This window comes from Alcaligenes sp. MMA, from assembly GCF_020907215.1.
GTDB lineage: Bacteria > Pseudomonadota > Gammaproteobacteria > Burkholderiales > Burkholderiaceae_B > Alcaligenes > Alcaligenes aquatilis.
The window spans coordinates 748,277-798,586 of sequence record NZ_JAJJPP010000003.1; the positions used below are offsets into that span (position 1 = coordinate 748,277).

The following is a 50,310-nucleotide window of genomic DNA, read 5'->3' on the forward strand; positions in this document are numbered from 1 at the left end:
CCAGGAAGATGTTGAACAGTTCCTGAGCCGCCACGAAGCTGGCCGAAAAAATACTGATTAAGCCCTGAATAGGGCTGCCCGTTATGGCCGTGACTACCGCCAAGGTCCCGATGACGGATGGCACCACTACGTTGGCCCGGAAAATCATCGTAATGATGATCACCAGGACGCTAATCAAATAAGCCCAGTGCGCCGCACCGAGCACCACGTCGCTTTGCATGTATCCCCCTTTCCTTCTCTTTTTTCTGAATATTTAGTATTCCTGAAACGGTATACTATCTTCAATTAATGATCAAAATCAGAAAAAACTATCAAAAACTGGGGAAAACTCTAAGAATTTCATGCTTGAAACACTTAGATTGAATACCTTATACAAATAAAAGGATGTTTATGGCGGCTTTAATTGACCTCGTGGACCCGCTGTCCTGGCTGCTGATGGCCTGCCTGGTGGTTTTGGCCGCGTTTTTACAAGGAGTGAGAGGGATTGGATTTGCCATGCTGGTGGCGCCCATTGCCGCCCTGATCTTCCCACAGCTAGTACCAGGGCCGCTGTTGGCCTTGGGCGGTAGCGTCTCTTTACTGGCGGCCCTGCGAGAACGTCAACATATCGTGCCTAATGTCGTGGTCTGCGCGCTGGGCGGGCGGGCCGCGGGCTCGCTTATCGCTGTCTTGGGTATGACGCAACTACCGATAGCCGCCGTCAACCTGGGTTTTGCATTTGCCATCTTGGGCGCAGTCGCTCTCAGCGCCTGGGGCCTGCGAATACTACCCTCCACACGCAACATGATTCTGGCGGGTATTGCATCGGGGATCATGGGCACGCTAACCTCGGTCGGCGCCCCTGCCCTGGCAATTGCCATGCAGAATCTGGCGCCGGCACAGCTACGCGCGTCACTCGGCCTTATTCTCTTTCTAGGCGCGAGCCTGTCTTTGGTATTGCTGATGCTGGTTGGCCTGTTCTCCTTGCAACAAGCCATGCTCAGCATTGTGCTCTACCCATTCATGTTGCTGGGTTTTGCTCTATCAGGACAATTACGCCATCAAGTCAGCCTGCCATTAATGCGCAGGCTGCTATTGGGTATTTGTTCCATCAGCGCCCTGGTCTTGATTGCACGCACACTGTGGCACTGAATACTTAGCCCCCAAACTGTATACCATATTCAGAAAAGTGCGCCTACACCGTATAATCGTGTCTGGCCCTTTTGCCCGATTGCACAGGTCGTACCATGAATATCCCCAGTTTCAACCTTCCCAATTCCCTTGTCGATGCGGATAACCGCCGCTTGGGTGATCAGCATGCCTCATTGTTTGCGGTAATACGCGACCAATTGCGTGAACGTATTCTGAGCGGTGAATTCCATCCTGGCGACCGCCTGGTGGAGGGCAAACTGGCGAGCGAGCTGGGGGTCTCACGTATTCCTGTACGGGAAGCCCTGCGCGAGCTGGCCTCCGAAGGCCTGGTCACTATCGAACCACGACGGGGGGCCTCCGTAGCCATATTGTCGGCCGAGATTGCCTATAACATGGCTGAAGTGCGCGCCACGCTTGAGGGGCTTAATGCCAAGTTGGCCGCTCAACGCCAGGACCCGGTCAATATTAAAAAACTGCAAACCATTCTGAGTCAGGGCCATGAAGCCATGGATGCCGGCAATCTGGAATTGCTCAAATCCCTGAACCGGCAATTTCATGAAACCCTGGCCACCATGTCGGGCAATATCGTACTGACCGAGCTGATGCGCTCCTTACGTGATCGCACCGCGCTGCTCTTTGCGCCCAGCAATCTGCAGCGCATCCGCCAGAACTGGGAAGATCACGCCCAAATCCTGAACGCGGTTGTGGCCGGTAACAGCGATCTGGCCAACCTGCTGGCGACCCAGCACGTACACAATGCGGCCAAGGCCTATCAGGATGCCCAAAACGGCGAGAAAACCTGATCAAGCAGAGCGGCCCGCTCTTAACGCGGTCTCAAAGACCATCCAAACCGATGCCAGGCGCCGTTGGTACTTGTGTGCGCCACCAAACAACAACTCGCTTTGCAGGCTGTCGATCAAGGCCATGTAAGTCATGGCCAAGGTATCCACACGTAAACCCGTCTCGGACTTGGCCAGGGCAGACAGCTCCAGGGCCTGATGGATGATGCTTTCCAGGTCCTCCATGAACACGTGCATGGGTTCCATCACCACATCGTACAAATGCACAGGCGGGGCAAATAAGGTACGAATCCAAAAACGTACTTGATGCGATTGCTCAAAGCGCTCCTGTATCCCTTCCAGATAGGCCCGCAACTGCTGCTTGATCTCATCGCCCCCTTGCAGAACCTGACGTGCATGGTTCAGCTCATCATCCACAATCTTTGGAATCAGGCTCAGAAACAGCTCATCCTTGTTGCGAAAATGGGCATAGACAGAGGGCTTTTTAATGCCCACATCCGCGGCAATCTCGTTCATGGTGGTGGCATCAAAGCCCTGAATAGCAAAGCGTGCCAACGCGGCATCCTGCAGTTTTTCAGTCGTGGTTTTGCTCACAGTCCAACACGCTCTCAGTCAAAGACTCATCATCAAGGCCACCGTCACGGCCCGCCGCAAACGCTTATTTTACAGTCCCCAGCTCCCCGACCGATCTTGTTACCGTGCGGCAACGGCCGGCCAGAACATACAACAGAATCGACAGCAGACCGCAGCCACCAATCGCCAAAGGCACAACGTGCGGCCCAGGCACCGCCAGACTGACGATGTAGCCCACCACCGCCGAAATCAGATAATGGAACATACCCATCAAGGCCGCAGCGGTACCAGCCTGAGGGCCAGCCACGTTCATGGTCAAGGCCGTCACGTTACCAAAAACCATTCCTAAAGAACCGACCGACATGGCGATCAAGGCGGCATACAGGATCAGGCCCGCCACGTCTGCTTGCACCGCCACATACAAGAGCCAGGCCGAAGCCGTATGGACAATCAGCCCTAAGGCCAGCACCCGAGAAGTAGGCATCCCGGCCTTCAACACGTAATTGCTGACGACCCCACCCAGGACCAACGCCACCGAATTACCGGCAAACACATAACTGAACACAGCGGGCGACAAAGCAAAATGCTGCGTGAACACAAAAGCCGAGCCACTGATATACACAAATAAGGCAGCCAGTGCAAAACCACCGGAACCGGTATACGCCATGAATGGCTTATTGCCCAGCTCGCGTCCATAGGCGCGAACAATATGACCGGGATTCAAAGGAACACGCTGCGTCACGGGCAAGGAGTCCGGGATGGTCTTGAGCCCCCACAACAAACCCATCGTCCCTAAAAAAGCCAACATCCAAAAAATGGCCCGCCAATCTGCATGGCGCAATAAATACGCGCCCCAAATAGGAGCCACAATCGGTGCGATCATCATCACCTGCATCAATAACGAAAAGATGCGTGCCGACTCTTTCATATCGCACAAATCCGCCACAATCGCGCGCGGTGTGACGAGCCCTGCTGCCGCACCCAAGGCCTGAATAAAACGCGCAAGGAGCAAAGCCTCAACCGATGTGGCCAAAGCACCAAGAATCGAACCAATCACAAAGATGACAACGCCCAGCAGCAAGGGAACTCGGCGCCCGAAACGGTCCAGCAAAGGGCCATAAATACCTTGCCCCAAAGCCAGGCCCGCCAGAAAGATAGACAGCGTTTGCTGAATCCGGCCCGAGGAAACTCCCAGCTCCTGCGCAATGGCAGGCATACCCGGCAAATACATATCGATTGCCATCGCATCCAATGCCGTCAACATGGCCAGCAACAAGATCAAGGACCAAGCCAGGCTCCTGGTACGTGACAAATCACTCATGTTGCACTCTCTGTCGCACGGAAAAACAAAAACCCAAACACACTGACACCCCTGTCCATAGCAATTTCAAACCAAACTACCTACCGATAGGTAGGAAAGTCGTTACTGTACTCTTTTTCAGGATGTGGGCGAAAAAAAACCCCGGTAAATACCGGGGTTCCTGAGCGCCTGAGCAGCTAAAACTTAAATGTCCAGCAAATCACCCATGTCATCAGCGTGCTCTTCTTCCACGGCCATGATCTCGACCAGCATCTGGCGAGTGGTCGGGTCGGTGTCACCAATGCGTTCAATCATTTGGCGATAGGACTCGATGGCAATACGCTCGGCAATCAGGTTGGCGCGGATCATGGATTTGATGTCGCCGCTATCGTCATATTCCGCATGGCTGCGTTGGGCCAGGTTTTTGGGATTGAAATCCGGCTCGCCGTTCAACTGCACAATACGTTCGGCAATGCGGTCGGCATGCTCGGCCTCTTGCTGGGCATGCTCCAGAAACTCGGCTTTGATAGGCTCGTTGTTCAAACCGGTGGCAGTAAAGTAGTGGCGCTTGTAGCGCATCACACAGACTAGCTCAGTGGCCAGAGCCTCATTGAGCATTTGGATGATCTCTTCACGATTGCCCTTGTAGCCGGATGCCACCGCACCATCGTCCACAAACTTCTTGGCAGCTGCGCGGATAGCAGCAACATCGATAGGACCTTGGCTGGGTTTATCAGCTTTGTGCTTACTCATTGCATTCCTCCGTATTGATTCCCACCGCAAAAGCGCGGCACTGTATCGTGCAACAACCGGAAACGAACACACGGACTCCATAACCAACAAGTGCTTGCCCTAAGGACAAGCGCTTTACCTAAACCTGGGCTTGAAGTCTGCACGCTGCTGGTGATCCAAACCGGTCGCGCAAGAAACTGAACAAAGTGAATAGGTGCCTTTCATGGTAGCGATTGCCCCTTGGCTTGGAAAGCGCAAAACAGCCGCCTCCAGTTGCAGGAAACTAGGTCTTTGAGCAATAAAAAACTGAAAATCAGGCCGTATGAAAGCCGCTCAAAATCACCATCCATGCGGGCTAAGCACGAAATTTGCTACTGGTTTTCCCCAATAAAAACGGCTATCGCCCTTCTCAAGCAGAGATACAAGCTCAAACACTTGGATACAGGTTCGACGCTATCAACGGCCTGTCTCAAGCCAGTATTGATATGTTTTTTATTTATCGCCTCCTTTCATAAAAAAACGACAACATCGATTAATATGAAACGGTCGTTACTACTTCTTGATTGTTATGACATCAATGAGATGGCTACTTCTGACCTATAAAGTCCCCTCTGAGCCTAGTGCCAAACGCCTGGCACTATGGCGACGTTTGAAAAGCCTGGGCGCGGTGTATCTGCAAAACGGGGTGTGCGTGCTGCCCAAAACCGACGAGCATGTACGCCGCCTAAAGGTGCTGGAAAACGACATCGCCACCATGCAAGGCGAATGCGTCTTGCTGGAAACCATTGCACTGGACAAGGCCCAGGAAAACAAGGTCATCGCCCGTTTCACGGACGAGCGCAACGATCAGTATCAGGAGCTGCTGGGCCGGTGCAAAGACTTCGAGGCCGAGATCGACAAGGAAATTTCGATTCAGAAATTCACCTATGCCGAACTGGACGAAGAAGAAACTGACCTTAAGAAACTGGAAAACTGGTACGAGAAAATCCGGAAGCTGGATTTTTATGGCGCCCCCCTGGCACCGCTTGCCCAAGAGCGTCTGCAAGCGTGTCAGGCACGGCTGGATGCGTATGCCCAGATGGTCTATGACGCTCATGAAGAAAACTGCTGATCCTGCACCGACACCGGCCGCCGCCCCCTCCAGGGCCAGCATTCACCGCAGCGTCTGGGCATTGGGCTTTGTATCCATGTTCATGGACATTTCCTCAGAACTGATCCACGCTCTGCTGCCCATTTACATGGTTACCGTCCTGGGTACCTCGGTACTGGCAGTAGGCGTTATCGAAGGCATTGCCGAGGCCACCGCCTCCATCATGAAAGTGTTTTCCGGCGCGGTCAGCGACCGTTTTGGAAAGCGTAAACTGCTGGCCGTCATTGGCTATGGGCTGGCAGCCCTGACCAAACCCATTTTTCCCCTGGCAAACTCACTGGACTGGCTGGTCGGCGCCCGCTTTGTAGACCGCATCGGCAAAGGCATACGCGGTGCCCCCCGTGACGCCCTGATCGCCGATGTCACTGGCCCCGAATCGCGTGGGGCGGCCTACGGTTTGCGGCAAACGCTCGATACCGTTGGCGCCTTTGTCGGCCCCCTGCTGGCCATCGGGCTGATGTGGTGGACAGCCAATAATTACCAGTTGATCTTCTGGGTTGCCGTGCTGCCTGCCTTTGCTTCGATCGCCGTTCTGGTGCTCTTTGTGCGCGAGCCCACCTTACCCGCCAACACCCGCCCCCGCAAACTACCCCTGAATCGGGAAGACCTGAGCCGTTTGGGTTCCCGCTACTGGTCGATTGTCGCCATTGGTCTGGCCTTTACATTGGCCCGTTTCAGCGAAGCCTTCCTTCTCTTGCGCGCAGAGGCCAGCGGCTTACCACCCATGTGGGCTCCAGCCGTCCTGGTTGTCATGGGAGTGGCCTTTTCCCTGTCTGCCTACCCTGCAGGTGTGCTGTCGGATCGCATGCGTAAAACCGACCTGCTCCTGATCGGAGTGACCCTGCTGATTGCAGCCGACCTGCTCCTGGCCTTTGTCCCCGGCTTGCTGGGTTTGGGTCTGGGCGTTGCTTTGTGGGGCCTGCATATGGGCTTTACCCAAGGCCTGTTCAGCGTCCTGATTGCCGACAGCGCCCCCGCCGAACTGCGTGGCACCGCCTTTGGCCTGTTCCATCTGCTAACCGGCATCGCCTTGCTGCTGGCCAGTGTTATTGCCGGTGTGCTCTGGGACACTATTGGCTTCCAAGGCACCTTTGCCGCTGGTGCACTTTTTGCAATTTTGACTGGGGTAGGTTTGCTCACCCTACGACACTCAACCCAAGGAGCGTTCTAAGCCACGGCCTGAGTCCCTCAAGCGACAGGCCATTATTGGCAGCCAATGTACTTGTGTCGAAACCCCACAAAAAAACCCCTGCCAGCACGGTACTGGCAAGGGCCTTTGAACTTTGGCTTAGTAGGTCTTAGAACGGAATATCGTCATCCATATCGGCCAGATTGTCCGACATAGGAGCGGTATTACGTGGAGCCTGTTGTTGCTGCTGCTGTTGTTGAGGCGCTGGACGCTGAGCACGTTGCGGTGCCGGTGCACCACCACCGCCACCACCGTATTCACCACCGCCCATACTGCCACCACCCATCTCACCACCACCGTCGCGGCCACCGAGCATTTGCATTTGCTCGGCGATAATTTCCGTGGTGAAACGCTCCTGACCGTCCTGGCCCGTCCATTTACGGGTGCGCAAACGACCTTCTACGTAGACGGGGCGGCCTTTGCGCAGGTATTCGCCCGCGATTTCAGCCAGACGGTTATAGAACACCACACGGTGCCATTCGGTTTCCTCGCGGCGCTCGCCAGAGGTACGGTCTTTCCACTGCGAAGTCGTGGCAATGGAAATATTGCAGATGGCCGAGCCTTCTGCGCTGTAGCGTACTTCTGGGTCGCGGCCAAGATTGCCCACCAGAATGACTTTATTTACCGATGCCATGAAAAAATCCTGTAGTCAAAAATTCTATATCAAGCCGTATTATCGTGGATTCGTGCCTTAATTAACACTCCCTCCCCACTCCAGGAAGGGCCGTTTTGTCCACGCAAACGATCCCGTTACGGCACCTTGAACGGCGTATATGGCTAAGCACCCGGCAAAGTCACCTGTTACGCCCAGCTCTTGATTCTTGAGGCCAATCCGGCCACTTTACTTGCTGCTGCCTGCCACGTCTTTGCACAAGCGTAACAGGCAATACCTTCTAATATTTATCTTTGAAACCACGCGCGGTCAGCAACCACAGCACAGCCAACGCAGCGCCGGTCCACAACACCCATTGGGTGAGCCCTCGCCCAGCCAGCACGCCCCCGATCAGGCCGCCGGCAAACACGCCCAGGGACTGGGAGGTGTTGTAAAAACCCAGCGCCAAACCTTTATATTCTGGCGGCGCGACGCGCGACACCAACGAAGGCTGCAAAGCTTCCAGCACGTTAAAGCCAATAAAGAAAAAAGTCAGCGCTGCCACCATGGGAACCAGCGAGTCACGCGCCCAAGGCATGACGGCCAGCACCACAATCAACAGCAAAACGGCCAGTTCCAACGCGTGTTTGTGGCGTTTGCGGGTCTCTGTCCAGAACACCGCAGGCACCATCAGCACAAAAGACACCAAGATAACGGGCAAGTACACCTTCCACAAATCCTGAGTGCTATAGCCGCCCAAGGTAGCCAGAATGCCCGGCACCACAATGAACAGGGACATCAGGATAAAGTGCAGACAGAACACGCCAAAGTTCAGTCGCAATAAGTCCAGGTGACGCAGAACCTGTCCGGCCGTGACCTGCACAATCGAGGCTGGCGCTTTAGGCGCACTGGGCACCACAAAAGCAGCAATCAACAAACAGACAAAGCCCAGCAAGCTGATGGCCCAGAACAGTCCCGACAGGCCAAATTGCCCTACCAACACCGGCGAGAGCACCAGCGAGACGGCAAAGGACAGGCCAATAGACCCGCCCACCATGGCCATGGCGCGTGTACGTACTTCGGGGCGAGTGGAGTCGGCTACCCAGGCGGAAATGGCTGCCGACACCGCCCCCAGACCTTGAATACAGCGACCTACCGTCACCCAGTCAATATTCTGTGCCAGCGCCGAGATCACCCCGCCGACCACGAACAAGGCCATGCCGATGACAATAATCGGCCTACGCCCAAAACGGTCTGATGCCATCCCCAAGGGAATCTGCAAAACAGCCTGGGTCAGACCATAGGCACCCAATGCAAGACCGACTCGCGCGGCATCGTTACCGCCGGGCAGGGAATGGGCGGCAACCGCAAAAACCGGAGTCAGTAAAAACAGACCCAGCATTCGACAGGCAAACAGCAAAGCCAGCAAGATGCTGGCTTTGCGCTCTTGCTGAGTCAGACTCAAGCGCTCTGGGCGCGATCCGGCCGTATTCATGGTTTGGTGTGTACTCATTTAATACTCTGTCACAACTGGGCTAGCAGAGAGCCCGGATACCCGTTCACATAAATTCTGACGCAACGCGCTATAGTAGCAAGTTGCCTTTTGACAAGCCTAAATAAAGCGATGGAAGCCATCCGCATTCGTGGTGCCCGTACCCACAACCTGAAAAACGTCTCCGTAGACCTGCCACGCCACCAATTGGTCGTGCTGACAGGGCTGTCCGGTTCTGGGAAGTCGTCTCTTGCCTTCGACACCTTATATGCCGAAGGCCAGCGGCGCTATGTGGAAAGCCTGTCCGCTTATGCACGTCAGTTTTTGCAACTGATGGACAAGCCAGATGTGGACTTGATCGAAGGTTTGTCGCCTGCCATTGCCATCGAGCAAAAGGCAGCAGGTCATAACCCGCGCTCCACCGTGGGAACCACTACCGAAATCCACGATTATTTGCGCCTATTGTACGCGCGCGTCGGAACTCCTTACTGCCCGGAACACCACTTGGCCTTGCAGGCCCATAGCGTGAGCCAGATGGTAGACCAGATTCTGCAATGGGAGCCTGAATCCCGCATTGCCGTCCTGGCTCCCATGTACCGCGCCCTGGTGGGCGATCTGCAGCGGGAGCTGCGCGGTCTGCAAGCCCAGGGCTTTGTACGGGTGCGCGTCGATGGCGAGATCTCCAGCATTGAAGACCTGCCCGCGCTCAATGCCGAGCAGGCCCATGATCTGGATCTGGTCATAGACCGGCTACGTATCAAACCGGATAGCCAGCAGCGTCTTGCCGAGAGCCTGGAGACGGCTTTGTCCACCAGCAATGGCCGCTGTCTGGTGGTCAATCTGGATACCGGTTTGGAGCAACCCTATTCCAGCCACTACGCCTGCCCGGTCTGTGACTACTCCCTGCCCGAGCTGGAGCCGCGCCTGTTCAGCTTCAATAACCCGGCAGGTGCCTGCCCAGACTGTAGCGGCCTGGGACAAGTGGATGTATTTGACCCTGAACGGGTAGTGGCCTTTCCAGAGCTGAGTCTGGCAGGCGGTGCCATTGCAGGCTGGGATCGACGCAATGCCTTTACCTATACCTTGCTGACCAGTCTGGCGGCCCATTATCACTTTGATATCGAGGCCCCCTTCGAGTCCCTGCCCGAAGAACTGCGCCGCACCGTGCTGTATGGCTCTGGCGCGGAAGAAATCCCCTTTCTCTATTTGAATGAGAAAGGACGCACCACGGTAAAAACACACCCATTTGAAGGGGTCATTCCAAATCTGCAACGTCGCTGGGCGGAAACCGATTCCAGCGCCGTACGCGAGGAGCTAAACAAGCTGCGTCGCACCCAGACATGCCCGGCCTGCCATGGCGCACGTCTGCGTCTGGAAGCGCGTCACGTCCGTATTGGGGATGATCCCATTCCCAGCCATGCGGGGTGCCAGCATCATGCAGGCACCGTGTCTGCCAACCCAGCAGCCATCATTGTCGACACGCTGTCTGACAATGCCGTACAGTGCGTACAAACCAACTCTACAACTCAAGGACAAGCCAAGGGTCTGGCCATTTATGAAGTCGAAGCCCTGGCCTTGTCTGACTGCCTGGCCTGGTTCGAGCGTCTGTCGTTAACAGGCGCGAAAAAAGAGATTGCCGACCGCATCGTGCGTGAAATCCGCCTGCGGCTGGAATTTCTGAACAATGTGGGTCTGAACTATCTGTCTCTGGACCGCAGCGCCGACACCATTTCCGGTGGCGAGGCGCAGCGTATTCGTCTGGCCAGCCAGATCGGCTCCGGTCTGACCGGCGTAATGTATGTGCTGGACGAGCCTTCCATTGGCCTGCACCAGCGCGATAACGACAAACTGATCCAGACCCTGCAGCACCTGCGGGACCTGGGTAATAGCGTGATCGTGGTCGAGCACGACGAGGACATGATACGCACCGCCGACTATGTCATCGACATGGGCCCCGGCGCGGGCGAACATGGCGGGCAAATCACCGCCCAAGGCACACCCGCAGAGCTGGCCCAGAACGCCAAGTCTCTAACCGGCCAGTACCTGTCCGGCAAGCGCCAGATTGCCGTTCCCAAACGACGTCCCGTTGACGACAGCCTGAACTGGCTGCGCCTGTACGGTGCCAGCGGCAATAACCTGAAGTCCGTTGATTTGGCAATTCCGGCCGGACGACTGGTCTGTATTACAGGCGTGTCCGGTTCGGGCAAGTCCACACTGATCAACGACACACTGGCAACCGCCTTCTCACATTTGCTGCACCGTGCCCATGCCGAACCCGCGCCCTACGAGCGCATGGAAGGGCTGGAGCACTTCGACAAAATCATCAACGTCGACCAAAGCCCAATTGGTCGCACCCCGCGCAGTAACCCGGCCACGTACACAGGCATGTTCACCGCCATTCGTGAACTGTTCGCCAGCGTGCCCGAGGCACGGTTGCGTGGCTACGACCCAGGCCGCTTCTCCTTTAACGTCAAAGGCGGCCGCTGCGAGGCCTGCCAGGGCGATGGCGTAGTCAAGGTAGAGATGCATTTTCTGCCTGACGTTTATGTACCTTGTGATGTGTGCCAGGGCCGTCGCTACAACCGCGAGACGCTGGATATTCGCTACCGGGGCCGCAATATCAGCGAAGTGCTGGACCTGACGGTTGAGCAGGCACTGGAATACTTTGATGCAGTCCCTGCGGTTGCACGCAAACTGACCACCTTGATCGATGTGGGTCTGTCCTACATCCGCCTGGGTCAAAGCGCGACCACCCTGTCTGGTGGTGAAGCGCAGCGGGTAAAACTGTCACTGGAACTGTCCAAACGCAGCACCGGCCAGACCTTGTATGTGCTGGACGAACCTACAACTGGCCTGCACTTTCAGGACATTGCTGTCTTGCTGGCAGTTTTGGACAAGCTGGTTGAGTCCGGCAATAGCGTGGTCGTGATTGAACACAATCTGGATGTGATCAAGACCGCAGACTGGATTGTGGACATGGGGCCAGAAGGCGGCCATGGCGGTGGGCAAATTGTGGTGCAAGGCCCCCCGGAGACTGTTGCTGCTTGCGAGCAAAGCCATACCGGGCGTTATTTGAAGCCTTTGCTTCAGCGTTAAAGCAAAGCCTACATCTTGAAAATAGCGTCGTGCTCACGAATGGCATGACGGTCCGTCATGCCAGCGATGTAGTCAGCCACAGCACGAGCCTGTGCAATCGGGTCTTCGCGCCTATGTTCGGCTGCTAATAGACGCGGATCATCCACAAACGCCTGAAACAGGTCACGCACGATGTGTTGCGCCTTGTTCATCATGCGCACCACTTTGTAATGACGGTACAGATTGGCGTGCAAAAAACGTTTAAGCTCATCGGCCTGAGCGCGCAGCTCGGGCGAAAAACCGGCCAGGCGCGGCAGGTTCCGGATTGCATCTGCACTATCGGGACGGTGTTCTTCCAGTTTGGCGCGCGTGGTTTCCGTTAAATCTACCACCAGGGTGTTGATCATGCCACGGATAATTTCAGCGACCAGCCGCTGGCCACTCAAGCCCGGATACTGAGCCTGCACATGCTCGTAATGCGCACGGAACAGGCGTAGTTCCAGCAATTGCTCCAAGCGAATCAAGCCAGAGCGCAGACCGTCATCAATATCGTGATTGTTGTAAGCAATTTCATCGGCCAGATTGGCCATTTGCGCTTCCAAAGACGGTTGGCTGCGATCAATAAAGCGCTGGCCGACTTCGCCCAATTCACGCGCATGCTTTAGGGAACAGTGCTTCAAGATCCCCTCGCGGGTTTCAAAACACAGGTTCAAACCATTGAAGGCGGCATAACGCTCTTCCAACTCGTCCACGATTCGCAGACTTTGCAGATTATGCTCAAAGCCCCCGGCCTCGGGACGCAACTCCTGCATACAGCTATTAAGCGTGTCCTGGCCAGCATGGCCAAACGGAGTGTGACCGAGATCATGGGCCAGGGAGATGGCTTCGATAAGGTCTTCATGCAAACCCAGATTGCGGGCAATGGCCCGCGCCAGTTGGGCCACTTCCAAACTATGCGTCAATCGTGTTCGGAATAAATCACCTTCGTGGTTAATAAAAACCTGTGTTTTGTATTCCAGCAAACGAAACGCATTGCAGTGAATAATCCGGTCGCGGTCCCGCTGAAAGGCGTTGCGGCCTTGGGGCGCTGCCTCTGCGTAACGCCGGCCGCGGGACTGTTCAGGGCGACAGGCATAAGCGGCAAGCATTTGCATCGGTTTTACTCCTGTTCCACCGTTGTAAAGCGGGCCAATGCCTGGCGCACGACATCCGGCGCGACCGCCTGCACCTTGGCATGGCCTAATTTATCCAGCAGCACAAAGCGCAGTTGGCCACCTTCATTTTTCTTGTCCACCTGCATCAACTCCAGCCAGCGGTCTGCAGGCCATTGTGGTGGCGTGATCGGGCATCCGCTAGCTTGCACCAGGGCTTTGATACGAGCGACATCCTGAGCCGGCAAACCACACACCAGAGCGGACAGCTCAGCAGCCATAATCATGCCGCAACCCACGGCTTCGCCATGCAACCACTGGCCGTAGCCCATACCGGACTCAATCGCGTGGCCAAAAGTGTGACCAAAATTCAAAATAGCACGCAGACCCGACTCGCGTTCGTCCTGTGAAACCACCTCGGCTTTCACCTCGCAAGAGCGGCGGATCGCATGAACAATCTGCTCCTGCTCCAGACGGCGCATGGGGGCGATCTGCTCCTCACACCAGTTGAAGAAATCCAGATCGTAAATCATGCCGTACTTGACGACTTCAGCCAGACCAGCGGAAATTTCGCGAGCAGGCAAGGTCTTGAGTACGTCCGTATCCACTTCCACGGCGATGGGCTGGTAGAACGCACCCACCATATTCTTGCCTAGCGGATGGTTAATGGCTGTCTTGCCACCGACCGAGGAATCCACCTGCGCCAGCAACGTCGTGGGGACCTGTACAAAGCGCACACCGCGCATGAAGCAAGCTGCCGCAAAACCGGCCATATCGCCAATAACGCCACCACCCAAGGCCACGATCAGGGCCTTGCGATCCAGATGAGCACCAAGCAGCGCGTCAAAAATCAGGTTCAGAGATTCCCAGTTCTTGTAGGCCTCGCCATCGGGCAGCTCGATCACATGGATGGGCTTGCCCGTTGCGGCCAGGGCTTGTTTGACCGGTGCCAGATACAAGGCTGCCACCGTAGGATTAGTGACGATCGCAATGGCAGACGTATCGGCTGGCACCGTGCCTGCAAGCTGCGCCAGACGCCCGGCGGCGATCTGGATGGGATAAGCGCCACCCTGGGCGTCAACATGCACTACAGACATTTAGCAACCTCGTTCTTTCAACTGGGACAATAAATGGCGCACCGCATGATGAACCGGCGCCGAGCCAGTTTCAAAGCGGATATCCGCCACTTCTTCATAGAGGGGTTCGCGCGCTTGCAACAGTTCCTGGATGCGGGCGCGTGGGTCCGCTGTTTGCAACAACGGTCGGTTACGGTCTCGGGCCACGCGACGGTACAGCTCGTCTACAGTGGCACACAAGTACACTACGATACCGCGATCTTTAATGATCTGGCGATTGGCCTCGGACAAAATGGCCCCGCCTCCCGTTGCCAACACGATACCGCTCTGGCGCGAACAAATATCGAGCACCGCTGATTCACGTTTGCGGAACCCTTGCTCGCCTTCGAACTCAAAGATAGTGGACACTCGCACGCCGCTCCGGGCTTCCAGCTCGTGGTCAAGGTCCATAAACTCGCGTTTGAGCTCCCGCGCCAATTGGCGGCCAATGGTTGTTTTACCGGCTCCCATCATGCCCACTAAAATAATGGGACGTGGGCCAGTTTGTTGTAAATGGAGCAGCTCGGCGTCTGATAAAGGATCAGGATGTTCTACAGGCATCAGCTCGGCGGGTAAAGAGTGGTTCATTTGTGTATTATCCCATTAGCCTTCCCTAAGCACAGTCCGCTCGCTTAGTATTATTTTGTTACATTGATACTTGATTTGAGGCCCAGTCCTGCTGCGTTTGGACTTTAAAATCAGCCCTAATGAGTTCTTCTTCCCGCTCCCCCAATTCTAAACCCGAGCAAAGCTCCGGTTCCTGGCTTGCCCGCCTCATCATCAAGACCTCGGTCTTTTTTGTGGGGCTTGGTCTGTGTGCCGCCCTGCTCGGATCGCTGGCGCTGGCCTTAGCCTGGCCCAACCTTCCCGATCTAAGCGCCATGATCGACTATCGCCCACGGGTGCCACTGCGTATTTACACGGCGGACAAGGTGCTGATCGGCGAATTTGGTGAAGAACGCCGCAATGTGCTGCGTTTTGACGAAATCCCCGATGTCATGAAATCGGCCATTCTGGCGGCCGAAGACGACCGTTTCTACCAGCACGGTGGTATTGACTGGATGGGGGTAGGTCGCGCCGCCCTGGCCAATATGACCCACATGTCCAAGACACAAGGGGCCAGCACGATCACCATGCAGGTAGCTCGTAACTTCTACCTGTCATCAGAAAAGACCTATACCCGCAAATTCTACGAACTGCTGCTGACCTTCAAGATTGAAGCAACACTGTCCAAAGACCAGATTCTGGATCTGTACATGAACCAGATTTATCTGGGTCATCGTGCTTATGGTTTTGCCGCAGCGTCGCGAACCTATCTGGGCAAGCAGTTGGGCGAGATCACAACGGCAGAAGCCGCCATGCTGGCCGGCATTCCAAAAGCGCCCTCGCGCTTTAACCCCATTGCCAACTTCGAACGCGCCAAAACTCGTCAAGCCTATGTGCTGGGCCGCATGCGCTCGCTGGGCTACATCACCGAGCAAGAGTACCAAGACGCCCTGGCACAGGAAATCGTTGTGAAATCGGCCCTGGGCACGCCCGCCGGTGGCTATGCCATCCACGGTGAATACGCGGCTGAACTGGCACGCCAGCTACTGTACGGCGTCTACCAGGACAATGTGTACTCGCGCGGTTTCAATATCTACACCACGATCCAGTCCACCGACCAGGAAGCTGCCTACCTGGCTGTGCGCAACGGTATTCTGGATTACACCCGTCGAGCTCCTTACACCGGCCCTCAAGGCCAAGTGGATCTGCCTGCTGATATTGAAAACGACCACGCTCAGTTAGATGCCATTCTGGACGACCTGCAGGACAAGTACCCCGATACGGGCGACCTGCTGACCGGCGTGGTGCTGGACGCCAGCCCCAACCAGATTCGTGTTGCCCGTACCGCCCAGCAAATTATTGATGTCAACGACAAGCGCGCCTTAAAGATCGTGGCTCGCGGCCTGGTAAAAAATGCCAAAGCAGACGTACGCATCCAGCGCGGCTCCGTGGTTTATCTATTCCGCAATGACGATTACTGGGAAGTACTGAATATGCCTGCGGTGCAAGCTGCTTTTGTATCGGTACGCCCGCAAGACGGCGCTATCCAAGCCATGGTCGGCGGCTTTCACTTTTCAGATGGGAAGTTCAACCGCGTCACCCAAGCCTGGCGTCAGCCCGGCTCCGCCTTCAAACCCTTTATCTACGCGTCTTCACTGGAGCGCGGTTTAACCCCTGCTACCCAGATTTCGGACGAACCCTTTGTTCTGACCGCCGCCCAGACCGGCTCCAAGCCATGGACGCCCAAGAACTACGGGCGCAGGTACGAACCCATGCTGACCATGCGTCAAGGTTTGTACAAATCCAGAAACATGGTATCTATCCGTATCATGCAGGCCGTCGGCCCCAAGTACGTGCAAGATTATGTGACTCGCTTTGGTTTCGACAAAGCCCGTCAGCCTGCCGTTCTGCCGCTGGCTCTGGGTGCCGGTAGCGTGACTCCCCTGCAAATGGCCGGCGCCTACGCGGTCTTTGCCAATGGCGGTTACCGTACCGAACCCTACCTGATCGACTACGTCACCGACAGCACCAATAAAGTCATCATGCGTGCCAAGCCCGTTGTGGCGGGTGATGCCGCTGCACGCGCCATTGATGCCCGCACTGCTTACGTCATGAACGACTTGTTGCGCGGTGTGGCGACCTCCGGTACTGGCGCCCGCGCCTCGCGCACATTGAAGCGCACAGACATTGGTGGCAAAACAGGCACCACCAACGACTCTCAGGACGCTTGGTTTGCCGGTTACACGCCGGATCTGGTCGGTATTGCCTGGATGGGCTTTGACAGGCCACGCAGCCTGGGCTCAGGTGAAACCGGCGGTGGTGCCTCCATGCCTATCTGGATCAACTACATGCGCACTGCACTCAAAGACAAGCCCATCGTACCTCCCGGTCCTATGCCGTCTGGCCTGTCGCGCATCAACGGGGATTTCTACTTTGACGAATTCCCGCCCGGACAAGCCATTGCCCGTGTTGGTCTACCCGCTCCGGGTGACGACTTCCTGCAACAAGGCGGTGGGGATCAAAACGATGGGATTGGCGACCTGCTGCGGCAACTGGACTCTGACTCCGGCTCCTCGGGCGCTGAAACGCAACCCTTCGTCCCCTTCTAGATCCAGTACCCAAACGCCGGCACCGCCGGCGTTTTTTATGCTTTGCCCTTCAAAATGGCATAATGCTCTGCATTGTCCGCACTCGCTCAATACCTTATGAACAAACTACGTTCTTCCCGCCTGCTGGCCTTGCTGACACTTAGCGTTTTTCTCAGCGCTTGCGGCTACAAAGGCCCCTTGTATCACCCTCCTGCGCAGGAAGCGGCGGACGCCCAAACAGCGCCGCGCTGATTTCCGCCCTGCTCGCGCTTAACCTCTGTTATTTGACGACACCATGACCGTTGCACCTCACTTCCAATTTCAGAACAACACGCTGCACGCCGAGCAAGTTCCACTGAACAAGCTGGCTGAAGAATTCGGCACCCCTCTGTATGTGTACTCCCGCCAAGCCTTGCGCGACGCTTGGGAGTCCTATCGAGTAGCCGGCCAGGGCCGCAAGTTGTTGGTGTGCTATGGCATGAAGGCCAACTCCAATCTGGCCATTCTGCAAGAATTTGCCCGTCTGGGAACCGGCTTTGATATCGTCTCGGGCGGTGAACTGGCCCGTGTCATCGCCGCTGGTGGCGACCCAGGCAAAGTCGTGTTCTCCGGTGTCGGCAAACAGGTTTGGGAAATCGAAGCGGCCCTGAAAGCAGGCGTGAAATGCTTTAACGTTGAATCCGAAGGCGAGCTGGAACGCGTTGCCCAGGTTGCAGAACGCATGAATGTGAAAGCACCTGTTTCCTTGCGCGTGAATCCGGACGTGGATGCCCGCACCCATCCCTACATCTCCACTGGTCTGAAAGGCAATAAATTTGGCGTGCCTATTGATCAAGCGCCCCGCATCTACGCCCGTGCCCAAGCACTGCCTAGCCTGGACATTGTGGGTGTGGACTGCCACATCGGTTCACAAATCACCGAGGTCAGCCCCTATCTGGACGCATTAGACAAGCTGATCAAGCTGATCCTGGCCTTGAAGGAACAAGGCGTGAATCTGACTCACCTGGATTTGGGCGGTGGTCTGGGCATTCGCTACACTGACGAAACCTTGGTTACCCCCACCCAATTGCTGACCGAAGTCTTTGCCGCCTTGGACAAGAACGGCCTGGGCCATCTGGAGATCGTGCTGGAACCTGGCCGTTCCATGGTGGGTAACGCCGGGGTACTGCTGAGCCGCGTGGAATACCTCAAGCATGGTGAGACCAAGAACTTCGCCATCATTGATGCTGCCATGAACGACTTGATCCGCCCTACCTTGTACGATGCCTGGCACAGCGTGGAAGCGGTAAACCCTCGTCCCGTAAGCGAGGACACCCCCCATTACGATTTGGTTGGCCCTATCTGCGAAAGCGGCGACTGGCTGGCCCGTGACCGCCAACTGGCGCTGCAACAAGACGATCTAATCGCCATTATGTCCGCCGGTGCCTACGCCTTTACCATGGCCAGCCAGTACAACACCCGCCCCCGTGCGGCTGAAATTCTGGTCGATGGGAATCAGGTCCATGTGATCCGCCCGCGCGAAACACTGGAAAGCTTGTTTGCCACCGAACAATTGCTCCCCTAAATCCAGGGCAAGAATGCAGGTTACAACCATTCAGCCTTAAAGAACTCTCGAATCTGACCGTAAAACAGGCCGGGATTGCGCTGCCATCAGCAGGCATCGCAATCCCGGCCTGTTGCGTCCTAGCCGGAAAAGCACAGATTTCGCTGTCAGTGGCCAGACAGTTCGATGGTAAGCGCTGGAGACTGTACCACCATCATGACCACCCCAGGGATACCGACCCACAGCTTTGAGCCTGTTACATCGGCTAGCGAACGCTTGATTCGCGGCTTAAGTCTGTACGTCATCCCTTTGTTTCTGATCATGCTCACGTTATGGGTATTGTTGTTCCTACCCAATCGCTACCCTAGCGTTCCCGGTCAAAATTTAGGCATTCAAGCACTGGCCAGCCAACAAGAGCATGCGGATCCAGAGTTATTGACGCAATTGGAAAATGCACCGTCCCAACAACGGCTGCACCTGAACGAGCCCCATTGGCTGCTACTGACCCTGCCTGCTCCCTTGCCTGAACAAGAGCAAGTCCTGCACTTTCCCGCCTCCCCGATTTCCTCGCTGCACTGTGAAGATGCCCGTAGCGGCAAGACTCTGCGCAATAGCGAGCTGTCCCCGCCTGCAGCCCTGTCACCGACCCCGGTCAAAAGCTACACCCTGGAACTGGACCAGACAAGCCACACTGCCACCGTTCTGTGTCGTGTCCAGACCTCACGTCCCACCCTACTGCAAGCCCAACTCTGGGCCAGCTCTGACGTCACCAACTCTTCAATTCACCTTAGCCGTGGCATAGGGCTGCTGGAAGGCGGCTTGCTGACCATGGCCATGTTCATGCTGGTGCTGGCCGCGACCAACCGCGCCTGGATTTACCTGCTGCTGTCTGTCTGGCTGATTGGCAATCTACGCCTGGGTTCGATGGCGATGGGCTGGGACACTCAATGGCTAGGCCAGATCCTGCCCTCCCAGTACATGCCCGTACTGCGCCAGGTCACCATTGCCTGCTACTTCATCCTGAGCTACTCCCTGTTCACCGTATTGCTGGGCAACTCCATCACCACCGCCCGCCTGCAACGCTTGCTACCCACGGTCGGCATACTGGGCTTGATCCTGCTACCCGTATCCCTGCTCGCTCCAGCTTCAGTGTTCCAGCCCCTGATGTGGATCAGTACCATCTACGCGCTGTGCTGCGTCTCGGCCGTGCTGCTAGCTGTTCTCTTGCATACCCGCTCGCGCATCTTACTGTGGCAACTGGTGCTACTGAGCATGGCCTTGTGCATGCTCATTTCGTCCGTCTTTCTGGTGACGTTTGGCTATTCCACCTTTGTAGAGAACTTTAACGGCGTCATCGCCTTCCTGCTCTCCAACCTAATGGTGGCTCTCGCTGTAGGCGAACGCTTGCGGGAGGATCGCAGCGAATCTCTGCGCGCCCGTAACGAACTGATGGCGCACTACCTGGTCACCCCTGTTGGCATGTTCACCTTGAACGAGTCCGGTGTCTTTTTGCGCATCAGCCCCATGTTGAGCCGCATGCTCCACATAGAAGCAGACCCCAGCGAAACTACCATTTACTGGACGGACTTTTTCCCCGAGCAAGACTGGAAAGCTGTCGCACAAAGCACCCAGAACGGCCAGGATGTCACCATTACCCACTACGACGCGAATGCTCAGCCATGCCAATTCGCTTTGCGCGTGGCCATCGTCAACCAGTGCATTGAAGGCTCTCTGCAAGATGTGACCGCCCGCGCCGAGACCTACCGCCAGCTGCGTCTGATGGCCGACAACGACCCAGTGACCAACGTCCTGAACCAGCGAGGAATCGAAAAAGCCCTGGATGGTCTGCTCAATCGCAGCCAGAACGACAAACCCTGCTTGTTAGCTTATCTGGACCTGAACCACATCAAATATGTGAACGGTACGTTTGGCCATTCCTCGGGTGACGCCCTGCTGCTTAAAGTCTGCGAACAATTGGAATCCGTTCTGCGCAGCGAAGACAAAATCGGTCGCATCGGTAGCGATGAATTTGTGATCATCTTTGAAGATTGCGAACCGGACCAAGCCCGCGCTCTGGCCAATAACGTACTGGAGTCGCTGAACAAAAGCCCCGTACTGGCGGGCAACCGCAGCTTTAACCTGCGCAGCACATTGGGGCTGGTCGAAGTCGCACCCGGTATGGCTCCGCAAGAGGCCATCTCCGCCGCCAGTCGAGCCTCCCGCGACGCGCGCCGACTGCATCAAGACATGATCATCTATGGGCAGGACTCCAACGCCCTGCAAGAACACGCCGAAGAGCTGCGTCTATTTGAAGAACTGGAAGGCGGTTCTTCCCGCGCACTCTACCTGGAAATGCAGCCCATCGCCGCCTTGCGCCGCCCCATGGACAGCCTGAATTTCGAGGCCCTGCTACGCGTGCGCGACTCCTCCGGCCAGCTCATCCCTACTGGCCGCATCATTGCAGCGGCTGAAGAAAGCGGCACCATCACCATCATCGACAAATGGGTGTTCTCCGCCACCCTGGAGTGGATGGCCAAACACGAAGCCCAACTGAGCAAGACCCAATGGGTCACCATCAACCTGAGCGGCGTGTCCCTGAACGACGACACCTTCATCAAATGGCTCTTTGACATTCTGGCCCGCTTCGAACACCTAGCCCGCCGATTGTGCGTTGAAATCACCGAAGGCGTGGCACTGGATGATCTGGAGCACACCCGCAACTTCATGCGACGCCTGCAGAAAATGGGCGTACGCATTGCCCTGGACGACTTTGGGGCGGGCTACACCTCCTTCTCCTACCTGCGTGAACTGCCCGCCGACGCCATCAAAATCGACGGCGCGCTGATCTGCGACATGCTGAAAAAAGAAACCAACGTCGCCATCGTGCGCACCATCGTCGAACTGGCCAACAACCTGGGCATGATCAGCATTGCCGAATGGGTAGAAGACGTCCCCACTCTAAAAGCCCTGCAAGAACTGGGCGTGGACTACGTACAAGGCTTCATCATCTCTAAAGCCTGCACCCCGACTGAACTGCTCAAAGCCCAAGCCATCACCGACCTGGTCCACGACGGCGCAGCCAAACAGTTCCTGATCGAGTCCCAGGATAAATTCCCGCCAACCATGTAAATAGATAGTCACCCAAGGCCCACAGCAGGCCTTGGTGGCCCATGACAAGACCTTGCGCCACCCTACGGACGCGCACTCGTCTCAAATGCCATAGGGACGCTATAAAGGCTTTGTGACCGTCATCGCCCCAATAGTCAGCTCACTCTCCCGTTATCTACAGCAAGCCACGCCAAGATACGCATCACAGTCAGAACACCCCCCAACACCCGGCTGCATCACAGCCCTGAGTCTGGCCAGGCAGCACCACCTAATACAGAGAGCAACCCTGTCCAAACGCAGGCAGATGTCTAAGCGTCACGCTGGAAACAAGTTCAAGGAATAGATACCACCGCCACGCTAGCTTTTTTTTGGGGCTCTGACTCTGACTCTGACTCTGACTCTGACTCTGACTCTGACTCTGACTCTGACTCTGACTCTGACTCTGACTCTACAACAGGCTAAGCCGGTCCCTCTTGGAACAACAAGCGCCCAGTCACACCCTACACAGAAAAAAACGCAATTTTCCCTCCCATCGCCCACTTGCCCCTCACCCCCTCTGAAGTCAGAGGGGCCATAAGTAAACACTGTGCGCCGCTGGTGTGCGGGTCAGGGTGTCGGGGCGATTCAGAGTGCCTGCCGCGGGCGGAGTATGGCGTAGGGATACAAGCACCGTTCTGTTCGCGCCCGACACTTGTTGAGTGTCTGGGGGACACTCAACCGGGCAAGTTAACGATGCGCCCGTAGCCATACTTCGACAAAGGTACCGGTGCGCAGCACCGGCAGCGCTCAAGCCCCGACACCCTGACCCGCACACCAGCGGCGTCTTCCGGCGCTTATGCCGCCCCAGAAAACACCGTTCAAGGTCCACCAAAAAAACAAGCAAATAGCGGTCCCCCACGCTACGCCTTCGGCTTGCTGCCCCCTTTGTTGTCGAAGGTGCCGAGACCTGGGACGCTCCAGCGGCAAAAAACCCGAGTCCGGCATCCAGCCAAACTCGGGTTTTCAATTTTCAACCAGGCATTCTGAAACCAATCCCCCAGCCCCAGAACAGCAAAAAGACTTACAGCTCCCCGTAGGAATGCAGCCCCGACAAGAACATATTCACGCCCAGGAATGCAAAGCTGGTAATCAACAAACCAGCCAGCGCCCAATACGCCGCCATCGTGCCACGCAGGCCCTTGAGCAAACGCAAGTGCAACCAGGCCGCATAGTTCAGCCACACAATCAAGGCCCAGGTCTCTTTCGGGTCCCACTGCCAGTACGTACCCCAGGCATCAGCGGCCCACAACGCCCCCAACACCGTCGCCACCGTAAAGAAGGCAAAACCCACCGCAATCGCGCGGTACATGATGTCATCGAGCACTTCCAAGGAAGGCAGTTTGCGCGAAATCGGACCACGGAAATACAAAATCGTGCCCACCATCACACTACCGATACCGAAATACAGCATCCAGGTCGGTGACAACTCCCGCGAGCCAAAAATCATGGGCTCGGCACATAGAATGGCGCCCAGCAAAAACACTGGTATCAGCTTGGCACGCGAACGTGTCTCACCATTTTCCTTAACCAGATAGGCAAAGCCCACCATGGCAGCCAAGGAGAAGGTACCGTAACCAATAAAGTTGGCCGGCACGTGCAACTTCATCCACCAGCTTTTCAGCGCAGGCACCAAAGGCTGGATCTGATGCGCATCACGCGTGAAGGAATACCACAGCAGGAAAATAACCAACGAGCTGATCGCCAACAACACAAAGCCACCCAAGGCACGGGTGTTGTAACGACGTTCGTAATACAGATAAAACAAGGCCGTAATCAGCGCCAGCAAGACAAACACTTCATACAGATTACTGACTGGAATATGGCCAATGTCCGGGCCGAGCAAGTGACCTTCGCGCCAGCGTACCAACAAGCCTGTCGTGCCAGCATACACAGCCGCCCAAGTCAGACCCGAACCCATCCAGGCGGCCGTATTGCTGAAAAAACCAGCCCAGTACATGACTGTGCCCAGAATGAACAGCGCACACATCCACAAAATAGCGGACTGGGACGAGAACAAATACTTCAGCAGAAATACCGAATCGGCCTTTTCAATATCTCCGGTACCCAGACCCTCACCCGTGCTATACAGCCAGACTGCCAGCAAAGCCGTCAAACCCGAGAGCACCAGCAAGGTACGCAGCGGACGCCACAACCACCCTAGCCAGGCCACAAAGGGGACAAAAGCCACCAGAATGATCTTCTCGTAGTAATCCATGCTGGTGCTGTACACATTGAGCGCATACGCCGCACCCAAAGCCAGTACCACCAGAAACAGCACATCCGTCCAGTCCGGACGGCCACGGATACCGCGCCGGTCACCACTGGATGCGATATTGTCTTGCCACATCGTTGGAGTGGCCGAAGAAAGGGTCTGCGCCATAGTTGCTACACCTTGTCAGACAGATAGCCGGTTGAACGCCGCTTTCAGGCGATCAAACTCGAGGTTAAAGTCCAAGTTGCGACGTTGGGATGTCATGGCAGCCATTACGCTGCTGCCTAGCTTGTGAGGGCGAATCCACACCCACACACGGCGATCCCGAATATAGAACATCGAGAACACGCCAATAATCAGAAACAAGCAACCCAAGTACACAATGTACATGCCTGGGCTGCGCGCCACCTGAAATACGCTGGCCTGAACTTGCTCAAAACTGTCCAAGGTCAACATAACGGGTGCCGGGTAATCGGGTAGATTGGCAAAGGCCAGAACAGCAGACTGAATCCAACGATTGGCATCGTTATTTTCCTGACTGTAATCCAGCTCCGGCAAGCCTTGTTGCTGTCTGACCAAATGACGCAATTCCGATAGTGTGAACTGAATCATGGGAATTGCAAAACTCAGGATACGCTCGCGCTCGGCCTCGGGAACACGGCTGATCAGGCCATCAAAACCGGCACGCACAAAAGTCTGCAAAGCGGTTCGGGAAGCCGAGAGCATCAGCTCTTTTTGCTCGGGCGAAGAAGAATTACGTTCGGCAAAACGCTCGGCCGCCTGGTTTACCAGGGCCTCGTTCTGTGTCGCCGCCCGCAAATCCATGAATTCTTTCAAGGAACCCTTGTCGTCAGCCGGGAAACGCACGTAACGGAACGGTTCGGCGGGCGAAAAACGCATCCCGGCCAGAAACACCAGAGTGCCGTCCAGCTCCACTGGCAACATGTAGTTCACAAACTCGCGGGACTGGCCCTGGTCGTCGATCAGACGATAGTTCACGCTGGGGCCAACGTTCTTCAAGTTCTGATCTTTCTTGTTAGCTGCGCTACCGGTAACCGCGGCCACGTGTTCAATCATGGCCTTGGGCTGAGGGTCACCCTCGGTCAGGTTTTCCACATTGATAGGCCGCAACTCAGTCAGTTGCACCGTCAAAGCATGCTCATTGGGACTTTCCTGAGCCGCGATGCCTACGGTCTCGCCCACCTTGCCACTCAGAGCAAACGTCTTGGAGCCAGGGCCTACCAAAGGATAGCCCTTCAAGCTGAGAATACTGCCACCATCATCAAAGCCGGACTGGTAAACCGTCACGCCCTTGTAACGCAAAGGCTCGTTCACCTCGATCGTGCGCTCAAAGGTATCACCCGTGACAGGATCGGTTACTTCCACTTCGCTCTTGAAGCTGCTGGGCATGCCAGTGGAGTAATACTCCACCAGGAAGCGCTTGAGCTCCAGTGCAAAAGGCAAAGGTTGAATCAGGACGCCTTCACCAGAATTGATCACGGCAGTCGCGGTACGGGCACCTTCAGGCACCAGCATATTGGCGCGAAAGCTGGGGTTGCCCAATCCCAGTCGACCCGACTCGGGCACTTGGGAAATCAATATGTTTTCTGTAATGGGCTGCTTGCCGCCCAGCCACACTTGCAGGCGCACGGGCAATTCGCTGTCGAGCAGACCGCCCACACAGATCACCACGATGGCCAGATGAGCAAAGATGTAACCCAGCTTGTTGGCGCTGCCTTTTTTGGCCGCCATCATCATGCTGCCATCGTCGTCCTTGCGCACGCGCACCGCATAACCTTGGGACTGCAACCAACCTTGAACCTGCTCCCGGTTGTGTTCGGGGGCACCGGCACTTTCCAGTTCCACACGATGGGGAAAGGCTTTGAGACTGCCACCGCGCACGTGCTCCTTGAAGGTGCGCATTTCGCGGATCATCTTGGGGGCATTGCGGATAACGCACAGCGTGGTCGAGACCACCAGAAACGTCATAATGACCATGAACCATCCACTGTTGTAGATGGACCAGATCGAGAAGTGATCGAACAATTCAAACCAGTAGGGGCCGAACTGATCGATATACGTATTAGCGGGCTGGTTTTGCGCCAGAACAGTCCCGATCAGGCTGGCTACGCAAATGAACATCAGCAAGCTGATGGCAAAGCGCATCGAACCGAGCAATTCCAGGAAATCGGCCGCAAAGCGACGCACAGAGGATACTTTTTTCACAAAGGCTAGCTTAGGAGGTGGGTGGGGTTCACCGGAAACATCCAGACTTTGAGCACTGAAAGTGCCACAAGTTCGATGACTGGACAAAATACCAACACAAGACCCGGCCCAAATCGGCACCGCCCGGTGTTAAGGCACCCAAACCGCCACAACCATCAAAGGAAGCTGGGGCCACAAGGTGAATGTCAGGCTCTAGGCAGTCAGGGGGCCATTGGCCCCCTTGGACTGATTAACGCAGGCCAGCGGCGAAATCCGACACGGCGGCAATGTCAGCATCCGACATGCGATCGGCAATGTCGTGCATTTCAGCACTATTGGCACGGTCACTGCTACGGAACAGTTTGAGCTGTTCAACAATGTAGCCAGGGTGCTGACCGGCCAGACGAGGATATTGTCCTGGCATGCCAGCACCATCAGGCGAGTGGCAAGCGGCACAGGCAGGAACACCACGCTCGGGCAAACCACCGCGCCAAATCTTCTGGCCGCGTTCCATGGTGTCTTCTTTAGTGGCGTTAGCAGCCTGATCCCAGTTCACAGGCTGTTGGGACAGGTAAAACGCCACGTTCTTCATGTCTTCTTCGGTCATGCCCGCAGCAATGGCTGTCATCAGGCTGTTGGCGCCCTCAGGGCCACGACGAGAAGGAAGAGACTTTTCATCCTTGGCACGGAAATCGTGTAGCTGCTTGACCAGGTACTCGTACGGCTGGTGAGCCAGCGACGGGTTGACCGGAATAATACTGTTGCCGCCATCCCCGTGACAGGTCACACAGGCCAGCACGCCACGCGACATCTCACCTTGCAGGTAGAGCTGCTCGCCTTTGGCGGCATCTGGCTTGGGCAGACCAGCTGCATGGGCCACGTTAGCGGTAAAAACCACAGAGCAAGCCATCGTCAGGCTGCTTGCGATAACGACTCGGGAAAGCGCACGCTTCATTTGGACCTCGATAATCGCGAATCAATCGGGGTGCCGCATGCGCCCCGCAAAAGCCACCGTAAGCCGCTGGTCAGTACCCAGTGGACTACGACATTACTGTTTCAAATCGAGAGATTATACAATAGGCGCTGAACCAATATGGAATTACGCTGCAACCATGTCGATACTGCACCGCGCTCACTTCACGATTTCAGCTGCTCAGATCGATCAGCTGCCCCCTCCCGGACCTCCCGAGGTCTGTTTTGTGGGGCGCTCCAATGCGGGCAAATCCTCCGCCATCAACGTGTTGGCCAACCAACGAAAACTGGCTTTTTCCAGTAAAACGCCGGGACGAACACGCCTGATCAATATGTTCGGTATTCCCGATCCGCTCTCGCCAGGCGACTTTCTGGGCCACCTGGTGGACTTGCCCGGCTATGGCTACGCTGCCGTGGCCCGCCACGAAAAGCAGGACTGGGCCGAAATTCTGGGCGATTACCTGGCCACCCGCCCCTCGATTGCCGGCATTGTGTTGCTAATCGACATCCGACGCGGCGTGACCGACCTGGATATGCGTCTGGCCGATTGGATTGCGCCTACCGGCAAACCCGTACTGGCGCTTTTGACCAAAGCCGACAAACTGCCTTATGGTCAACGCATCAAGGCGGTGGCCGAAGTGCGTCGCCAGCTCCGAGAAATTGGCGCCCTGCATGCGCTGCCCTTCTCTTCCACTGATCGTATCGGTTTGCCCGAAGCGACCGAATGCATCGAAAACTGGATTTCTCCGAAGGTTGTTCCATGACTCGTTTTATTCCTCCTGCCGACTTTCCTAATACTCGCTTGCGCCGTAACCGCCGCGACGAGTTTTCCCGCCGTCTGGTGCGCGAAAACCGCCTGTCCACAGACGACCTGATCTACCCGGTCTTTGTGCGTGAAGGCGAGAAAGTTCAGGAGCAAGTCGGCTCCATGCCAGGCGTCATGCGCTATTCGCCAGACGAACTGATGCGCGTGGCCGAACAGTGTCTGGAGCTGGGCATCCCTGTGCTGTCCCTGTTCCCTTCCATCGACCCGTCCCTGAAAACGCCGGATGGCAGCGAAGCCGCCAACCCCAGCGGCCTGATTCCCCGCGTCGTGGGCATGCTCAAGCAGCAATTCCCAGAGCTGGGCGTACTCACTGACGTGGCGCTGGACCCCTACACCAGCCACGGCCAGGACGGCATTTTGGACAATGACGGCCACATCCTGAACGAAGAAACCGTTGCCATGCTGATCCGTCAGGCCCAGACCCAAGCTCAGGCGGGCGTGGATATTGTGGCCCCCAGCGACATGATGGACGGCCGTATCGGCTCCATCCGCGCCGCTTTGGACAAGGACCAGTTCATCCACACCCGCATCATGGCGTACTCGGCCAAGTACGCCAGTGCCTTCTATGGCCCCTTCCGCGACGCGGTGGGTTCGGCTGCCAATCTGGGGCGTTCCAACAAGAACACCTATCAGATGGATCCCGCCAACCGTAACGAAGCTCTGCGTGAGGTGGCCGCCGACATCCGTGAAGGCGCCGATATGGTCATGGTCAAACCTGGCCTGCCTTACCTGGACATCCTGCGCGACGTGAAAGACGCCTTTGGCATGCCGACCTACGCCTACCAAGTCAGTGGCGAGTACGCGATGATCAAGGCCGCTGCCCAGAACGGTTGGCTCGATCACGACAAGGTCATGATGGAGTCTCTGCTGGCCTTCAAACGGGCTGGTGGCGATGGCATTCTGACCTATTTCGCCATCGAAGCGGCCAAGCTGATGCGCGAACAGAACTGCTGATTCATATCAATCAGAATGCAAAAAACGCAGCCCGTGAGCTGCGTTTTTTGTTGTGTGTACGCGACGATGTACCGTCTGTTAGACCCTGATAAGCCCGGTTTCGGGCAAATCAGAAACGTCAGGCACCGGCCAAAGCCTCATCGAGCACCGTGGAGAAGCGACTGGCATCCTGAAAACCGATCACGCGCAGTTGTTCCAATTGTGTCCCCTTGGAATCAAAAAACATGATGCCGGGAGGGCCGAACAGGCGGAAATGTTTGAGCAGTTCACGATCCTCTGGCGTATTGGCGGTGACATCCACCTGCAGCAATTCAAACTGCGCCATGCGTTGCGCAACAGAGGGATCACTAAAGGTGAAGTTCTCCATTTCAATGCAGGACACGCACCAGTCTGCGTAGAAATCCAGCATCACGGGGCGTGTGGTCTTGGCCAGACGCTCCTCCAACTCCTGCAGCGTCAGCACGCGCTGAAACTCCACCTTGTTTTGCGCAGCGGCCACCGTACCGGACGATTTCAGCCCTTCCAAGGGACGAATCACGCTGGGACGACCCAAGGCAATGCTGATCATCATCATGATGGCCCAGACCGCCAGCATCATGCCCACACCCTGTCGTAAACCCGACCAAGGTGTACGTGCAGCCGTGCCGCGCCCGAACGCTCCCAGCAAGGCAGCCGCCCACAAGGCCAGGACAACCCAGCCAAAAACGGCAATCGTGCCCGACATCAAGGGCGAGACCATCCACCAGGCCGTCGCCAACAGCAACACACCAAAAGCGGTTTTGACGCTTTCCATCCAGGCACCCGCCTTGGGCAACACACTGCCCGAACCCGCACCCACAATCAGCAACAAGACGCCCGACCCCCAGGCCAAGGCAAACAGAGCTGAGCCGCCCAGGACCACATCACCCGTCTGCGAGATAAACAGCAGCACGCCAGCCAGCGGTGCCGCAACACAAGGGCCAACAATCAAGGCAGACAGCATGCCCATCAGGAATACGCCGCCCAGTTGCCCGCCCGGCAAGCGATTCATTGTTTCGTTCAAGCGATTTTGCAGTGCCGCCGGCGCCTGAACCGTAAACACGTCCAGCATGGACAAGGCCAACACCACCAGAATCAGGGCGAACAGACCCAAGACCCACGGATTCTGCAACCAACTTGCCAAGCCCGCACCCAGCAAGCCTGCTGCCACGCCCAGCAGGGTGTAGACCAGGGACAAGCCCAGCACAAAGGCAAAGGCCATTTTCAGGCCGTGCCAGCGCGATGGCGCAGGCTGATTACGTCCAGCAATGATGGACAGCAAAATCGGCACCATCGGCAGGACGCAAGGCGTAAAGGACAGCAGCAAGCCGAACACAAAGCTCAGCAACACAATCTGGCCCCAGCCAGCCTGCTTGAGATAATCGGCCAGGCCCACATCACTCAGGTTCAGCGCCGACGCGACACCGCCTGTAGTGGCGGCTGTAGTCGTAGCAGCCGTTGCTGCCGTGTCTGTTTTCTGAGCCGTGGACTCACCCGGCGCAGGCACCGACACCACACCAAAAGGGCCCGCCACTTCCCAGCCCTGTCCGGTCGGGATCAAGGTCAAGGTTTGCGTTGAGGGGGAATAGCACAGGCCGGCATCGGCACAACCCTGGCTGACCACATCAATGTTCAGATCCTGACCAATCGCGCTATCGGCCAGGACAGGCACGCGCAGGGTGACCGAGTTTCGATAGACCTCCATCACTTCATCAAAGGTCGGGTCGTACACCTTTTCGCCATCGGGAAGCTGGGGACTGCCCAGATGCTCAGCCTTCTCGGTCGAGACCCCGAAACGCTTGCGATACATATAGTATTCAGGCGCAATCTGAAAATGGATGTCCAGTTGGTCGGGCTGGCTCATGGCCGCGGTCAGCACAAAAGCCTGTTCCGGGTCCAGAAACTCTTCTTCTGCCTGCGCCGTCAACGGCATTGCCAGCCAGGCCAGCATCAGGACAAAGAAAACAGCAAACCACGCGCCAAGACGCTGGGCAGAAAACGGGGAACGCTTCAAAGACAAAGACACAAATCTATTCCGGTTTTTTAGGCTGGGCTATCTGCGATCAGGCAGGACGGGTCTGGGTACGAGCCCAATCCAGATAAGCGGTGAAACCACCAACAACCGGAAGCACAATCAATTCAGGCAGATCGTAAGGATGCTGCTCGCGCAAGCGATCTGCCAATTCCGGTAGCCGGGCCACTGTGGTTTTGAAAGTCAGCGTAATTTCCTCATCGCCCTGTAACTCCCCTTGCCACATGTACATAGACAAGCTAGCAGGCGCAAGGTTCGCACAAGCGGCAATTCCATCCTCAACCAAGTGATGAGCCAGGTATTTGGCCAGCATCATATCGGGCACGGTGGTCTGCGCCAGTACTACTTGCTGCGCATCCATATCGGGCAGGGTCAAAGCCAGTTTGGGTTTGGAACTGGAGGAATTCTCAGAGGACATGCAGGGCTCCTAATCAGAGCCCTTAGTGTAGCGCCGGATGCCTGTGCTTAAACGCTGGATCGAGGTCGATTCAAGCCGCTTAATGTTTCAGAGGGGCGCTCGCCATAGCTATGCCGATAGTCGGCCGAGAACTGCCCCAAGTGGGTAAAGCCACAAGCCAGGGCTACCTCGGTGACCGACATGCCACCTTGCTGCAAATATTGGCGGGCGGCTTTCAAACGCATCTGTTTCAAACGCGCCATCGGTGCGACACCTAGATGCTCCCGAAACCCGGCATACAGGCTACGCACGCTGACACCTGCCGCCTGCGCAATATCGCCAATGGTGATGGGCTGGCCGGTCTGGCTTTCCATGAAGTCCAGGGCACGCCGCAAAACATGCGGCAAGGCGGCCGCTGTTTTGTGAGAAGGTTGATTGTGCTGATGCAGCTCGAACAAAGCGTAGATCAACGTCTGCTCGAACTGGCGCACCTGACGGGGTTGATCAAACAAGGTGCCATCCGACACTTCGGCAAACTGCCAGTCCAGCAAACGGCGCAAGCTGGCCCCACCGGGCGCATCCAACGGGATGGAGGGCTGAAACTCCAGCGGACCGCGCACAGGTTGCGCAAAATAATCCTGATAATGGCGCTCCAACCCTTGACGTCCAATACGCACAAACAGCTTATCGGCCTCCAGGCTATGTTCCATGCTGAAGGCTTGAGTCGGGCTAATGATGGAAGCCAGGCGCGAGGTCGACGCGAAACGCCCATGCGCCGTATGAATCTGCTCTTGTCCCGACAGGGGGATTTGCAAGAGATAGAAGTCGTCCAGTGGCTGAGGCGCAATCTGCACCTGCGCCCCATAGCGCAAACGACCATAGGCCACATCCTGGCCTTGGCGTAGAGACAGGCGTGCATTCAGACGCTGACGGGTATCGGCCAAAGTCAGGCTATGCGGGCAGAAAACCTGGGAGATATAGTGCTGAACGCAGTCCACATCCTGCGAATGCAGCTGGGCATAGCGATTCAGTATGGTGGTCATGAGCGTCGCAACAAGCCATAAAAAAAGCTGTACCTTAGTGTGGCACAGCCTCTTGCACTGCAACATCGAGACAATCCCTAGGCCGCCCGGGCCGGGGACGGCAATCCCGACGAGTTACTGACCCTGAAAGCGGCCAAAGCGTCCTTGCCAGTACAGCAAGGGCGAATCCTGTTCCTGCTCGGCATGGTGTACCTGCAACACACGCCCCAATACCAAGGCGTGGCTATGACGCTCAATCACTTCCACAATCTGACAGGCCAAAGCAGCGGGCGCCTGTCGGGCAAGCCAGATGCCGTGCTCAGTACGCAGCCAGTCGTGTCCAGCGTAACGCGCATCGCCTTGCTCGCCTTTGAAACCGGCAAATTGCAAAGCCATGCCCGCCTGCTCAACACCCAGGATATTTATCCCAAACAGACCGCTATCACGCATCAAAGGCCAGGACGAGGAGCTTTGATTCACGCAGACCAGCACCTCTGCCGGATCTGCGGCTACCGAAGTGACCGAAGTCGCGGTCAGGCCGCTGCGCTGACCCTGGTGTTCGACCGTAATCACATTAGCCGTACCCCCCAGATGGCGCATAGCAAGTTTGAACTGCTCGGCAGAAACTCCAGGCGCGTATAGCGCTTGGTCTGTCGGCAAGGAAGCCAATTCCACAGGCATGATTCACCTTTTCTAATCTTATGGGCAGCACAGTCATCGGGACGATGCTGCCTGTGTGGCGTACGTGAACTGGCTATCCCCCTGGGCAAGCCAAAACCTGCCCGATAGCCAGAAAATCGCTCTTAGCGAATGCCACGCTGCTGCAACAAAGGCAGCACAGTATCACGGAAATAAGGGAATTCCTTTACATAGTCCACAAAGGACAAGGTTGTTCCCCGGAAACCGGCTTCGTGCAGAGCACACAAACCGTCAGCCACTTGCTCGGGTGTACCCACCAGCGGGAAACCACCGTGGCCCGCCGCCATGCGTTCACGGATTTGCTCCAGCAGCTCGTGCGGGAAAGAATGAGCGTGGGCAAACTGCAAATTCATCAAATTATCCACGGCACCATTGTCGATATTGGCCATGATGCGTTCCCACTCGGCCTGGGCCTCGGCTTGCGTAGGACGGCACACAACGTGCGAGAAGGTCATCACATCGACTTTGCGACCTTGCGCTTGGCCCTGCGCCTTGAGCTCGGCCACTTCTTTCCTGGAGCGCTCCAGCTCCATGGCGGGCGTGAACAGGAAGTTGGCATTACGGCTGGCAAACTCACGGCCTTGACCGGAACCGGCGGCGTTAAAGATAGGCGGATCAAATTCAGGACGAGGATTGCCGTAAACACCCTTGGCCTGGAAATATTTGCCATCCCAATCGAAACGGCCATCGTGGCGCCAGATTTTCTTGATCAGGTCGAACCATTCTTGCGCATAGCCGTAACGGGTTTCATGATCATCAGGCAGCTTCACACCCAAAGCGTCATACTCAGGCTTGTTCCAGCCGGCCACGATATTCAAACCGACCCGGTTGCCGCTCATCTGGGCCATGGTGGCGAGCTGCTTGGCAATCACCACAGGGTGGTTAGCAACCGTGTGCACAGTGGCAAACACGCTGATATTGCGAGTATTGGCCAGCAAGGCAGTCGCCCAGGTGACGGTTTCCAGCACGTAACCGTGGAAATCGGTTTCGCCACCGTAACCAATCCAACGGGCGATAGGCAACATGAAGTCAATACCGGCATCGTCCAGCAGCTTGCCCAGCTTCAGATTGTTTTCCCACGTAGCCTGCCAGCGATCGGGCAAGGTTGATACCGTCATGCCACCACCGCAATTGGTGGCAAAGGTTCCCAGCAGAAACTTATCGTGTGTGAGCAATGTATTCTGTGCCATCGCCAGTCTCCTGAAAATCGTTGTTCTTTACAGCTCACCACCATGGCGAAGCTGACATAGCGCAGATTTTAGGGAGCGGCCCTAAGGCCCACTATCGGATCACTGCCGCTTTTATCAAATGCCTGCAATTATTTGAACTTTAAAGCTCTACAGGTCAGAAAACCTAGTAAAAACCCTTATATAACAGCGCCTTGTTGTTTTTTTTGAGCTGTTTTTAACAGTCAAAGCACCCTGCTTTACGCCTTTTCACTGTGCTGAATGGAGCCCACATTCTGGCTCAAACCCGCGCTTGGACCTATATAAGGGGTAGGCTTGGCACCCGGCCTGGGGAGCAGGCAAAACGACGGTGAGAAACAAGATCAGCAGCAACAAGGTTAGGACCTTTCCAAAAACGCCTAGCCCTTGATGAACAAGACCATACCGCCGCCAATAAAAAAACGGACTCCTGAGAGTCCGTTTTCAATACTACGAGAGAAACAAGCAGCGCTTATTCAGCAGCGGCTTCTTCCTGAACTTCTGGACGATCCACCAGCTCCATGAATGCCATAGGAGCATTGTCACCCTGACGGAAACCCATTTTCAGGATGCGGGTGTAGCCGCCGTTACGCTCTTGGTAACGTGGGCCGAAAACTTCAAACAGCTTGGTCACTGCATCGCGGTCGCGCAGACGGGCGAAAGCCAGACGACGGTTTGCCAAGGTTGGGTTTTTAGCCAAAGTGATCAGGGGCTCAACCACGCGACGCAGCTCTTTAGCTTTAGGCAGTGTGGTTTTGATGGCTTCGTGAGTCAGCAGGGACACGGACATGTTGCGGAACATGGCCAAACGGTGGCTGCTGGTACGATTCAGTTTACGTAGACCGTGACGGTGACGCATGATGATTTTCCTAAATAATGAATCTAATTGGCACGCCGCTTATGCGGCATGCGTAAATCTGGTTCTTCTATCAGCTAGGCTGCGGACCAGATGGACAGCGCAAAACAATAGCACATTTTCAGCCGCCACTCACACTTTTTGCAGGTGTACAACACCAGAAAAAGTGTAAGTGGCGTCCAAGAAACGTCTGTCTTGCTGACTACTTATGGACGCTCAAGACCCAGTGGTGGCCAGTTTTCGAGCTTCATGCCCAAAGTCAGACCACGTGCAGCCAACACTTCCTTGATTTCGTTCAAGGACTTGCGGCCCAGGTTTGGAGTCTTCAACAGTTCGTTTTCGGTACGCTGGATCAGATCGCCGATGTAGTAGATATTTTCGGCTTTCAGGCAGTTTGCGGAACGAACGGTCAATTCCAGATCGTCGACAGGACGCAACAACACAGGATCGATCTGTGGTGCGCCACGTACTGGAGCTTCGTAGGCATCGCCCACACCTTCCAGAGCAGCAAACACGGAGATTTGATCCATCAGGATGCGAGCGGACTGGCGAACAGCTTCCTCGGGCGAGATCACGCCGTTGGTTTCGATGTCCAGAACCAGCTTGTCCAGGTCAGTACGCTGTTCCACACGGGCGTTTTCGACCGCGTAGCTAACACGACGCACAGGGCTGTAGGACGCGTCCAGCACGATACGACCGATCGTGTGGGTGCGGTCATCAGCCAGAGCACGAACGTTACCAGGCACGTAGCCACGGCCTTGCTCAACCTTGATCTGCATTTCCAGCTTGCCGTCATCGGTCAAGGTGGCAATCACATGATTGGGGTTGATGATTTCAACGTCGTGCGGCAATTCGATGTCGCTAGCCAACACCTGGCCGGCGCCTTCTTTGCGCAGGATCAGGGTAACTTCTTCACGGCTATGCAGCTTGAATACCACGCCCTTGAGGTTCATCAAGATATCAACCACGTCCTCACCCACACCTGGCAGTGTGGAGTATTCGTGCACCACACCGGTGATCTGCACTTCAGTCGGTGCATAGCCGGTCATGGAGGACAGCAAAATACGACGCAGTGCGTTGCCCAGAGTGTGGCCGTAGCCGCGCTCGAAAGGCTCCATGATCACCTTGGCGTGATTTTTGCTGATTGGTTCGACTTCAATGGAACGGGGTTTCAAAAAACCTTGAGACATTCGATTTCCTTTTCAATACCCTCGGCTCGTTACACCGATAAGGCTGACGGAAACTGGCCTAAGCCAGCAGAAAGTATCGCAAAGCCCACTTGCCGAAAAACGGGAAGTGGGCTTGCTTTACTGCATTGTGTAAGCGGTCTTCGCGTAAAAGATTAACGCGAGTACAACTCAACAACCAGCGATTCGTTAACGTCTTGAGCGACGTCAGCGCGATCGGGAACTTGCTTGAAGACGCCGGACAGCTTGGCAGCGTCAACTTCCACCCACTGAGGCAAGCCAATGCCAGTTGCCAGATCCAGGGATTCCTTGATACGGCCTTGGGATTTAGCTTTTTCGCGGACGGCAACAACGTCACCAGCCTTGATCAGCATGGAAGCGATGTCAGCGGTATGACCGTTGACTTCGATAGCACGGTGGTTAACCAGCTGGCGAGCTTCAGCACGTGTAGAGCCGAAACCCATGCGGTAAACCACGTTGTCCAGACGCGATTCCAACAATTGAATCAGCGTTTCACCGGTGTTGCCACGGCGGCGGTCAGCTTCAACGTAGTATTTGCGGAACTGCTTTTCCAGCACGCCGTACATACGCTTGAGCTTTTGCTTTTCGCGCAGCTGCAGACCGAAGTCAGACGTACGAGCACCGGAGGTGCGGCCGTGCTGACCAGGACGCGATTCCAGTTTGCACTTGGAATCCAGCGAGCGACGGGCGCTCTTCAAAAACAGATCGGTACCCTCGCGACGCGAGAGCTTGCATTTTGGTCCAATATAACGAGCCACTTCGCTTCCCCTTAGATGCGACGACGCTTGGGCGGACGGCAGCCGTTATGCGGAACCGGTGTGATGTCTGCAATGCTGGTGATCTTGATACCCAGAGCATTCAGAGCACGCACAGACGATTCACGGCCTGGACCGGGGCCCTTGATGCGAACTTCAAGATTTTTAATACCGTATTCCATGGCAGTACGGCCGGCTGTTTCAGCGGCAACCTGCGCGGCAAACGGCGTGGATTTACGAGAGCCTTTAAAGCCCGCGCCACCCGACGTAGCCCAGGACAATGCGTTGCCCTGACGGTCAGTAATGGTGATGATCGTGTTGTTAAAAGAAGCGTGGACGTGAGCAATCCCGTCCGACACGCTTTTTTTGACTTTCTTGCGTGCGCGTGAAGCGCTGCTAGAAGCTTTGGCCATCTTCTATTCCTCGATTATTTCTTCAGGGACGCGGCGGCACGACGCGGACCTTTACGGGTGCGAGCGTTAGTGCGTGTACGTTGGCCGCGCACTGGCAGACCGCGACGATGACGCATGCCACGGTAAGTTCCCAAGTCAGCCAAACGCTTGATCGAGAGCTGAACTTCACGACGCAGGTCACCTTCTACAGTGAACAAGCCGATCTGTTCGCGAATGCGCTCGAGTTCCGCGTCGGTCAGATCTTTGACCTTCTTGGAGTATTCAATACCCGATGCTTCGCAAATCTTGCGAGCGCGGGTGCGACCGATGCCGAAAATCGCGGTAAGACCGATTTCGGCGTGTTGATGCGGCGGGATGTTAATGCCGGCAATACGGGCCATGGTTATTCCTTGTTAAATCGGTTGCGTTTCGGCAACTTAGCCTTGACGCTGCTTATGACGTGGATCGGTGCAGATGACACGCACCACGCCATGACGTTTAATGATTTTGCAGTTGCGGCAGATCCGCTTTACTGATGCCATTACCTTCATGGTTTGACTCCTAGTTTCCTGTAACCGGCCGCTTATTTGGAGCGGAACACAATTCGTGCTCGGGATAGATCATAGGGCGTGAGCTCCACAGTGACCTTATCGCCCGGCAGAATCCGGATATAGTGCATACGCATTTTGCCTGAAATGTATCCGAGCACTACGTGACCATTTTCCAGCTTGACGCGAAAAGTTGCGTTGGGAAGGTTCTCAAGAACCTGTCCCTGCATTTGAATGACGTCGTCCTTTGCCATTTTCGTGAATTACCGCATCGGCAAGCTCGAGCCTTTGAAGTTAGCCTTCTTGAGCAGCGAGTCATATTGTTGTGACATGACATAGGCCTGGGCCTGCGCCATGAAGTCCATGGTTACTACAACAATAATCAGCAAGGAAGTGCCGCCAAAATAAAACGGTACATTCCAGCGCATTTGCAAGAACTCTGGGACCAGACACACCAAGGTAATGTAGATCGCACCGGCCAATGTCAAACGCATCAAGATCTTGTCGATATAACGCGCTGTCTGATCACCGGGACGAATACCTGGTACGAAAGCTCCACTCTTTTTCAGGTTGTCTGCAGTTTCGCGGCTGTTAAACACCAGGGCCGTGTAGAAAAAGCAGAACAAAATGATCAGCGCGGAGAACAAAGTAATGTAAAGCGGCTGACGCGGCGACAAAGCAGCCTCGATTTCACGCAACCAACCCAGACCGGGTGTGCTGGAGAACCAATTAGCAATTGTCGCTGGCAACAGAATAATGGACGAAGCGAAGATCGGAGGGATCACGCCAGCCATGTTCAGTTTCAGCGGCAAATGCGAGCTTTGACCACCATAGATACGGTTACCTACTTGCCGTTTGGCGTAGTTGACCGTAATACGACGCTGACCACGCTCGACAAAGACGACGAAGTACGTGACGGCGGCTACTAAAACGAGGATAAACAGTGCCGATAGAATCGACATGGAATCCGTACGCACCAGATCAAGCATGCCGCCCAAAGCATTGGGCAAACCCGCTACGATACCGGCGAAGATCAGGATGGAAATACCATTACCCAATCCACGTTCAGTGATTTGTTCACCCAGCCACATGACGAACATGGTGCCAGTGACCAGTGTTACCACTGTCGTGAAGCGAAACAGCATCCCTGGGTCGATAACCAGACCGGGCTGCGATTCTAGAGCGATGGAAATCCCAACTCCCTGGAACAAAGCCAAAAAGACCGTTCCGTAACGGGTGTATTGCGTGATCTTGCGACGACCCGACTCACCCTCTTTCTTGATTGCTTCCAGCGTGGGCACCACAGCGGTCATCAATTGCATGATGATGGACGCAGAGATGTAGGGCATGATTCCCAGTGCGAACACTGAGAATCGCTCTAAAGCACCACCGGAGAACATGTTAAACAAACCCAGAATACCACTCTGGTTTTGAGTAAACAGTTCGGACAAGGCATCAGGATTGATGCCTGGTACCGGAATGTGCGTACCCAAGCGGTAGACAATCAGGGCGAGCAACAGGAAAACGAGACGACGTTTCAAATCGCCGTAGCGCGGACCCGACTTACTCTGTGCCTGAGCTTTTGCCACCGTGACCCCTTTTTATTCCAGCGAGCCGCCGGCTGCTTCGATCACGGCGCGAGCGCCGGCCGTTGCATTAATGCCTTTCAGCGCAACTTTACGGGAAAGTTCACCGGACTTGATGACTTTAGCGTAACGCACCATTTGGCCAACCACGCCAGCCTGCTTCAGTGCCTGGACGTCGATAACTTCGGCATCCATTTTTTGCAGTTCGGACAGACGTACTTCTGCGTACAGGTGGTCGTCCAGGGTGGTGAAACCACGCTTGGGCAAACGACGTTGCAAAGGCATTTGACCGCCTTCGAAACCGACTTTATGAAAACCACCCGAGCGGGATTTTTGGCCTTTATGACCACGTCCGCCGGTTTTGCCCAAGCCGGAACCGACACCGCGACCAACACGACGTGCTGCGTGTTTGGCGCCAGCGGCGGGCTTGAGATTGTTCAATTGCAATTCAGACATCCCGATTCCTTTCAGGCTTCCGAGACCGTAACCAGATAATCCACCTTGCGGATCATCCCACGAACCTCAGGAGTATCAACCAATACACGGCTGGTGTTGACTCGGCGCAGACCCAGGCCGCGAACGGTGTCGCGGTGGCTTTGCTTAGTACCGATGACCGAACGCACCAACGTAACTTTGATTTGTTTCTGTGCCATGACTTACCCCAGAATTTCTTCAACTGTCTTGCCGCGCTTGGCAGCAATGTCAGCCGGTGTCGAGCAAGCACGCAAGCCGTTCAAAGTAGCGCGAACCATGTTGTATGGGTTGCTGGAACCCAGGCTCTTGGCTACGACGTTGCGCACGCCCATCACTTCGAAGATAGCGCGCATTGGGCCACCGGCGATAACGCCAGTACCTTCAGCGGCGGGCGAGATCAGAACGGTAGCTGCACCGTGCTTACCCACTACGGTGTGATGCAAAGTGCCGTTTTTCAGAGGCACTTTGATCAGACCGCGACGGGCCTGTTCCATTGCCTTTTGAACAGCAACGGGTACTTCGCGGGCTTTGCCCTTACCCATGCCGATACGACCATCGCCATCACCGACTACGGCCAGCGAAGCAAAGCTCATGGTGCGACCACCTTTAACGACTTTGCTGACGCGGTTGACCGCAATCATCTTTTCTTTCAGGCCGTCATCGCGCTCTTGCTCTGGAGCCTGTCTGCCTTGTGCTTTAGCCATTTGATAATTCCTTTAGAATTTCAAGCCGGCTTCACGCGCGGCCTCGGCCAGCGCTTTCACGCGGCCATGGTAACGGAAGCCCGAGCGGTCAAAAGCAACCGTCTCGATGCCCGCAGCCTTCGCCTTTTCGGCGACGCGCTTGCCAACCAGGCTGGCTGCCGCTACGTTGCTGCCAACGGCCAATTCTTTGCGAACTTCGGTCTCGACAGTGGAAGCACTGACCAGAACGCGGTCGCCTTCGGGCGAGATGATGCTCGCGTAAATATGCGTATTCGTGCGATGCACCGACAGGCGGTGTACGCGCAGTTCGGCGATCTTGCGGCGAGTAGCCACTGCACGACGCATACGGGATTGTTTCTTGTCCATGATTCGTCCTTGCCTGCGGGCTTATTTCTTCTTGGTTTCCTTGAGGATGACGCGTTCGCCGACATAACGTACACCCTTGCCTTTGTAAGGCTCTGGTGGACGATAGCCACGAATTTCAGCGGCAACCTGACCAACCACCTGCTTGTTCGAACCCTTGATCACGACTTCCGTCGGAGTTGGGCATTCGGCTTTGACGCCTTCAGGCAGGTCGTGCACGATGTCGTGCGAGAAACCCAGTTGCAACTTCAAGGCATTACCCTGGACGGAGGCACGGAAACCCACGCCAACCAGACTCAGCTTGCGTTCGAAACCGGCGCTCACGCCAACAACCATGTTGTTGACCAGTTGGCGCACGGTGCCGGACATTGCGTTTGCGTGACGAGTTTCGTTCGCAGCAGCAAAAGACAGCTGACCGTCTTGAAGTTCAATGGTGACGTCGCCAGTCAGAGTTTGAACCAAAGTGCCCAGAGGGCCTTTGACCGTGATCTGATCAGCGGCAATAGTCGTTTCTACGCCCTTGGGCAGGGAAACGGGATACTTAGCGATACGTGACATATGATGTTCTCCTTATGCCACGTAGCACAGCACTTCGCCACCGACGCCAGCTGCACGCGCCTTGCGATCGGTCATCACGCCGCGAGACGTGGACACGATGGCAACACCCAAGCCGTTCATGACTTGAGGGATGCTTGTGCTGCCTTTGTAGATGCGCAGTCCAGGACGCGAAACGCGGTCGATGCGCTCGATGACTGGCTGGCCGGCATAGTATTTCAGGGTGACTTCCAGCTCTGGCTTGGCTTTTTCGCCAACGATGCGGAAATCTTCGATGTAGCCTTCGTCTTTCAGCACAGCAGCAATAGCTGCTTTCAGCTTCGAGGAGGGCATGCTAACCGATGTCTTGTTGACCATTTGCGCGTTACGCACGCGGGTCAACATATCGGCGATTGGATCGCTCATGCTCATGTGTATTTCTCCTACCAGCTGGCCTTGGTCATACCGGGGATCTCGCCGCGCATTGCCATTTCGCGCACTTTATGGCGAGTCAAACCGAATTTCTTGAAAACACCACGAGGGCGACCGGTGATAACGCAGCGGTTGCGTTGACGGGTCGGGTTCGCGTTGCGTGGCAATTGTTGCAACTGCAAACGAGCCTCGTAGCGCTCTTCGTCAGACTTGGACTGGTCGTCAATAGTCGCTTTCAGTGCTGCACGCTTGGCGGCGAATTTCTCAGCCAGCTTGGCGCGCTTGATGTCGCGATTGATGAGGGAAAGTTTAGCCACGTTGCGCCCCTTAGTTGCGGAACGGGAAGCTGAACGCGCTAAGCAGCGCCTTGGCCTCTTCGTCCGTCTTGGCAGAAGTAGTGATGCTGATGTTCAGACCACGCACTGCGTCGATTTTGTCGTACTCGATTTCAGGGAAAATGATTTGCTCTTTAACCCCCATGTTGTAGTTGCCACGGCCGTCAAACGCACGACCCGACACACCACGGAAGTCACGAACGCGTGGCAGAGCCACAGCGACCAGACGATCCAGGAATTCGTACATGCGTTGACCGCGCAGGGTCACCATACAACCGATCGGGTAATCTTCGCGAATCTTGAAACCGGCAATAGCTTTGCGGGTTTTCGTGATAACGGGCTTTTGACCAGCAATTTTGGTCATGTCCGATACCGCATTCTCGATAATCTTCTTGTCAGCAACCGCTTCCGAGACACCCATGTTCAGAGTGATCTTGGTGATGCGGGGTACTTCCATGATGCTCTTGTACTCGAACTGCTTTTGCAGGTCGGCAACCACTTTTTCGCGGTAGAACTCTTGTAAACGTGCCATGTTATCCGCCCCTTAAGCCTTGGCGCCAACGGCCTTGCCGCTGGAACGATAAACACGCGTTTTCTCGCCGTCGATCACCTGGATACCAACACGGTCGCCCTTGCCGGTTTCTGGGTTGAACAGCGCAACGTTCGAGATGTGGATAGGCATGGTCTTATCGACAATACCACCCTGCGTGCCAGCCATAGGATTGGCTTTAACGTGTTTTTTGACTACGTTGATGCCTTCCACGATAACGTGGTCTGCATCGACGCGTTGCAGCACTGTGCCACGGCGTTTTTTATCACGGCCAGTCAGCACAATAACTTCGTCGCCTTTACGAATTTTTTGCATTTTTTTCGCGCTCCTTACAGCACTTCGGGAGCCAAGGACACGATCTTCATGAACTTCTCGGTACGCAGTTCACGCGTAACGGGTCCGAAGATACGGGTGCCGATGGGTTCCAGCTTGGCATTGAGCAATACGGCGGCATTGCCACCGAAACGAATCAGCGAACCGTCTTTACGGCGCACGCCCTTAGCGGTACGAACCACTACAGCGTTGTAGATTTCGCCTTTTTTGACGCGTCCGCGCGGGGCCGCTTCTTTAACGGTAACTTTGATGATGTCACCAATTGCGGCATAACGGCGCTTCGAGCCGCCCAGCACCTTGATGCACATTACGGAACGCGCACCTGTGTTGTCGGCCACGTCCAGCGTGGTCTGCATTTGAATCATGATTTTTCCTGTTCCAACTTAATTGCAACGATCCAGCCAAAATGACTGGGTCACACAACCAGTTTTGGTCCCGTCAGATTCGGATCCAGCCAGTTCGATACCGTAAACCCGATCTCGATCTGGTCCGGCAAGCCGAACCCTAGGTTGAAATCTTGCGAGAGACAAAACGTTGTATTACCAACTTCAATCCGGATAGGCGTCTAAGCCTCTCCGGTCAAAATAAAGAGGTAAGCCACATATACTAGCAAATAAGCCCCAGAAAAACAAGGATTTATTTGCTAAGGCCTTGGCGCGACGGCGTTTTCACGCAACAACGCATCCAACTGGGCGCTATTGCTGGTTCGCGTTACCCGCCGCAAACCAATCCCCAACTCCCGCAGGCTTTGCAGGAACGCGGTCAGCAAGTGCCGTCCTCCCACTTCAGTCTGCAAAGTTTGGGCACGCTCATCGTCCAGGACAATATATTTGAGCGCCATCACATGCAGCCACAGAATCGATTCGGGCTGTTCCAGAACACGACGTAGACCAAATTGCACACCCAAGGGACGCAATGTATCCACAAAAGCGACCGTTTCGACATCGTATTCGCTCAGACAGTAAGCATCCAGTTCAATAATCAAACGTTGAGCCTTGTCACCAGCTTTGGCCAGAACCTCGGCCACCTGATCCGCAAAGCCGGGCTTGATCACCGAGGCCCAGGAGACGCGAACACTCAAACTGCCCTCATTGCTGGCCAGCCAGTCACTCGCAAGTTCCATCGTGCGCAAGTCACACAGCCCTGACAGACCCAGACGCACCGCCACCGGAATGAATAAATAGGCCGGTAAACTGGCCTGACCTTGCTGCTCAGGCAACAAATTCAAGGTTGCATCGTAAATCTGACCAGCCTGACCCCACACCTCGACGCCCGGTTTCACATTCAATTCAATGCGGCCTTGCTCCAGACCGCGCTCAATACGCGAATGCCATTCCTGCTCGCCAATGGACGATCCCGCCTCGGAATGGACGCCTTCGGAGGGACGGTACTCCACCTCCTGGTGCCCTGCCCCTTCAGCACGCATCAACGCATTGTCCAAACGCGTCATCACGGCGCTAAGCGTGTCCTGTCCTTCGTAGTTCGTCATCGCCATCGACCAGCGGCACAGACTGCCATCGGGCAGGGGCTGGCGCAGTTCCTGCAAAGCGTTACGCAACTCTTGCGCAAAACCCATCACCTGAGGACCCGTCTGGCCCTGGAGCAGCACAATAAAGTCAGAGCCATTCAGGCGGGCCAGATTGCCTGAGTCCATGCCATTTTTCTGCAATAGTTCAGTACAGCGCTGGGTGAGCAACTTCAACCAGGCATCCACCGCATCGCGCGACAAAGACGTATTCAATGGCAGTAAGTCCCGCTGACGGAACAGGAGCACATGGCCACCTTCTTCTTGCTGAAGAACCTGACGGAACAGGTTCACGAAATATTTGCGGTTAGCCAGGCCCGTTACCGGATCACAGTTCAACTCCAACTGCAGTTGCTCGATTCGGGCGTTTTGCTCCTGGCTACTGACACGGATGCGTCTTCGCACGGTGCTTAAGGTATGTGTCACGGCTTCCAGCTCGGGAATCGTGCGTACTTTTTTGCGGCTGGGTACAGATTCACTTTGATCCATCTGCTGCAACTCGAACTGCACATGTTCGCGCAAGGCACGACGCAACCAGGCCATGACCATCAAGACAAACACACCCCAGGCAATTCCAGCGCCCAATACCAGCAAGGTCACGCGTACAAAGCTTTTCCACAAACTGGCACGGGCGTATTCGTCAGCGGGTTTTACCTCAATAGTGCCGATCTGGTTCCAGCCGTTGCTGACATGAGCCGAGGCCACAGGCACCTCAATCGGCAAGGAGTTGGCAAACCACGCAGGCGAAGATCCAGTGAGCTCCTTTTCTTGTTGAGTGCTACGCTCCACCAAGATCGTACCGGAGGTGTCAGCAAAACGAATACGCTCAAATTGCCCGGTATCGTACAGAGCAGCAATCAGCAGCTCTTGGGTCACCGGATCCTGGTTGCTGGGTTGGGACAAGGTCAAGGCCAGCGAAGTCGCGGCCGACTCACCCTGAGCCTGCAACTGACTGCTCAAGTATTGCCTTGCCGAGTCAACGCTGAACCACAGCGTGCCAATCAAGATAGCAAGAATCGCGCACGAGACACTTAGCAGGAGCTGTTTAAGTAAAGACATAACGCTTCCGTATATTCCATAAATTCTGGTCTAGCCCACCCAGCAAGGGTGTCCTGAGAGCTGTTTCCGATCAGGGCTCAAGCCCTGGGGCCGGTACATCATCAAGGAACAAACCCTTCCTTACGCATTTTTTCCAGCAAACCACGCCAGCGGCTGATACTGTCTACCGAACCTTTCTGGGCGTTACCCACATACACCCCTTGGGAATTGAAGCTGAACACGGGGGTCAAATCAGGACGCTGGCTGGCGGGACGAATCGAGCCACTTAAATTATCCAGCAATAAAGGCTCGGACTGCGGTGTGGGGTAGTAGCCCAGCACCATGTGCGCAATACTTTGGCCACCTACTTGTGCCCGTACATAAATCAATCTTAATTTTTCATTGGGCACACCCAGGTGTAACAAGGAAAAATATTTGCCAATCACAAAATCCTCGCAATCGGCCGCCATTTTGCCCAGCGTTTCAATCGGTGTTGCCCAATAATCCAACTGCCCCCAGATGTGAATATCCTCACCAGCCATCGCATTCGCGTTCCAGAAATCGTTGACGACATCCAGTTGGCGGCGCTCGCTTTGCCCGCGGGCGGAGTCCAGGTTAACGATCCAGCGATCTACAGCATTTCCAGCACGGGCGCCAAAGCGGGAGACGGCAGTCTGGCGAATCTTGCTTGCCTCGAATTGCAAGGCTGGCACCGACAAAGGCAGCCACACCAAAACAAGCAGCGCAATCAACGCTAGCAGCGCAACCCTAGATCGAAGAAAAAGGCGTAGCCAGGCAAAAGACAAGAGCACGTCAATCCCAAATAAGCAAACCCTTATAACGGCCTTATAGCGTGCCTATTTAGTAGGCGCTTGGCAATCGGCAAAGTGCCTGAATCCTCTATATAGAGAGCAGGCTGTTAAACAGTCTCGAATCACCATCCCTGCAAAAAGAAACAGCTGGTCTGCAAAACCGCAGAGCCACCGCCTACCAGCCCAGCTTGGCCAGCCGTCCTACCGCATGCACCCTCTTTCCAACGACACATCACGATCATAATCACAAATACCAAGCACCCACTATTGGCGCTGACGACAAGCTGCAAACATAAAAAAACCCCACAAACTCAAAAAGGTTTGTGGGGTTCGGACACTACCCACAGGTAGTGCCTATTCGGTGAACAGCTTAGAAATCAGAAGACTTCAAAGTACCGTCTTTCAGCGAGTTGGCGATCTGAGCGGCCTTCTCTGCGTCAAAGTCGATGTTGTCCAGAATGATCTTCTGATCGATCTGGCCATTCCCTTGAGAGCTGATACCGATTTCCATCTTGCCACTGTCGGACTCTTTTACGGACAAGTACTTGCTCAGGTTGGCATCGCTACCGTCATAACCACTTAACAGATCGCTAATGTCCAAGGTGTCTTCACCAGCCGCACCAAAGTCCATCACACGATCTACAGCAGGCTTGGCAACACTACCCTGGTCGCCGGCATTCCACTGGAAGGTGTCATTGCCAGCACCACCGAACAGGATGTCGTCACCAGCACCACCGATCAATGTGTCGTTGCCGCCCTGACCATACAAGATGTCGTTACCGCTACCGCCATCCAGCGTGTCATTACCGCCACGAGTATCACCAGTCACATTGAAAGCTTCGTGATTTCCCTTGATGTAAGCGTACAAGTCTGTGTTGCTTGGAGCAGACCCATTCTTAAGCTCAAGGAATACCTCCAGCGCCTTCAAGCCGGCCCCATCGGGCAAGTCAGCAGGACGGCCGCCTGGGATTTCATGCCATGGCAAGACATCACCATCGGTATTAATCGCATCACCAAAGATGATGTCGTTACCGTCACCACCCAATACAGTGTCATCACCCACATCCAGCAACTCGCTGCTGCTCGAACCACCCTGCAAGGCAGCAGCCAAGTCTTCAGCGGTATGCACGATGTCAGGTGTGCCGGCAGGGCCAGACACCCAGCGTCCCTGCCAGGACCACTTACCTTCTTGCACCCAGACATCCTTATCACCGATAGAAGATGTGTCATCGAAGAACTGCAGATAGTCTTGGGCCACACCGCTGCCAATACCGATACCATGCACCGCGCTCAAATCGCTTAAAGCCTCAAACGCGTCGATCGACTGCTCCATAATCGTAGCAGTTGTCGAACTGCCGCTTCCTTTAACCTGCTGACCATCCATGTAATACGTTGGATTGCCGTCGGTCAGGAAATAAGTCAGATTTTCAAACTGGGCACCAGTAGTCTGCTTAGCAGCTTGTTCATTAAACCATTTCACGGTTTCATTAAAGGCAGCCTCATAGTTCGTACCCTCATACGCGCTCAGATTGTTAAGAGCATTAATCAAAATATGCACATTATCTGTGGTGAGATTATCCAGCTTCACTACTGAGGTAGCTGTTTGGGCAAAATCAACCAACACCACATTTACGATGCCATCGTGGTCCTTCAAATCCTCGGCCAGATTCTTCAAGGCATTGATAGCCAACTGCATACGGGTCAGACCTGGAGTACCAGATTCATTTGCCATACTGCCGGACGTATCTACCACCAATGCAATGTTGTAGTTCTTACCGGGCTCAACATTCGTAACCGTGCCGCCTACGTCGGCCAGAATAATGTCATCACCCTGACTGCCCTGCAGCGTGCCACCACTGTTGTCACCATCATAGACTTCACCGTGGTGCAGCGTGAGGCTGACAGGAACCTGGACATCCTCAAAGTTTCCGTCCACCGCTACTACCTTGGCAGTCAGATCTTTAGTGCCATCGGTGGTCACCGTCACCGAACCTTTGCCATTTCTGTCCAGCGTTACCTCGTAGGTCTGACCGTCGATTTCTACCGTTGCCGTCGGGAAGGTAGTCTCAAAGTCATACTTGCTAGGATCAGGCGGGTTCGAGGTCTCGATATCAAACACAACCTCGGATTCCATGCCAGGAATACTGGTTGCATCCTCATTGATCACCTCTTTGTAGGAGATGGAATGCACCAGATAATCATCAGTCGGTCCAGGTGCCGTGAACTCTGCTTTCGTAAAGTTTAGTCCACTGCCGGGTTCAAACGTGTATGCCAAATCGACTTTGTCTGAGCCGCCTGCTACCCGTTCGGTCTTGGTCACATCACCATTTGCATCGTAATACGTAACCAAGGCTTGGGTGTTGGAGCCACCACCAGAAATGATGGCCCAGCCAACTGAATTACCCGCTGCATCAAAGAACTCAACCTTCGCTTTTTCAGAATTGGCTCTCCAGGCAAACTGAACATCAAAGGACTTAACCTCATTGTTGAATTCAACCGTGAGTGTCTCACCATAGCCAAGCTCTTTGTCGTCGCCATTCCCAGCCTGTCCAGACACACCAAAGCCATCATGGTCCGTACCTGTCACTGTAGAGACATTAGTAGTCTGACCATTTTTATCGGTGGCTGTCACGGTAAAGCTGCCAGTGTCACCAACATTGCCCACATCAATGGTCGAAGTCTTGGTAACCGTTGCCTTAATACTGACCGACGTTGGGTCAAAGTCATCCACAATGACGGTACTTGCAGAATCCTGAGTACCCACAGACAGATGATCGAACGCATCATTAGCATCCACAACGCCCGTAATCTCTACCTGCAGGCCCTCATTAGGCTCTTTGTAAACGTCATCTACCGTATTAACAGTAAATTCTGTTTCGGACGTCCCGCCCTGAATAGTCACACTATCAGGCAAGGTGCCGGTATCGCCCGCATTGGCAGCAGCGCCACTCCAATCAAGAGTCACATCGATACTTTGACCTGCTGGCACTGTGACCGCATTGCCCGCACCATCGACTAACTGCACGGTATAACGCAGCTCCCCACCCTCAGATACGCTAGCGCTATCTACAGAGATGATCGCAAAGACTTCACTCATATCCACAATCGTGGCATCACCGCTGTCGGTAATACCGCCAGGCAGATCCGTGCCACTGGCGGTTTGACCCGTCAGTGTGGCTTCCAGCGTGAAGTCCTCATT

The 50,310-nt window shown here is 55.3% G+C and carries 49 protein-coding genes (1 of these 49 running past the window's edge); 11 read left to right on the top strand and 38 right to left on the bottom strand.

Annotated elements, in window-relative coordinates; genetic code table 11:
- Positions 1-220: the 5' portion of a hypothetical protein gene (locus tag LNA76_RS15965; RefSeq protein WP_094198112.1), read on the bottom strand. The gene continues 1,298 nt to the left of window position 1, outside the view; the window shows 220 of its 1,518 coding nt (coding positions 1-220); its start codon is at positions 218-220; its stop codon lies off the left edge, out of view.
- Between the two features lie 170 nt (positions 221-390).
- Between LNA76_RS15965 and LNA76_RS15970 the strand changes: the two genes are divergently transcribed.
- Entirely contained in the window at positions 391-1,131 is a 741-nt protein-coding gene (locus tag LNA76_RS15970; RefSeq protein ID WP_230019444.1) for a TSUP family transporter, read from the top strand.
- A 95-nt stretch (positions 1,132-1,226) separates the two neighbouring features.
- On the top strand, positions 1,227-1,934 hold the full coding sequence (locus LNA76_RS15975) for a GntR family transcriptional regulator (protein ID WP_230019445.1): 708 nt from the start codon (positions 1,227-1,229) through the stop codon (positions 1,932-1,934).
- Here the strand turns inward: LNA76_RS15975 and LNA76_RS15980 are convergent, their stop codons facing one another.
- From LNA76_RS15980 to LNA76_RS15990, 3 genes are all read right to left on the bottom strand, one after another.
- Positions 1,935-2,525, bottom strand: coding sequence for a TetR/AcrR family transcriptional regulator (locus LNA76_RS15980; RefSeq protein ID WP_230019446.1), 591 nt, complete (start codon positions 2,523-2,525; stop codon positions 1,935-1,937).
- A 64-nt stretch (positions 2,526-2,589) separates the two neighbouring features.
- On the bottom strand, positions 2,590-3,825 hold the full coding sequence (locus LNA76_RS15985; RefSeq protein ID WP_230019447.1) for a multidrug effflux MFS transporter: 1,236 nt from the start codon (positions 3,823-3,825) through the stop codon (positions 2,590-2,592).
- Positions 3,826-4,008: 183 nt separating this feature from the next.
- Positions 4,009-4,557 (bottom strand): ferritin-like domain-containing protein, encoded by a 549-nt coding sequence (locus tag LNA76_RS15990; RefSeq protein ID WP_094198116.1) that lies wholly within the window; start codon positions 4,555-4,557, stop codon positions 4,009-4,011.
- A gap of 556 nt (positions 4,558-5,113) precedes the next feature.
- Between LNA76_RS15990 and LNA76_RS15995 the strand changes: the two genes are divergently transcribed.
- The gene (locus LNA76_RS15995; RefSeq protein WP_125277226.1) at positions 5,114-5,647 is read left to right on the top strand and encodes a Chromate resistance protein ChrB; all 534 of its coding nucleotides are present in this window, start codon (positions 5,114-5,116) and stop codon (positions 5,645-5,647) included.
- Positions 5,631-6,857 (top strand): MFS transporter, encoded by a 1,227-nt coding sequence (locus LNA76_RS16000; RefSeq protein ID WP_203226722.1) that lies wholly within the window; start codon positions 5,631-5,633, stop codon positions 6,855-6,857. Before LNA76_RS15995 ends, LNA76_RS16000 begins: the two co-directional genes overlap by 17 nt.
- Positions 6,858-6,984: 127 nt before the next feature.
- On the opposite strand, the gene ssb is transcribed toward LNA76_RS16000, so the two are convergent.
- Entirely contained in the window at positions 6,985-7,509 is a 525-nt protein-coding gene (gene ssb / locus LNA76_RS16005) for a single-stranded DNA-binding protein (RefSeq protein ID WP_123050572.1), read from the bottom strand.
- A gap of 259 nt (positions 7,510-7,768) precedes the next feature.
- Positions 7,769-8,980 carry an MFS transporter gene (locus LNA76_RS16010; protein ID WP_094198120.1) on the bottom strand — a complete coding sequence of 404 codons (1,212 nt, stop codon included), beginning with the start codon at positions 8,978-8,980 and terminating at the stop codon, positions 7,769-7,771.
- 111 nt (positions 8,981-9,091) lie between these two features.
- On the opposite strand from LNA76_RS16010, the gene uvrA reads away from it, so the two are divergent.
- On the top strand, positions 9,092-12,055 hold the full coding sequence (uvrA, locus tag LNA76_RS16015) for an excinuclease ABC subunit UvrA (protein WP_094198121.1): 2,964 nt from the start codon (positions 9,092-9,094) through the stop codon (positions 12,053-12,055).
- Between the two features lie 8 nt (positions 12,056-12,063).
- On the opposite strand, the gene LNA76_RS16020 is transcribed toward uvrA, so the two are convergent.
- From LNA76_RS16020 to LNA76_RS16030, 3 genes are read right to left on the bottom strand one after another with little or no spacing between them, the layout of a single operon-like run.
- A complete protein-coding gene (locus tag LNA76_RS16020; protein WP_094198122.1) occupies positions 12,064-13,188 on the bottom strand; it encodes a deoxyguanosinetriphosphate triphosphohydrolase in 1,125 nt (374 codons plus the stop codon).
- A 5-nt stretch (positions 13,189-13,193) separates the two neighbouring features.
- Complete coding sequence (gene aroB, locus LNA76_RS16025) at positions 13,194-14,282, bottom strand: 3-dehydroquinate synthase (RefSeq protein ID WP_230019448.1); 1,089 nt, start codon at positions 14,280-14,282, stop codon at positions 13,194-13,196.
- Positions 14,283-14,888: a shikimate kinase gene (locus tag LNA76_RS16030; protein WP_094198124.1), complete on the bottom strand. Its 606-nt coding sequence runs from the start codon at positions 14,886-14,888 to the stop codon at positions 14,283-14,285.
- Between the two features lie 119 nt (positions 14,889-15,007).
- On the opposite strand from LNA76_RS16030, the gene LNA76_RS16035 reads away from it, so the two are divergent.
- The 4 genes from LNA76_RS16035 (at position 15,008) to LNA76_RS16050 (ending at position 22,106) form a co-directional block, all read left to right on the top strand.
- A complete protein-coding gene (locus tag LNA76_RS16035) occupies positions 15,008-17,455 on the top strand; it encodes a penicillin-binding protein 1A (RefSeq protein ID WP_094198125.1) in 2,448 nt (815 codons plus the stop codon).
- 96 nt (positions 17,456-17,551) lie between these two features.
- Positions 17,552-17,686 carry an LPS translocon maturation chaperone LptM gene (lptM, locus tag LNA76_RS16040; RefSeq protein WP_094198126.1) on the top strand — a complete coding sequence of 45 codons (135 nt, stop codon included), beginning with the start codon at positions 17,552-17,554 and terminating at the stop codon, positions 17,684-17,686.
- A 43-nt stretch (positions 17,687-17,729) separates the two neighbouring features.
- Complete coding sequence (gene lysA, locus LNA76_RS16045; protein ID WP_094198127.1) at positions 17,730-18,998, top strand: diaminopimelate decarboxylase; 1,269 nt, start codon at positions 17,730-17,732, stop codon at positions 18,996-18,998.
- A 195-nt stretch (positions 18,999-19,193) separates the two neighbouring features.
- Positions 19,194-22,106, top strand: a complete 2,913-nt coding sequence (locus LNA76_RS16050) for a putative bifunctional diguanylate cyclase/phosphodiesterase (RefSeq protein WP_230019449.1) — start codon at positions 19,194-19,196, stop codon at positions 22,104-22,106.
- A gap of 1,039 nt (positions 22,107-23,145) precedes the next feature.
- Here the strand turns inward: LNA76_RS16050 and ccsB are convergent.
- From ccsB to LNA76_RS16065, 3 genes are all read right to left on the bottom strand, one after another.
- A complete protein-coding gene (gene ccsB, locus LNA76_RS16055) occupies positions 23,146-24,504 on the bottom strand; it encodes a c-type cytochrome biogenesis protein CcsB (RefSeq protein WP_094198129.1) in 1,359 nt (452 codons plus the stop codon).
- 15 nt (positions 24,505-24,519) lie between these two features.
- Positions 24,520-26,562, bottom strand: a complete 2,043-nt coding sequence (locus LNA76_RS16060; protein WP_230019450.1) for a cytochrome c biogenesis protein ResB — start codon at positions 26,560-26,562, stop codon at positions 24,520-24,522.
- 229 nt (positions 26,563-26,791) lie between these two features.
- Positions 26,792-27,496: a c-type cytochrome gene (locus LNA76_RS16065; protein ID WP_199827849.1), complete on the bottom strand. Its 705-nt coding sequence runs from the start codon at positions 27,494-27,496 to the stop codon at positions 26,792-26,794.
- A 157-nt stretch (positions 27,497-27,653) separates the two neighbouring features.
- Here LNA76_RS16065 and yihA point away from each other — a divergent pair, with 157 nt between their 5' ends.
- Together yihA and hemB are read left to right on the top strand one after the other, a co-directional pair.
- Positions 27,654-28,277: a ribosome biogenesis GTP-binding protein YihA/YsxC gene (gene yihA, locus LNA76_RS16070; protein WP_042489383.1), complete on the top strand. Its 624-nt coding sequence runs from the start codon at positions 27,654-27,656 to the stop codon at positions 28,275-28,277.
- Positions 28,274-29,293 (top strand): porphobilinogen synthase, encoded by a 1,020-nt coding sequence (gene hemB / locus LNA76_RS16075; protein ID WP_094198132.1) that lies wholly within the window; start codon positions 28,274-28,276, stop codon positions 29,291-29,293. Before yihA ends, hemB begins: the two co-directional genes overlap by 4 nt.
- Before the next feature lie 118 nt (positions 29,294-29,411).
- On the opposite strand, the gene dsbD is transcribed toward hemB, so the two are convergent.
- The 26 genes from dsbD to LNA76_RS16205 all read right to left on the bottom strand — a co-directional run.
- Complete coding sequence (gene dsbD / locus LNA76_RS16080) at positions 29,412-31,337, bottom strand: protein-disulfide reductase DsbD (protein WP_230019451.1); 1,926 nt, start codon at positions 31,335-31,337, stop codon at positions 29,412-29,414.
- A 37-nt stretch (positions 31,338-31,374) separates the two neighbouring features.
- A complete protein-coding gene (gene cutA, locus LNA76_RS16085) occupies positions 31,375-31,761 on the bottom strand; it encodes a divalent-cation tolerance protein CutA (protein ID WP_406846420.1) in 387 nt (128 codons plus the stop codon).
- 47 nt (positions 31,762-31,808) lie between these two features.
- Entirely contained in the window at positions 31,809-32,783 is a 975-nt protein-coding gene (locus LNA76_RS16090) for an AraC family transcriptional regulator (RefSeq protein ID WP_230019452.1), read from the bottom strand.
- A 114-nt stretch (positions 32,784-32,897) separates the two neighbouring features.
- Positions 32,898-33,443: a flavin reductase family protein gene (locus LNA76_RS16095; protein WP_230019453.1), complete on the bottom strand. Its 546-nt coding sequence runs from the start codon at positions 33,441-33,443 to the stop codon at positions 32,898-32,900.
- 122 nt (positions 33,444-33,565) lie between these two features.
- Positions 33,566-34,651, bottom strand: a complete 1,086-nt coding sequence (locus LNA76_RS16100; protein ID WP_230019454.1) for an LLM class flavin-dependent oxidoreductase — start codon at positions 34,649-34,651, stop codon at positions 33,566-33,568.
- A 487-nt stretch (positions 34,652-35,138) separates the two neighbouring features.
- Positions 35,139-35,525 (bottom strand): 50S ribosomal protein L17, encoded by a 387-nt coding sequence (rplQ, locus tag LNA76_RS16105; protein WP_003805334.1) that lies wholly within the window; start codon positions 35,523-35,525, stop codon positions 35,139-35,141.
- Between the two features lie 203 nt (positions 35,526-35,728).
- Positions 35,729-36,712 (bottom strand): DNA-directed RNA polymerase subunit alpha, encoded by a 984-nt coding sequence (locus LNA76_RS16110; protein ID WP_003805337.1) that lies wholly within the window; start codon positions 36,710-36,712, stop codon positions 35,729-35,731.
- A 152-nt stretch (positions 36,713-36,864) separates the two neighbouring features.
- The gene (gene rpsD / locus LNA76_RS16115; RefSeq protein WP_094198138.1) at positions 36,865-37,488 is read right to left on the bottom strand and encodes a 30S ribosomal protein S4; all 624 of its coding nucleotides are present in this window, start codon (positions 37,486-37,488) and stop codon (positions 36,865-36,867) included.
- 11 nt (positions 37,489-37,499) lie between these two features.
- Positions 37,500-37,898, bottom strand: coding sequence for a 30S ribosomal protein S11 (gene rpsK, locus LNA76_RS16120; protein WP_003805343.1), 399 nt, complete (start codon positions 37,896-37,898; stop codon positions 37,500-37,502).
- 14 nt (positions 37,899-37,912) lie between these two features.
- Positions 37,913-38,278 carry a 30S ribosomal protein S13 gene (rpsM, locus tag LNA76_RS16125; protein ID WP_003805346.1) on the bottom strand — a complete coding sequence of 122 codons (366 nt, stop codon included), beginning with the start codon at positions 38,276-38,278 and terminating at the stop codon, positions 37,913-37,915.
- Positions 38,279-38,314: 36 nt separating this feature from the next.
- Positions 38,315-38,428, bottom strand: coding sequence for a 50S ribosomal protein L36 (gene rpmJ, locus LNA76_RS16130; protein WP_003805360.1), 114 nt, complete (start codon positions 38,426-38,428; stop codon positions 38,315-38,317).
- A gap of 32 nt (positions 38,429-38,460) precedes the next feature.
- Complete coding sequence (gene infA / locus LNA76_RS16135; RefSeq protein ID WP_003805361.1) at positions 38,461-38,679, bottom strand: translation initiation factor IF-1; 219 nt, start codon at positions 38,677-38,679, stop codon at positions 38,461-38,463.
- 9 nt (positions 38,680-38,688) lie between these two features.
- Positions 38,689-40,014, bottom strand: a complete 1,326-nt coding sequence (gene secY, locus LNA76_RS16140; RefSeq protein WP_003805363.1) for a preprotein translocase subunit SecY — start codon at positions 40,012-40,014, stop codon at positions 38,689-38,691.
- Between the two features lie 12 nt (positions 40,015-40,026).
- The gene (gene rplO, locus LNA76_RS16145) at positions 40,027-40,467 is read right to left on the bottom strand and encodes a 50S ribosomal protein L15 (RefSeq protein WP_094198139.1); all 441 of its coding nucleotides are present in this window, start codon (positions 40,465-40,467) and stop codon (positions 40,027-40,029) included.
- A gap of 11 nt (positions 40,468-40,478) precedes the next feature.
- Positions 40,479-40,664, bottom strand: a complete 186-nt coding sequence (rpmD, locus tag LNA76_RS16150) for a 50S ribosomal protein L30 (protein WP_003805366.1) — start codon at positions 40,662-40,664, stop codon at positions 40,479-40,481.
- A gap of 3 nt (positions 40,665-40,667) precedes the next feature.
- Positions 40,668-41,189 carry a 30S ribosomal protein S5 gene (rpsE, locus tag LNA76_RS16155; RefSeq protein WP_003805367.1) on the bottom strand — a complete coding sequence of 174 codons (522 nt, stop codon included), beginning with the start codon at positions 41,187-41,189 and terminating at the stop codon, positions 40,668-40,670.
- A gap of 12 nt (positions 41,190-41,201) precedes the next feature.
- Positions 41,202-41,555 (bottom strand): 50S ribosomal protein L18, encoded by a 354-nt coding sequence (gene rplR / locus LNA76_RS16160; protein WP_009459977.1) that lies wholly within the window; start codon positions 41,553-41,555, stop codon positions 41,202-41,204.
- Positions 41,556-41,576: 21 nt separating this feature from the next.
- A complete protein-coding gene (gene rplF / locus LNA76_RS16165) occupies positions 41,577-42,110 on the bottom strand; it encodes a 50S ribosomal protein L6 (RefSeq protein ID WP_108728328.1) in 534 nt (177 codons plus the stop codon).
- 12 nt (positions 42,111-42,122) lie between these two features.
- On the bottom strand, positions 42,123-42,518 hold the full coding sequence (gene rpsH / locus LNA76_RS16170; protein ID WP_094198141.1) for a 30S ribosomal protein S8: 396 nt from the start codon (positions 42,516-42,518) through the stop codon (positions 42,123-42,125).
- Positions 42,519-42,529: 11 nt separating this feature from the next.
- Positions 42,530-42,835 carry a 30S ribosomal protein S14 gene (gene rpsN / locus LNA76_RS16175; RefSeq protein ID WP_042489405.1) on the bottom strand — a complete coding sequence of 102 codons (306 nt, stop codon included), beginning with the start codon at positions 42,833-42,835 and terminating at the stop codon, positions 42,530-42,532.
- Between the two features lie 10 nt (positions 42,836-42,845).
- The gene (gene rplE, locus LNA76_RS16180; protein WP_009459981.1) at positions 42,846-43,385 is read right to left on the bottom strand and encodes a 50S ribosomal protein L5; all 540 of its coding nucleotides are present in this window, start codon (positions 43,383-43,385) and stop codon (positions 42,846-42,848) included.
- Positions 43,386-43,397: 12 nt separating this feature from the next.
- On the bottom strand, positions 43,398-43,718 hold the full coding sequence (gene rplX / locus LNA76_RS16185; protein ID WP_094198142.1) for a 50S ribosomal protein L24: 321 nt from the start codon (positions 43,716-43,718) through the stop codon (positions 43,398-43,400).
- 14 nt (positions 43,719-43,732) lie between these two features.
- A complete protein-coding gene (rplN, locus tag LNA76_RS16190; protein ID WP_003805375.1) occupies positions 43,733-44,101 on the bottom strand; it encodes a 50S ribosomal protein L14 in 369 nt (122 codons plus the stop codon).
- A 278-nt stretch (positions 44,102-44,379) separates the two neighbouring features.
- A complete protein-coding gene (locus LNA76_RS16195) occupies positions 44,380-46,320 on the bottom strand; it encodes a bifunctional diguanylate cyclase/phosphodiesterase (RefSeq protein ID WP_230019455.1) in 1,941 nt (646 codons plus the stop codon).
- 101 nt (positions 46,321-46,421) lie between these two features.
- Positions 46,422-47,060, bottom strand: a complete 639-nt coding sequence (locus tag LNA76_RS16200; RefSeq protein WP_395013983.1) for a transglutaminase-like cysteine peptidase — start codon at positions 47,058-47,060, stop codon at positions 46,422-46,424.
- 421 nt (positions 47,061-47,481) lie between these two features.
- On the bottom strand, positions 47,482-50,310 hold a 2,829-nt coding region (locus LNA76_RS16205; RefSeq protein WP_230019456.1), incomplete at its 5' end, for a VWA domain-containing protein.

Excerpts from the sequence above, each read along its gene's own strand:
- rpsK (WP_003805343.1), bottom strand. The coding sequence starts at position 37,898 with ATGGCCAAAGCTTCTAGCAGCGCTTCACGCGCACGCAAGAAAGTCAAA.
- rpmJ (WP_003805360.1), bottom strand. The coding sequence starts at position 38,428 with ATGAAGGTAATGGCATCAGTAAAGCGGATCTGCCGCAACTGCAAAATC.
- uvrA (WP_094198121.1), top strand. The coding sequence starts at position 9,092 with ATGGAAGCCATCCGCATTCGTGGTGCCCGTACCCACAACCTGAAAAAC.
- LNA76_RS16000 (WP_203226722.1), top strand. The coding sequence starts at position 5,631 with ATGAAGAAAACTGCTGATCCTGCACCGACACCGGCCGCCGCCCCCTCC.
- LNA76_RS15985 (WP_230019447.1), bottom strand. The coding sequence starts at position 3,825 with ATGAGTGATTTGTCACGTACCAGGAGCCTGGCTTGGTCCTTGATCTTG.
- infA (WP_003805361.1), bottom strand. The coding sequence starts at position 38,679 with ATGGCAAAGGACGACGTCATTCAAATGCAGGGACAGGTTCTTGAGAAC.
- aroB (WP_230019448.1), bottom strand. The coding sequence starts at position 14,282 with ATGTCTGTAGTGCATGTTGACGCCCAGGGTGGCGCTTATCCCATCCAG.
- LNA76_RS16020 (WP_094198122.1), bottom strand. The coding sequence starts at position 13,188 with ATGCAAATGCTTGCCGCTTATGCCTGTCGCCCTGAACAGTCCCGCGGC.
- LNA76_RS15975 (WP_230019445.1), top strand. The coding sequence starts at position 1,227 with ATGAATATCCCCAGTTTCAACCTTCCCAATTCCCTTGTCGATGCGGAT.
- rplR (WP_009459977.1), bottom strand. The coding sequence starts at position 41,555 with ATGGACAAGAAACAATCCCGTATGCGTCGTGCAGTGGCTACTCGCCGC.
- LNA76_RS16095 (WP_230019453.1), bottom strand. The coding sequence starts at position 33,443 with ATGCCTGTGGAATTGGCTTCCTTGCCGACAGACCAAGCGCTATACGCG.
- LNA76_RS16100 (WP_230019454.1), bottom strand. The coding sequence starts at position 34,651 with ATGGCACAGAATACATTGCTCACACACGATAAGTTTCTGCTGGGAACC.
- rplE (WP_009459981.1), bottom strand. The coding sequence starts at position 43,385 with ATGGCACGTTTACAAGAGTTCTACCGCGAAAAAGTGGTTGCCGACCTG.
- rplX (WP_094198142.1), bottom strand. The coding sequence starts at position 43,718 with ATGCAAAAAATTCGTAAAGGCGACGAAGTTATTGTGCTGACTGGCCGT.
- LNA76_RS16030 (WP_094198124.1), bottom strand. The coding sequence starts at position 14,888 with ATGAACCACTCTTTACCCGCCGAGCTGATGCCTGTAGAACATCCTGAT.
- LNA76_RS16065 (WP_199827849.1), bottom strand. The coding sequence starts at position 27,496 with ATGAAGCGTGCGCTTTCCCGAGTCGTTATCGCAAGCAGCCTGACGATG.
- LNA76_RS15995 (WP_125277226.1), top strand. The coding sequence starts at position 5,114 with ATGAGATGGCTACTTCTGACCTATAAAGTCCCCTCTGAGCCTAGTGCC.
- rpsE (WP_003805367.1), bottom strand. The coding sequence starts at position 41,189 with ATGGCTAAAGCACAAGGCAGACAGGCTCCAGAGCAAGAGCGCGATGAC.
- LNA76_RS16090 (WP_230019452.1), bottom strand. The coding sequence starts at position 32,783 with ATGACCACCATACTGAATCGCTATGCCCAGCTGCATTCGCAGGATGTG.
- LNA76_RS16010 (WP_094198120.1), bottom strand. The coding sequence starts at position 8,980 with ATGAGTACACACCAAACCATGAATACGGCCGGATCGCGCCCAGAGCGC.
- ssb (WP_123050572.1), bottom strand. The coding sequence starts at position 7,509 with ATGGCATCGGTAAATAAAGTCATTCTGGTGGGCAATCTTGGCCGCGAC.
- lptM (WP_094198126.1), top strand. The coding sequence starts at position 17,552 with ATGAACAAACTACGTTCTTCCCGCCTGCTGGCCTTGCTGACACTTAGC.
- LNA76_RS16035 (WP_094198125.1), top strand. The coding sequence starts at position 15,008 with ATGAGTTCTTCTTCCCGCTCCCCCAATTCTAAACCCGAGCAAAGCTCC.
- rplO (WP_094198139.1), bottom strand. The coding sequence starts at position 40,467 with ATGTCTGAATTGCAATTGAACAATCTCAAGCCCGCCGCTGGCGCCAAA.
- rplQ (WP_003805334.1), bottom strand. The coding sequence starts at position 35,525 with ATGCGTCACCGTCACGGTCTACGTAAACTGAATCGTACCAGCAGCCAC.
- LNA76_RS15970 (WP_230019444.1), top strand. The coding sequence starts at position 391 with ATGGCGGCTTTAATTGACCTCGTGGACCCGCTGTCCTGGCTGCTGATG.
- LNA76_RS16195 (WP_230019455.1), bottom strand. The coding sequence starts at position 46,320 with ATGTCTTTACTTAAACAGCTCCTGCTAAGTGTCTCGTGCGCGATTCTT.
- LNA76_RS16110 (WP_003805337.1), bottom strand. The coding sequence starts at position 36,712 with ATGTCTCAAGGTTTTTTGAAACCCCGTTCCATTGAAGTCGAACCAATC.
- lysA (WP_094198127.1), top strand. The coding sequence starts at position 17,730 with ATGACCGTTGCACCTCACTTCCAATTTCAGAACAACACGCTGCACGCC.
- ccsB (WP_094198129.1), bottom strand. The coding sequence starts at position 24,504 with ATGGCGCAGACCCTTTCTTCGGCCACTCCAACGATGTGGCAAGACAAT.
- rpsH (WP_094198141.1), bottom strand. The coding sequence starts at position 42,518 with ATGAGCATGAGCGATCCAATCGCCGATATGTTGACCCGCGTGCGTAAC.
- yihA (WP_042489383.1), top strand. The coding sequence starts at position 27,654 with ATGTCGATACTGCACCGCGCTCACTTCACGATTTCAGCTGCTCAGATC.
- rpsM (WP_003805346.1), bottom strand. The coding sequence starts at position 38,278 with ATGGCCCGTATTGCCGGCATTAACATCCCGCCGCATCAACACGCCGAA.
- hemB (WP_094198132.1), top strand. The coding sequence starts at position 28,274 with ATGACTCGTTTTATTCCTCCTGCCGACTTTCCTAATACTCGCTTGCGC.
- LNA76_RS16050 (WP_230019449.1), top strand. The coding sequence starts at position 19,194 with ATGACCACCCCAGGGATACCGACCCACAGCTTTGAGCCTGTTACATCG.
- rplN (WP_003805375.1), bottom strand. The coding sequence starts at position 44,101 with ATGATTCAAATGCAGACCACGCTGGACGTGGCCGACAACACAGGTGCG.
- cutA (WP_406846420.1), bottom strand. The coding sequence starts at position 31,761 with ATGTCCTCTGAGAATTCCTCCAGTTCCAAACCCAAACTGGCTTTGACC.
- rplF (WP_108728328.1), bottom strand. The coding sequence starts at position 42,110 with ATGTCACGTATCGCTAAGTATCCCGTTTCCCTGCCCAAGGGCGTAGAA.
- LNA76_RS15990 (WP_094198116.1), bottom strand. The coding sequence starts at position 4,557 with ATGAGTAAGCACAAAGCTGATAAACCCAGCCAAGGTCCTATCGATGTT.
- rpmD (WP_003805366.1), bottom strand. The coding sequence starts at position 40,664 with ATGGCACAGAAACAAATCAAAGTTACGTTGGTGCGTTCGGTCATCGGT.